This is a genomic window from Flavobacterium gossypii, assembly GCF_014138495.1.
Taxonomy (GTDB): domain Bacteria; phylum Bacteroidota; class Bacteroidia; order Flavobacteriales; family Flavobacteriaceae; genus Flavobacterium; species Flavobacterium endophyticum.
Genome location: NZ_JACJIS010000004.1, coordinates 1 through 57,671, shown reverse-complemented (window position 1 = coordinate 57,671; position 57,671 = coordinate 1). Strand labels below are relative to the sequence as shown.

At 39.8% G+C, this 57,671-nt stretch carries 52 protein-coding genes and 1 rRNA gene (1 of these 53 running past the window's edge); 17 read left to right on the top strand and 36 right to left on the bottom strand.

All coding sequences use genetic code 11. From position 1 onward, the window contains the following. Positions 1-1,257, bottom strand: partial view of a T9SS type A sorting domain-containing protein gene (locus GGR22_RS14995; RefSeq protein WP_182494327.1) — the 5' end (the start) only. It extends 1,563 nt beyond the left edge of the window; 1,257 of the gene's 2,820 nt are visible here — the first part of the coding sequence; its start codon is at positions 1,255-1,257; its stop codon lies off the left edge, out of view. Positions 1,258-1,432: 175 nt separating this feature from the next. Further along, entirely contained in the window at positions 1,433-2,158 is a 726-nt protein-coding gene (locus GGR22_RS14990) for a hypothetical protein (RefSeq protein WP_182494326.1), read from the bottom strand. Between the two features lie 172 nt (positions 2,159-2,330). Here GGR22_RS14990 and GGR22_RS14985 point away from each other — a divergent pair, with 172 nt between their 5' ends. Both GGR22_RS14985 and GGR22_RS14980 read left to right on the top strand, forming a co-directional pair. Then, entirely contained in the window at positions 2,331-2,894 is a 564-nt protein-coding gene (locus tag GGR22_RS14985; protein WP_182494514.1) for a Crp/Fnr family transcriptional regulator, read from the top strand. Positions 2,895-2,994: 100 nt separating this feature from the next. Further along, positions 2,995-3,321: a DMT family transporter gene (locus tag GGR22_RS14980; RefSeq protein ID WP_121377181.1), complete on the top strand. Its 327-nt coding sequence runs from the start codon at positions 2,995-2,997 to the stop codon at positions 3,319-3,321. A 16-nt stretch (positions 3,322-3,337) separates the two neighbouring features. On the opposite strand, the gene GGR22_RS14975 is transcribed toward GGR22_RS14980, so the two are convergent. Continuing rightward, a complete protein-coding gene (locus GGR22_RS14975; protein ID WP_182494325.1) occupies positions 3,338-4,066 on the bottom strand; it encodes a siderophore-interacting protein in 729 nt (242 codons plus the stop codon). A 118-nt stretch (positions 4,067-4,184) separates the two neighbouring features. Here GGR22_RS14975 and GGR22_RS14970 point away from each other — a divergent pair, with 118 nt between their 5' ends. Further along, positions 4,185-5,180 (top strand): AraC family transcriptional regulator, encoded by a 996-nt coding sequence (locus tag GGR22_RS14970; RefSeq protein ID WP_182494324.1) that lies wholly within the window; start codon positions 4,185-4,187, stop codon positions 5,178-5,180. A 49-nt stretch (positions 5,181-5,229) separates the two neighbouring features. Here the strand turns inward: GGR22_RS14970 and GGR22_RS14965 are convergent, their stop codons facing one another. The 5 genes from GGR22_RS14965 to GGR22_RS14945 form a co-directional block, all read right to left on the bottom strand. Next, positions 5,230-5,412, bottom strand: coding sequence for a CAL67264 family membrane protein (locus tag GGR22_RS14965; protein WP_182494323.1), 183 nt, complete (start codon positions 5,410-5,412; stop codon positions 5,230-5,232). A gap of 105 nt (positions 5,413-5,517) precedes the next feature. Further along, positions 5,518-6,636, bottom strand: coding sequence for a GyrI-like domain-containing protein (locus GGR22_RS14960; protein ID WP_182494322.1), 1,119 nt, complete (start codon positions 6,634-6,636; stop codon positions 5,518-5,520). A gap of 4 nt (positions 6,637-6,640) precedes the next feature. Next, complete coding sequence (locus GGR22_RS14955) at positions 6,641-7,207, bottom strand: YdcF family protein (protein WP_182494321.1); 567 nt, start codon at positions 7,205-7,207, stop codon at positions 6,641-6,643. Between the two features lie 72 nt (positions 7,208-7,279). Beyond that, positions 7,280-7,747, bottom strand: coding sequence for a hypothetical protein (locus GGR22_RS14950; protein WP_182494320.1), 468 nt, complete (start codon positions 7,745-7,747; stop codon positions 7,280-7,282). Between the two features lie 14 nt (positions 7,748-7,761). Then, positions 7,762-8,349 (bottom strand): hypothetical protein, encoded by a 588-nt coding sequence (locus GGR22_RS14945; RefSeq protein WP_182494319.1) that lies wholly within the window; start codon positions 8,347-8,349, stop codon positions 7,762-7,764. A 1,053-nt stretch (positions 8,350-9,402) separates the two neighbouring features. Here GGR22_RS14945 and GGR22_RS14940 point away from each other — a divergent pair. Beyond that, positions 9,403-13,806 carry a GEVED domain-containing protein gene (locus GGR22_RS14940; RefSeq protein ID WP_182494318.1) on the top strand — a complete coding sequence of 1,468 codons (4,404 nt, stop codon included), beginning with the start codon at positions 9,403-9,405 and terminating at the stop codon, positions 13,804-13,806. A 132-nt stretch (positions 13,807-13,938) separates the two neighbouring features. Here GGR22_RS14940 and GGR22_RS14935 read toward each other — a convergent pair whose 3' ends face one another. The 9 genes from GGR22_RS14935 to GGR22_RS14895 form a co-directional block, all read right to left on the bottom strand. Next, positions 13,939-14,433 carry a hypothetical protein gene (locus GGR22_RS14935; RefSeq protein ID WP_182494317.1) on the bottom strand — a complete coding sequence of 165 codons (495 nt, stop codon included), beginning with the start codon at positions 14,431-14,433 and terminating at the stop codon, positions 13,939-13,941. A 23-nt stretch (positions 14,434-14,456) separates the two neighbouring features. After that, positions 14,457-14,828, bottom strand: coding sequence for a hypothetical protein (locus GGR22_RS14930; RefSeq protein WP_182494316.1), 372 nt, complete (start codon positions 14,826-14,828; stop codon positions 14,457-14,459). Positions 14,829-14,859: 31 nt separating this feature from the next. Then, positions 14,860-15,381 (bottom strand): hypothetical protein, encoded by a 522-nt coding sequence (locus GGR22_RS14925; RefSeq protein ID WP_182494315.1) that lies wholly within the window; start codon positions 15,379-15,381, stop codon positions 14,860-14,862. 39 nt (positions 15,382-15,420) lie between these two features. Further along, entirely contained in the window at positions 15,421-15,933 is a 513-nt protein-coding gene (locus tag GGR22_RS14920; RefSeq protein ID WP_182494314.1) for a hypothetical protein, read from the bottom strand. A gap of 43 nt (positions 15,934-15,976) precedes the next feature. Further along, the gene (locus tag GGR22_RS14915) at positions 15,977-17,182 is read right to left on the bottom strand and encodes a PQQ-binding-like beta-propeller repeat protein (protein ID WP_182494313.1); all 1,206 of its coding nucleotides are present in this window, start codon (positions 17,180-17,182) and stop codon (positions 15,977-15,979) included. A gap of 104 nt (positions 17,183-17,286) precedes the next feature. Continuing rightward, complete coding sequence (locus GGR22_RS14910) at positions 17,287-18,042, bottom strand: LuxR C-terminal-related transcriptional regulator (RefSeq protein ID WP_182494312.1); 756 nt, start codon at positions 18,040-18,042, stop codon at positions 17,287-17,289. Between the two features lie 493 nt (positions 18,043-18,535). Then, positions 18,536-19,540 (bottom strand): DNA polymerase III subunit delta, encoded by a 1,005-nt coding sequence (holA, locus tag GGR22_RS14905; protein ID WP_182494311.1) that lies wholly within the window; start codon positions 19,538-19,540, stop codon positions 18,536-18,538. 131 nt (positions 19,541-19,671) lie between these two features. After that, the gene (locus GGR22_RS14900) at positions 19,672-20,073 is read right to left on the bottom strand and encodes a hypothetical protein (protein WP_182494310.1); all 402 of its coding nucleotides are present in this window, start codon (positions 20,071-20,073) and stop codon (positions 19,672-19,674) included. A gap of 103 nt (positions 20,074-20,176) precedes the next feature. Next, a complete protein-coding gene (locus tag GGR22_RS14895; protein ID WP_182494309.1) occupies positions 20,177-21,001 on the bottom strand; it encodes a helix-turn-helix domain-containing protein in 825 nt (274 codons plus the stop codon). Positions 21,002-21,080: 79 nt separating this feature from the next. On the opposite strand from GGR22_RS14895, the gene GGR22_RS14890 reads away from it, so the two are divergent. The 3 genes from GGR22_RS14890 (at position 21,081) to GGR22_RS14880 (ending at position 23,457) form a co-directional block, all read left to right on the top strand. Then, a complete protein-coding gene (locus GGR22_RS14890) occupies positions 21,081-21,527 on the top strand; it encodes a type I restriction enzyme HsdR N-terminal domain-containing protein (protein WP_182494308.1) in 447 nt (148 codons plus the stop codon). Positions 21,528-21,550: 23 nt separating this feature from the next. Next, positions 21,551-22,537 (top strand): glycosyltransferase family 2 protein, encoded by a 987-nt coding sequence (locus GGR22_RS14885; protein WP_182494307.1) that lies wholly within the window; start codon positions 21,551-21,553, stop codon positions 22,535-22,537. 83 nt (positions 22,538-22,620) lie between these two features. Further along, positions 22,621-23,457, top strand: coding sequence for an OmpA/MotB family protein (locus GGR22_RS14880; RefSeq protein ID WP_121377199.1), 837 nt, complete (start codon positions 22,621-22,623; stop codon positions 23,455-23,457). A 211-nt stretch (positions 23,458-23,668) separates the two neighbouring features. Here GGR22_RS14880 and GGR22_RS14875 read toward each other — a convergent pair whose 3' ends face one another. Then, complete coding sequence (locus tag GGR22_RS14875) at positions 23,669-24,289, bottom strand: L-threonylcarbamoyladenylate synthase (RefSeq protein ID WP_182494306.1); 621 nt, start codon at positions 24,287-24,289, stop codon at positions 23,669-23,671. A 48-nt stretch (positions 24,290-24,337) separates the two neighbouring features. Then, entirely contained in the window at positions 24,338-26,662 is a 2,325-nt protein-coding gene (locus GGR22_RS14870) for an ATP-dependent helicase (RefSeq protein WP_121377201.1), read from the bottom strand. Between the two features lie 152 nt (positions 26,663-26,814). On the opposite strand from GGR22_RS14870, the gene GGR22_RS14865 reads away from it, so the two are divergent. Continuing rightward, a complete protein-coding gene (locus tag GGR22_RS14865; RefSeq protein WP_121377242.1) occupies positions 26,815-27,336 on the top strand; it encodes a DUF7935 family protein in 522 nt (173 codons plus the stop codon). A gap of 48 nt (positions 27,337-27,384) precedes the next feature. Here GGR22_RS14865 and GGR22_RS14860 read toward each other — a convergent pair whose 3' ends face one another. Further along, positions 27,385-28,287, bottom strand: a complete 903-nt coding sequence (locus GGR22_RS14860) for a patatin-like phospholipase family protein (RefSeq protein ID WP_121377202.1) — start codon at positions 28,285-28,287, stop codon at positions 27,385-27,387. A gap of 66 nt (positions 28,288-28,353) precedes the next feature. Further along, on the bottom strand, positions 28,354-30,426 hold the full coding sequence (locus GGR22_RS14855; RefSeq protein WP_182494305.1) for a M1 family metallopeptidase: 2,073 nt from the start codon (positions 30,424-30,426) through the stop codon (positions 28,354-28,356). 110 nt (positions 30,427-30,536) lie between these two features. Between GGR22_RS14855 and GGR22_RS14850 the strand changes: the two genes are divergently transcribed. Continuing rightward, positions 30,537-31,040, top strand: a complete 504-nt coding sequence (locus GGR22_RS14850) for a hypothetical protein (protein WP_182494304.1) — start codon at positions 30,537-30,539, stop codon at positions 31,038-31,040. Positions 31,041-31,043: 3 nt separating this feature from the next. Beyond that, positions 31,044-31,733, top strand: coding sequence for an aspartyl/asparaginyl beta-hydroxylase domain-containing protein (locus GGR22_RS14845; RefSeq protein WP_182494303.1), 690 nt, complete (start codon positions 31,044-31,046; stop codon positions 31,731-31,733). On the opposite strand, the gene GGR22_RS14840 is transcribed toward GGR22_RS14845, so the two are convergent. Continuing rightward, the gene (locus GGR22_RS14840; protein WP_182494302.1) at positions 31,734-33,431 is read right to left on the bottom strand and encodes a carbamoyltransferase family protein; all 1,698 of its coding nucleotides are present in this window, start codon (positions 33,429-33,431) and stop codon (positions 31,734-31,736) included. It lies immediately after the preceding gene. 3 nt (positions 33,432-33,434) lie between these two features. Then, entirely contained in the window at positions 33,435-33,980 is a 546-nt protein-coding gene (locus tag GGR22_RS14835; protein ID WP_182494301.1) for a DUF1697 domain-containing protein, read from the bottom strand. Between the two features lie 162 nt (positions 33,981-34,142). Here GGR22_RS14835 and recG point away from each other — a divergent pair, with 162 nt between their 5' ends. After that, a complete protein-coding gene (gene recG / locus GGR22_RS14830) occupies positions 34,143-36,248 on the top strand; it encodes an ATP-dependent DNA helicase RecG (protein WP_121377208.1) in 2,106 nt (701 codons plus the stop codon). Positions 36,249-36,276: 28 nt separating this feature from the next. Continuing rightward, entirely contained in the window at positions 36,277-37,143 is an 867-nt protein-coding gene (locus GGR22_RS14825; protein ID WP_121377209.1) for a bestrophin family protein, read from the top strand. A 67-nt stretch (positions 37,144-37,210) separates the two neighbouring features. On the opposite strand, the gene GGR22_RS14820 is transcribed toward GGR22_RS14825, so the two are convergent. After that, positions 37,211-39,154, bottom strand: a complete 1,944-nt coding sequence (locus tag GGR22_RS14820; RefSeq protein WP_121377210.1) for a KUP/HAK/KT family potassium transporter — start codon at positions 39,152-39,154, stop codon at positions 37,211-37,213. Positions 39,155-39,405: 251 nt separating this feature from the next. On the opposite strand from GGR22_RS14820, the gene pheT reads away from it, so the two are divergent. Continuing rightward, on the top strand, positions 39,406-41,829 hold the full coding sequence (gene pheT / locus GGR22_RS14815; protein ID WP_182494300.1) for a phenylalanine--tRNA ligase subunit beta: 2,424 nt from the start codon (positions 39,406-39,408) through the stop codon (positions 41,827-41,829). Between the two features lie 81 nt (positions 41,830-41,910). On the opposite strand, the gene GGR22_RS14810 is transcribed toward pheT, so the two are convergent. The 10 genes from GGR22_RS14810 to GGR22_RS14765 form a co-directional block, all read right to left on the bottom strand. Beyond that, on the bottom strand, positions 41,911-42,474 hold the full coding sequence (locus GGR22_RS14810; protein WP_182494299.1) for a fasciclin domain-containing protein: 564 nt from the start codon (positions 42,472-42,474) through the stop codon (positions 41,911-41,913). A gap of 146 nt (positions 42,475-42,620) precedes the next feature. Continuing rightward, entirely contained in the window at positions 42,621-43,181 is a 561-nt protein-coding gene (locus tag GGR22_RS14805; protein WP_182494298.1) for a fasciclin domain-containing protein, read from the bottom strand. A 148-nt stretch (positions 43,182-43,329) separates the two neighbouring features. Beyond that, positions 43,330-45,102: a 30S ribosomal protein S1 gene (gene rpsA / locus GGR22_RS14800; protein WP_121377213.1), complete on the bottom strand. Its 1,773-nt coding sequence runs from the start codon at positions 45,100-45,102 to the stop codon at positions 43,330-43,332. A gap of 280 nt (positions 45,103-45,382) precedes the next feature. Continuing rightward, positions 45,383-46,708 carry a nucleoside permease gene (locus GGR22_RS14795; protein WP_182494297.1) on the bottom strand — a complete coding sequence of 442 codons (1,326 nt, stop codon included), beginning with the start codon at positions 46,706-46,708 and terminating at the stop codon, positions 45,383-45,385. 68 nt (positions 46,709-46,776) lie between these two features. Continuing rightward, positions 46,777-47,472 carry a (d)CMP kinase gene (cmk, locus tag GGR22_RS14790; RefSeq protein WP_182494296.1) on the bottom strand — a complete coding sequence of 232 codons (696 nt, stop codon included), beginning with the start codon at positions 47,470-47,472 and terminating at the stop codon, positions 46,777-46,779. 6 nt (positions 47,473-47,478) lie between these two features. Then, complete coding sequence (gene porQ / locus GGR22_RS14785; protein WP_121377217.1) at positions 47,479-48,498, bottom strand: type IX secretion system protein PorQ; 1,020 nt, start codon at positions 48,496-48,498, stop codon at positions 47,479-47,481. 144 nt (positions 48,499-48,642) lie between these two features. Then, positions 48,643-51,093, bottom strand: coding sequence for an endopeptidase La (gene lon / locus GGR22_RS14780; RefSeq protein WP_182494295.1), 2,451 nt, complete (start codon positions 51,091-51,093; stop codon positions 48,643-48,645). 195 nt (positions 51,094-51,288) lie between these two features. Continuing rightward, a complete protein-coding gene (locus tag GGR22_RS14775) occupies positions 51,289-52,182 on the bottom strand; it encodes a DUF6252 family protein (RefSeq protein WP_182494294.1) in 894 nt (297 codons plus the stop codon). An 83-nt stretch (positions 52,183-52,265) separates the two neighbouring features. Then, entirely contained in the window at positions 52,266-53,579 is a 1,314-nt protein-coding gene (locus GGR22_RS14770; protein ID WP_182494293.1) for an MFS transporter, read from the bottom strand. An 82-nt stretch (positions 53,580-53,661) separates the two neighbouring features. Beyond that, positions 53,662-54,480 (bottom strand): M48 family metallopeptidase, encoded by an 819-nt coding sequence (locus GGR22_RS14765; protein WP_182494292.1) that lies wholly within the window; start codon positions 54,478-54,480, stop codon positions 53,662-53,664. Positions 54,481-54,714: 234 nt separating this feature from the next. Here GGR22_RS14765 and GGR22_RS14760 point away from each other — a divergent pair, with 234 nt between their 5' ends. The 4 genes from GGR22_RS14760 to GGR22_RS14745 are packed head-to-tail and all read left to right on the top strand — an operon-like array spanning position 54,715 to position 57,123. Next, positions 54,715-55,575 (top strand): alpha/beta fold hydrolase, encoded by an 861-nt coding sequence (locus GGR22_RS14760; protein ID WP_182494291.1) that lies wholly within the window; start codon positions 54,715-54,717, stop codon positions 55,573-55,575. A gap of 5 nt (positions 55,576-55,580) precedes the next feature. Beyond that, positions 55,581-56,069 (top strand): peptide-methionine (R)-S-oxide reductase MsrB, encoded by a 489-nt coding sequence (msrB, locus tag GGR22_RS14755; protein ID WP_182494290.1) that lies wholly within the window; start codon positions 55,581-55,583, stop codon positions 56,067-56,069. A gap of 4 nt (positions 56,070-56,073) precedes the next feature. After that, positions 56,074-56,466: a peptide-methionine (R)-S-oxide reductase MsrB gene (gene msrB, locus GGR22_RS14750; RefSeq protein WP_182494289.1), complete on the top strand. Its 393-nt coding sequence runs from the start codon at positions 56,074-56,076 to the stop codon at positions 56,464-56,466. Between the two features lie 3 nt (positions 56,467-56,469). Beyond that, entirely contained in the window at positions 56,470-57,123 is a 654-nt protein-coding gene (locus tag GGR22_RS14745) for an endonuclease III domain-containing protein (RefSeq protein WP_182494288.1), read from the top strand. An 11-nt stretch (positions 57,124-57,134) separates the two neighbouring features. On the opposite strand, the gene GGR22_RS14740 is transcribed toward GGR22_RS14745, so the two are convergent. After that, positions 57,135-57,434 carry a hypothetical protein gene (locus GGR22_RS14740; protein ID WP_147406638.1) on the bottom strand — a complete coding sequence of 100 codons (300 nt, stop codon included), beginning with the start codon at positions 57,432-57,434 and terminating at the stop codon, positions 57,135-57,137. A 159-nt stretch (positions 57,435-57,593) separates the two neighbouring features. Continuing rightward, positions 57,594-57,671 (bottom strand): 5S ribosomal RNA (gene rrf, locus GGR22_RS14735); the annotation flags it as partial.

The window sequence follows — 57,671 nt, the reverse complement described above, 5'->3', positions numbered from 1 at the left end:
CGTAGAATTGGATACGTTGACAAAAGTTACAGCACTGTTATCGCCATAAATGCCTCCTAACAGCGGACTATGCTCTAAATCTAAGCGAGAAATTGCTGAATTTTCAAAATTGATAGTTTCTAATGCAGGCAATTCCGTAAAAGTAAAATTGGTCAAGGCCGTGGTTCGCTTCATTAAAATGTCTTTTAATCGTGATAATCCTGAAATATTTAATGTCGTAATGAAAATATTGCTGTCGATATTAAGATATTCTAAATTAGGCATTGCGGTTAGGTTCAAAGAAGTGATCTTGGTTCCCCCTACTGTCAATTTCCTCAGACTAACACATCCTGTCAAATTCAAGCTTGTAAAAAGTTCTGAATATTGGGGCTGTGTACAATCTAATTCTAACAAATTTTGAAAACCTGAAAGGTTTAAAGAAGTATAGTCATTGCTTTGTGCATAGAGATATTGCAGTCCAGGGCTGGTAGCTACATTTAATGTTCCAATCTTGTTGTAGCTGCAATTCAAATACGTTAATTGTGTTAGTCCTGTGATATTCAAACTCGTTAGAGCAGTGTAGTTCTTACTGCAATCAACATACTGCAGCAACGGATTCCCCGACAAGTTCAAGGAAACTAATCTATTTTCATTACAGTCTAATTTGGTCAACTGGGTTAATCCTGTCAGATTAAGTGTCGTTAGCCTATTATTGGGACATACCAATTCTTTTAATTGTGTCAACATGGAAACATTCAGACTTGTAAGTCCCAAAAAATTACATTTCAGATATTCTAGCTGTGGAACGGTAGAAAAATCCAAGTTGTTGATATACGCATTGTCTGATATGTTTAACCGTTTTAAGTTAGGTATACCCACTAAGCTGAGTGAATTTGTTTGCGAGCTACCTGTAAAACTCAAATCTTCCAAGAATGGGAAAGCTGCAAAAGAAATCGATGGATTGTAATAAAAATGCATGACCAGCTTGCGCAGATTTACAAAATTTTCCAATCCTGCAACTGAGTTATAGGTATTTGCCAAAACAGTCTGCACTACATTTAAATCAAGCTGGTATACCGCTTGGGCTTCCGAAACTTCGATTTCATTATTGCCGTTGGCATCGATTTTTATCTGATTACCGTTGACGTCTTTAGCCGTAGCATTCGTCACATCAGAATAAAGTAGTTTGTTTTTTAACCTGACATCACCAAAAGCAATGGTTTGAGCTTGGGATACTGTTGCAAAGGTTAAGACCAACAGGAGGAGGAGGTTTTTCATTCTTAAGTTTAGTTTGAAAAACAAATATATAGAATTGTAAGTGAATTCTGCTCAAAGCTTTGTAACATTATTCAGTCTAAAAATTACCTTTTATCGGCTCTTGCGATACTTTTTGCATTATCGCTCAACTCAACTGCATTATTTATGCCTTACGAATTCCCAACACCATAAAATTTTAATTTTTCAACTTTCTGAAATCCTCTTTTTTTGAAATTAGAAAATCGGTTACTTCTAGTACATTGTTAGTATTAGCAATAGTTGTCGCCTTGGGATCGGCATAACAGAATTCAAGAAAAATACCAATCTCTTCTTCCTTTAATTTTAAAGTCTTGAGGAAAAAGTCTTTGTTGAAATTATCAGAAACATACTCCTTAATGTCTACGCTAGCTACAGCCTTGTCATCTTTATTTCCTTTAAAAAGCTTTCCAATCATTTTGCCTATGGCAACAAAATTAAGTCCGTGGTTTATGGCACCGTTATAGACCATTGTGTTGGTAGGAGAATTCAGTATATTGTCCACAGACCGCAATGGCACAGCAGTAGGAGCATCAAGTTTTACATCATCTGTCTCTTTGGTAATTTCTACTTCTACCAGCTGTATTGCTTCTTGATTTAAAGCGGCCTCCATGCCGGCCTTTTCAAAATCTTTCTGTTTGAGGAAAATCCTCCTGGTCGTATAATTCTTTCCTGCAAAAATGAGAACATCGCCGACTTTTGCCGAGATAGAAAATTTTCCCGAAGCATCCGTCACAGTCAGGGTGCTGTTGGTTTGATTGATAACATCAATACCTGCAATCGGAAAACCATCAGTACTAACCTTTCCATGAAGTAGCTTTTCTGACTGGCACAAGCCAAGCTGGAATACAAATAAAAATACAGCAATAAAAGAAGTAGTTTTCATCAATACGAAAGATTAAATAGTTATGCAAGCCTTTCAAAAATAGACTTTTTCTTTCATCCATAGATTTAGGCACTTACTTTTACAATAAAATTAACGTCTGCTTTGCCTGCTTAAGTATTCCATCTTCTGGCTTTGCAGAAAAATAAGTACCTTGCAGAAACATTTATCCGGAATGGACATTCTCGAAATACTGAATCACATACATCCGCTTTCTAAAGAAGCGGGCCAAAAAATAGTGCAATATAGCACCGAAATAAAATTACCGAAAGGACATATCATCTTAGAAGCTGATAAGACGGAAACTTCCGTCTATTTTATCAAGAAAGGTATCGTTAGGGCTTTTGCCCCTAAAGAAGAAAAAGACATTACTTTTTGGTTTGGCCGAGAAGGCGACCCTATTGTTTCCATGAAAAGCTATGTAGACAACAAGCCTGGCTATGAATGCGTAGAACTATTAGAAGACTGCGAACTGTATGAAATTAAGAACCAGGACCTGCAGCAGCTTTTTTTAGAAGATATCAGCATAGCCAATTGGGGACGAAAATTTGCAGAAACTCTGCTTCTCCATACCGAAGAACGGCTTATCTCCAAACTGTTCAAATCGGCTAAAGAGCGCTATCTGGAACTGCTCCAAGACAATCCCGATTTTGTACAGAGAATACAGCTTGGCTATATCGCATCTTATTTGGGCATTACGCAGGTCAGCTTGAGCAGGATCAGGGCCGAGATCAAATAAAACCCTCCTAGCTTTTACTACCGTTTATTTTTTATCATTTGTAAAAAAAGATCTCGCGACAAGAAACGACCTTTGCCTAAATCTTAAAAGAATAGCATTTATGAATTGGATCATACTTATTATAGCTGGATTATTTGAAGTCGCATTTACCTTTTGCTTGGGCAAAGCTAAAGAAGCTACAGGAACCGAATCGTATGCATGGTACGGCGGCTTTTTGGTTGCCTGTATTATCAGCATGTCGTTGTTGATCAAGGCCACGCAAAACCTGCCACTCGGAACGGCTTATGCGGTGTGGACAGGAATCGGCGCGGTAGGAACCGTATTGCTAGGCATCTTCGTATTTAAAGACCCTGCTAACTTCTGGAGAATCTTTTTTATAGCGACATTGATCGCTTCGATTATCGGCCTGAAAACCGTTTCGCATTAATAACTACAGCGGGCTCTTACAGCCCGCTTTTTCCTTCTGCCCAATAGGGTTCTGATTTTATCCGACTGCTGATGATGCCTTTCGACAAGAGAAACTTTCGGAAGGCTTGTATCGACTTTGTGCGTCCAGTGAGATAAAAGACAGTATTTCCTGCGGTTTCCCAAAAATCTTCTTCCCATTCTTTTAGGATATCGATCACGGGCTGTGCCGGATTGTCTGATGACTTCTCTACTATTTTCACAGAGCTCCCGAGTCGGCTCGCCCAATCTTGGTGCGGTTCGTCCAGTTCTGCAAAACCGAAGAAAAATTCCTCCCGACGTTCGGCTTCTTCTTCCATACATTTCATCCAGCCCAACGAGGTTTCGTCGCCAAATAAAAAGTGATTTTCTTTGTTTTCAGAATAATGCAGCTTTCCGCCGGGCCCTAACAACTTGGCCTTGTCTCCCATCCGCAAGGCTTCTGCCCAGCTGCTTCCCGGTCCCATGCCGTGCAGATAGAAGACTATTTCGCAGTATCCGACTGTCGTATCAAACGCCGATAATGTATAATGGCGGTACTCGGTATCGTTCACGCGTACTTTGACGACATAGCCGGGTATAAATTTTACTTTTCTGAGGTCGCCTTCAAAGCGTACTCGTTTTAATTTTTCATCTAGGTATTCTACATCGGTTACGACCATTTCGTGCATAAACCGCTGATAAACCACTTCCATCGTATCTCCCAACCATTTTGGTACTGTTGCCATTCGTAAAAATTATTTTGTTTAGATTGATTCTAAATAACTATCTTTGTACAAATGTCCGAAATGCCTAGCTATCTTAGCTTACGCAAAGCGGATGTTGTTTTACGCTAAACGGATTACGATGAAAATAACCATAAATGACAGCGACCTCGACGAAATTCTTTTCGAAAAAGATTTCCATGCGGCTTATGATGGCATTACTGATGTCATCGAACAAGAAACACATTTGTTTGACAACAAAATCGGACATGCCGCCATTTCAGAAATCTGGTTCGATGGCGTGCATGCCTTAAAACGCCGCAGCATGTTGCACCAAGAAGTCTGCATGAATTTCAAGAGCGATTATTCTGTTTTTGAAATGCACTTTTCGCTTGCAGGACATGCGGAAGTAGAATCGCTTAACTCTAAATATGATTATTCTTTCGGACCTCAGCAGCATAATTTCTTCTATTCTAGCAATTTTGAAGGGAAGTTCAGAGGCGGCAAGCAGGAAGTGCCGAACGATGTTTTCGAGATTCATTTTACAGAAAATTATTTCAACCGTTTTGCCGATTCCGAAAGCAAGACCATCGACAAGTTCCTGAAGGGCATCGACAAGCAGGAAATCAGCAATTCCTTGAGTCCGCAGAACATGCCTATCACGGTGCAGATGAATCTTCTTTTGGCCGACATCAGCCAATGCCAGCGAAAGGGAGTATTAAAACGCTTGTTTTTAGAATCTAAGATATTAGAGCTTTTCTTGCTGCAAATCGAGCAGTATGAAAGCACGCATTCTGTAGTGCCTTCGGAAAAGATACGAAAGGAAGATGTAGAAAAAATTCACCATGCCAAGATGCTGCTGGAACAGAACATCACCAGCCCCTACTCGCTGTTAGAGCTGTCGCGCAAGGTGGGCCTTAACGACTTCAAGCTCAAGAAAGGCTTTAAGATCCTTTTCGGCACTACGGTATTCGGCTATTTGCATGAAATCAGGATGCAGCAGTCAAAGCGCATGCTGCTGGAGGAGAACAAGCCGGTCAAGGAAGTGGCGGCGTATTGCGGCTACCAGTATGTACAGCATTTTACGACTGCTTTTAAGAACAAGTTCGGCATCACGCCAGGCAAGCTGGCCCATTAGCATAAAAAAATCCGCCTTTTAGGCGGATTCGTTTTTTATACCAGTATTATCATACGCGGCCTTTCAGCGAGCTGAAAACCCAAGCGATTGCGAAAAAGCCGATTCCTACGGCTGCGAAACCCCAGCCAGCTACATCGTCATAGCGAAATAGGCCCAGACCGATTAGCAGCAGTCCCATCAGAACCATAACAAAAGTTGCCCAGCCCAGAATGGTGTTCTTGTTCATTCCCATAAATATTTTTGTTTATTTATTTTAAATTGCAGAGTGCAAATATCTGTAAAATTATTGTCATTGCCCAGAAGAATCTAAATTTTAAGAATTTAGGTTGCTAAACGGTTATGCCTTTCGGGCAATCAGCAGCAGGTCGGTTACGGGCGCGCCATCCCTTCCTTCAGTAATCTTGCGTTGCTGGTCAATAACTATAAAGCCGTTGTACTTCAATTCGGCAACCAGAAATTCGGCTTTATGGTAATGCATAAAAACCTCTTCGCCGTTGCTTGCCTTTTCCCATCCCGATTTTTCATAATCGTCTTCCATCGTGCTCAGGAACAGTACGCCATCGGATGCCAGTACTTTAGAGGCATCTTGCAGCAGCTTGGCTGTTTCTTCTTTTGAGAGATACGGCAGGCAGAAAGCGCAGACGATACCGTCATAGATTTCAGAAACCTTTCCTAAGTCCTTGCAATCCATCAATTCAAAGACGGCGTTCGGATTGTTTGCTTTGGCCAGTTCCAGCATCCTGGGAGCCAGATCAGTTCCTAGTATCTTAAAATCAGGACGTTTATCGAGCAGGTATTTTGTTACGTTGCCCGGCCCGCAGGCTAGCTCCAATACGGCAGCATCTTGCTTGGCAATGCTGTCGCAGAATCGGTTGAATGAATCGCTATACAAGCTCACATCCATACATCTAGTCTGGTACGATTCGGCAAGCTTGTCGAATAGGCCTACCGCAATTTTTGTCTTGTCCATCAGTTCTTTTTTTAGCTTGACCGGAACCCAGATTTCTTCTTCCGACTCTGGATCGTCGTTTTTGTATTTAGATCCCAACAGCTCAAAATGCTCCCGCTGGTCTAACAGATAGTCTGAGGCAGGAAGCCATGTCTGAAAAATATAGTCAAATACTTTTGCTCCTTCTGCTGGTCCGCCTTTGTGCGTAAAAACGGCATAGTCGCCGCCTTTGAGCCAATAGGCTTCCATTCCTTCAGGAATGTTTGCTGTATCGTCTACCGCTACGGCAGCCCATTTGATGAATTCGGCATCGAGGCTAAAGTTGTCAAAATATGAAGCGTCATAGACTTGCATCGAATACAAGTCCGTGCCTATACTGTTCTTGATTTCCTTACGTCTTTGCATAAAAGAATTCCATAACTGAAATGTCTTGTTATCAGACAAAGACATCTTTAGGTGCATGCCGACCAGTTGGGTTGGCGGAAGGTTTTTTATAATAGGTTCCATAGTACTAAAATAATCGATCGTAATAATACGCAAAAAACTCCCTGAACAGGGAATAAAAATCTCGGTATTCAAAATACCTCGGGCTTGCGCTGCTCACATTTTCTAATCCTTCTTTCTTAAAAAGCATCTTGGTCCGCGTGAGGTGGAAATATTGCGACACCACAATCAGGCTATCATAGTGCAGGCTGTCTTTCATGCGGATAACATTTGCTACGGTAGCTGTCGTGTTATTCCCTTTATTATCTACGATAACCAAAGAATCCGGCACTCCTTTTCCCACTAGATATCCCTTCATCTTATCTCCTTCAAAAAAACCTTCTTTTCCGAAACCGCCGCTGACGATAATCTTTTTTACGCGTTTGTCTTGATAGAGTTTCAGTCCGCATTCCAATCGCTTTTCTAGACGCTCTGACAAGGAACCATCTGTGTTTACAGTTGTTCCTAACACTACCGCTATATCAGCTGATTTCTCTTCGTCTTTCCTCCCATCAATTATGGTATAGACGATATGGATGCAGAACCCTATAAAAAGAAGGGGGATTGTTATTTTAAGTAGTTTTTTAAGCTTCATTGAAATAGTTTTGCGATTTAAATATAAATAAAAAACTGCAAGGTTGGCTTGCAGTTTTTTATTTGAGGAGGGTCAAGATTGTTTTTTATTTTTTACCAATCGTCTTATTTCTGCAACAAACCTCTTTTCGAATTTCTCTTTTTCTTCTCTATTCTCTACACGACTGTAATCTTTATTTATAAATTTCATGCCCTTACTGAAGGAGGCATGACTGATACCCACAAAGGCAAAAGTCGTCTCCTCTTTTTCAGATTGTCGCAACCAAGCATGTACTATCTGCTTATTCTCTGGATAATAAAAATACACATGATACCAATGCCCCTCTCGTCCATCCGTTGCTTCCAAATACTCAGGAACATTATAATGAGGGTTTTTGATTTTAAAACGACGCAACGCATCAATTGCATCCGATTCTGATGCATCTATAGCATACTCTTCTGCATAAGGGTAGCTTCCTGGACGAAAATTTATTCCGAACCAAATAACTGTTCCTACACCTATTATTGCTATAAAGAGCAATACCACTTTACTTATTTTCATGCTTTGTCTGTATCCTATGGCCTGTACATCTCCGATGAAATATACCTCAGCTGTGTATTGGCAAAAGTACCTTTTACGGTAATACTTTCCTCATTAATATCATTCTTTCCTTTGAACTCGAATTTTCCAGATACCGTCACCTGCTGTCCAGAAACTTTCATCGCGGTTAGCGTAAAAGTACCTGTCTCCGAACTCGCCGCAATCTGTACTTCTTCGTCGCCTTCGCTACCGCTCGGAACACTTTCCGAATACAGCATCGTTCTTGGGTGTTCATCATCTCCTTCTATCTTGCCCAAGGTATAGGTCTTTCCAGCCGTAAAGTCATCTTGGTTTCGGAAGTGGATGTCCAGTCGCACGATTTTTCCTCCTGTCCTGATTTCTGTGCTCATCAAAAAATAGATGTTCTTTTTTTTCGGCGGCATGATCACATTGCCTTCTACAACAGTAGCCTTATAGGTTTTTCCTTTACACTCGATAGTATAGATACCTGCTGACTGAACGATACTTGAAGTTTTTTTTGTTTTTGGAGTTCCTTCTGGAAGGAGGATGAAGCTCAAGGATATCAAGCCTAAGAGCGCCAGAAAATACGATTTGTTTTTCATGATATTATAGTATTGATTGACACTACCAAATATAAATCATGCTGCACAAACTATCTTCTTTTTTAGGCAAAAAAGCAGGCCGAAAACTTGATTAAGCAATTCCTAGGTCATAATTCAGGTTTTTAGTACCTCTATTGAAAATGCAATTATCGGTCAATCCTATCAAATTCTCATTCATAGGCGCCGTTTACTATTTTCATATTGTAGCATTAGCAGCAAAAAACAATCTTTGGGTTGTTAAATTGTTGGTGCAATTGATTTACGGAATTAATTAAATTCTAAATACTTTTTTACAACAAGGTGCCTCGCGTTATTTTCTTCATGATATGACACGGTTTAGTTAATACAAAATAAGCCAAAAGAGGCACTTTAAAAAAGTAAGCACAACGTTCTTAAGATTTCATTATAAGTAAAGGATCCTAACTCAAAATCAAGAAGGCTGGCTCGTAATTTTTTTCATACAGATTGGATTATATTGATTAACAGCAAAATATATCTTTTAAAAAATGATGAACAGCTTTCTTTTTTACGATTAAGGCAAAATAAAAAAAGTGCTTCTTCTTTCTTCATGGTTTAGTTTTTTTGTGAATTACGCAAAGGGAAGCACTTTTAAAAAATACGAAAACACCTAATTCAGCTAACAATAAAATGCTATGAAAGAAAAAGGTGTCTCTTGTTAAAAGTTAATTATGGTTTTTAGTTCATATGAGTTTACAGATTTAGGGGATCTAGTTCATCGGCTATACTTTTTTTAGAGACACTTTGCTATTAAAAAATAAGGCGCGCTCTCCAATAATTTCATGAAAATTTATCATCATAGTTTTATTCAGTGAAAATTATTACGTTATACAGATTTAGCAAGGAGGGCCTCCTATTTTTTAGCACAACATTTATATTCTTAGGATATAAAAATTTGAGATTTTAAAAACCTAACGCCATAAGGAAGTGACTTTGTACGCACGTCTTTATGGTTTATTTATTTACACTATAAAAATACCCAACTTATAGCACTGCTGTGGTGCTTGTTTACTTTAATCAATTTATACTTAAAAAATGAAAAATTTTACCCAACCTCATCGGAAGAAATTCCGAACCAAACAATGGCTGACCTTGCTGTACTGTCTGGGCATGAGTATCTTTCTCTATGCTTATTCGGGTCCAAGGCCAGACAATTACACTGCAGAAACTGGCTCACTAGCCTACTGTACTCCTGCCGCTACAGGAACATCCTACTATATTAAGGATTTTTCAACTACAGGAGCTACCCAAAATATCTCTAACCTTAGTTCTGGAATGGGAACCGGAGGCTATTCCGACCAAACAGCCAGGATCGTTCGCCAAGCAGCCAGCGGAACCATTAATTTCTCCGTAGCCTACAGCAGCGGTACTTATGGCCTTGCTATCTGGGTAGACTGGAACGGCGACACTACTTTTGATACCTCAGAAAGAGTATACCGTACTTCAGCTTACGGCTCATCTGCATCAGGAACCATCACTATTCCTGCAACAACAGCAGTCGGAACCTATAGAATGAGGGTGTTGGCCGATTACAATAAAGCCGATCCTGAAAATCCATGTACCTTCAACTCTGGAAATGGCGAAGCAGAAGACTATACGCTTGACGTAACAAGTCCTCCTAACTGCCTGCCTCCTTCTGACTTAGGAATAGGAAACGTGACCTTTACAGGAGCACAGTTTTCTTGGCTAAGCGAAGGAACTGTATTTGACGTAGAATACGGACCAGCCGGATTCGCTCAAGGAACGGGAACCATGGCATCATCTGTCGGAAATCCTTACGACGTTTCTGGACTGACAGCTGATACTGCTTACCAATATTATGTACGCAAGGACTGCGGCGCAGGAGATAAAAGCGTATGGGCAGGCCCGTTCCGTTTCTTTACCGGATACTGCCTTCCTGCTGCGACTTCAACTAGCTACTTTATCAATAGCTTCACCACTACGGGAGGTTTTGCCAATATCACTAATACGGGCACGACTATAGGAACCGGAGGCTATTCTAACTTCGCGGCTCAGAAAGTAAGCCACTTCGAGGGCGGAGCTGTAAGCTTCAGCGCAGCTTACAGCGGCGGCTCTGGATTTGCCATCTGGGTAGACTGGAACAACAACATGGCATTCGAGACTGGCGAAAGAATGTTCACTACGACTGCCTACGGATCGTCTGCAACAGGAAGCTTTACCGTTCCTGCCGGGACTCCTGTCGGAAACTACCGCATGAGAATCCGTATGGATTATAACAATAGCGGCCCATCGGACGCTTGTACCTTTACCTCTGGCAACGGAGAAGCAGAAGACTATACTTTTGAGGTAGTCACTCCTCCATCCTGCCTTCCTCCAACGGAACTAGGTGCCGGAAACATAACTTTTACGACAGCACAGTTTTCTTGGCTGGGCGAAGGAACCGTGTTTGACGTAGAATACGGACCTGCCGGATTTACGCAAGGCACGGGAACCATGGCTTCGTCTGTAGCCAATCCTTATGATGCCTCTGGACTGACTGCTGATACTTCGTACCAATATTATGTACGCAGGGCCTGCAGCAGCACAGATAAGAGCCCATGGGCAGGACCGTTCCGTTTCTATACCGGATACTGTCTTCCTGCCGCCACGGGAACAACTAACTATATCAAGGATTTTTCTACTACAGGAGGCTTTTCTAACATCAGCAACCTGAATACAACCCAAGGTACTGGCGGCTATTCTAACTTTGCTGCCCAAAAGGTAAGCCATTATGAAGGCGGAGTTGTAAATTTCAGAGCAGTATACAACAGCGGAACCTTCGGTCTTGCAATTTGGATTGACTGGAACAAAAACTTGGTTTTCGAGTCTACCGAAAGAATGTTTAATACTACAGGATACAGCTCATCACAAAACGGAACCATCACGATTCCTGCGGGAACGCCGGTGGGCAATTACCGCATGAGAGTATTGGCCGACTATAACAAAGACAATCCTGAAAATCCGTGCGGCTTTAACTCAGGCAACGGAGAGGCAGAAGACTATACTTTTGAGGTAGTTACTCCTCCTACCTGCATGCCTCCAACGGAACTAGGAGCCGGAAACGTAACCTTTACTACAGCACAATTTTCTTGGCTGGGCGAAGGAACTGTATTTGACGTAGAATATGGCCCTGCCGGATTCACGCCAGGAACAGGAACTATGGCTTCATCAGTAGGTAACCCTTATGATGTTTCTGGACTGACTGCTGATACTTCGTATCAATATTATGTACGCAGAGACTGCGGAGCTGGAGACAAGAGCCCGTGGGCAGGTCCGTTCCGTTTCTATACAGGTCCTTGCCGTTTTGCAGCGACTTCTACAAGCTACTTTATCAAAGACTTTATCACGACAGGAGGTTTCCTAAATATCAGCAATACTGCTACAGGCATCGGAACTGGAGGCTACTCTAATTTTGCGGCCATGAAGGTACAGCAGTCTGAAGGCGGAACAATCAACTTCAGCGCAGCCTACAGCAGCGGTTCCGGATTTGCGATCTGGGTAGACTGGAACAAAAACATGGCATTTGATGCCGACGAAAGAGTATTCAATACGACAGCCTACGGTGCTGCAGCAACCGGAAGCTTTGCGGTTCCGGCCGGAACTGTTATAGGCAGCTACCGTATGAGAATCATGATGGACTATAATAGTAGCAGTCCGACCACGCCTTGCGCGCCAAGTTCTGGCAACGGAGAGGGAGAAGACTATACGGTTGAAGTGGTAACGCCACCATCCTGCCTGCCTCCTACAAATCTAGCGGTAGGAAACATGACGCCTACAACAGCACAATTGACTTGGACAAGTACAGGGACATTGTTTGACGTAGAATACGGCCCGGCCGGATTCACGCCAGGAACAGGAACCATGACAACAGGAACAGCTAATCCACTGAATATTTCAGGACTTACAGCAGAGACTTCGTACCAGTTCTATGTACGTACAGACTGCGGTACTGACGGCAAAAGCGCTTGGGCAGGACCGTTCCGTTTCTTTACTGGATACTGTACGCCTGCTGCGACTTCAACAAGTTATTTTATCAGCAGCTTCACCACTACGGGCGGCTCTGCAAACATCAGCAATACGGGTACGACTATCGGAACCGGAGGCTACTCTAACTTTACGGCCATGAAAGTGCAGCAATACGAAGGCGCTTCTGTCGACTTCAGCGCTGCCTATAGCAGCGGTTCTGGATTCTCGATCTGGATCGACTGGAACAACAACATGGCTTTTGAAGCTACAGAAAGAGTATTTACTACTGCAGCCTATGGTGCTGCTGCAACAGGAAGCATTACCGTTCCGGCTACGACTCCAGTAGGAAACTACAGGATGAGAATCCGTATGGACTATAACAACAATGCTCCTGCCGATGCTTGTGGCTTTAACTCAGGCAACGGAGAAGCGGAAGACTATACGTTTGAAGTAGTTACTCCTCCTTCATGTCCTGCACCGACAGGCGGAGCAGCTGGAAACCTTACTACTGTTACAGCACAGCTGACATGGGTAAGCAGCGGAACGTCGTTTGACGTAGAATACGGTCCTAGAGGATTTACGCAAGGCACGGGAACAATGGCAACTGCTGTAGCACAGCCGCATACCATTTCTGGACTTACTGCCAATACAGCCTACCAGTTCTACGTACGCAGAAACTGCGGTGCCGGAGACCTAAGTACTTGGGCTGGACCGTTCTCTTTCACGACGGCTTGCGGAACACAGACTGTTCCTTACTTGCTTGACTTTAACGAGGTAACAGTTCCTGCATTGCCGTTATGTACGTCTATCCAAAATGCCGGAACTGGAAATAACTGGAAAACCGACAACGTAAACGGATGGGGCTTTGCTTCTAAAGTTTTGAACTACAGCTACAATTCGTCCAACCCGGCTAATGCTTGGTTCTATACGAACGGAATCCAATTAGAAGCGGGAACAAACTATACGCTGAAATTCCAATACGGAAACAGCGGTAATACGAATTATGTAGAAAGACTAAAAGTCAACATCGCTGCTTCTGCCGATTATAATGCGATGACACGAAACATCGTAGACTATCCGGCCATCACAAACAACACGCCGCTAGAATCGTCTACTACCTTCACGGTAGAAACAAGCGGTGTGTATTATCTAGGATTCAACGCCTACTCTATCACAGACAGGGCTCAGATTTATGTAGATAATATTGCGGTTGACGTATCGCTTTCTACTCCGGACTTCGAAACGACAGCTTTCAAAGCGTATCCGAACCCGGTAAAAGGCATACTGAATCTTTCGTATACGAAAAACATCACTGATGTTGCGGTATTCAACTTAATTGGACAGCAGGTAATCGCCAAGGCGATCAATGCTGACAATGGCCAAATTGATATGTCAAGCCTGCCAGCTGGTACGTATCTGGTAAAAGTAACTGCTGACAATGCAGTGAAGACCGTCAAGATCATAAAAGAATAGTTTAGGTTTCTTTTTGAGAATGGGCATGTATATTTTATATGCGTCCGAACATTAAGGTCGGTGGTAGTAGATCTTAATGCTAGAAAGCACTTCAAGTTTTGAAGTGCTTTCTTTTTTATAGCATAAGCCAATTTATTCGTAAGATCTATAGTTGATATACAAGATACATTGAGGAAGTATCTTTTTCATCTCCGCCACATGCTCTAATAAAATCTCCTCGTTCTCTTCTTCCGTAGAAACATATAGCTCTTTGAGTTTTTGGAGCTGAAATAAGCCAGGCAGGTCTTTGAGTCCGATTTTTGTCTTCAAGAGATCCAGATACACTAGATCGACCAATTGGTTCAGGTACGGCACGCTTTCGTTGGTAATATCCTTATGATCCCGCAAGGTAAGTTCTGAAAGGCTGGCAATCTTGCTGATATGCCTTACTCCTTCATCCGTAATGTTGGTAAATTTCAGATAAATTCCATGTATGGTCGGAATCCTGGAAGTCAGATACTCTAAAAACTGATCGTCTGTTTCTGAATCGATCGATTTATAGCCGCTGATTTCGAGCGGAATGTCTGCCAGCTTGGAAATGCCAAAATTGTTTTTCCAAAAATGTTTTTCTTTTCCTTTTAGATGCATGGCCTATTCTGTGGGATAATTTGCTATTCCTCTTTAAACCGTAGTTCGGCATAAAAAAGAATGCCATTTAAAATAATGTCCTTGATATCCTTATACTTTTTTGCCTCTTTTTCTTCTCCCATGCAATCAAACTTTTTGCTTTCGTAAAAGTAGGTAGCGGTATTGCCATAGCCTTCGCCTTCTTGTATATTAATGGAAACGATGCGCTCCATTTTCATAGCAGAAAACTTTTCGCTTGCTACGATAACGCCGTTCTTTTGTATGCTATAGCTGCCTTTATAATCAGAATCTTTGCTGGTAACATGATCAATGCTAATAGTATAGACACCCGAAGTTACGCTTTGTGCAGCGGCGGAAAAAGCCATAAAATAAATAATGATAAAAAGTTTGTTCATGATTTTAAGGTTTGGTTATTAAAAGAAGTGCCTATTCAATTATTCCGTAAGTCAGCTCTCCTGTATTATTTGAATCGCTAAAATACGTCCGAAAGCTATTTTTATTTCTAGATTTCCTCCATATATAATGTGTTACTGTTGAGCCAAGTATCTCAAAATTATCTATTTTGGATTTATATTTTTTATCCTTCAATTCTTTTTCGATCAAACTGGTGTTTGCTGCTCCATAAAAATCATACGTCACTTCTACGATTTTTTTGTTCTTTCCGTAGAGAATCTCAATTTTTTCAAGTTCCCCTTCATTCTCTAGATAAAATGAAAAGACTAGTTCTTCTTCAATTGCAACTCCTGATTTAAGATATTCCGTCTTTTCGACTTTATCGGTATCAAAATGCTTATTTTCCATATAAGAAACGATGTTCTCTCTTGTGGTGTTATGAAAAATATCATTGACCAGTGCCAATTTCTCATTTTCGAATTTTTCTTGTGAAAAAGAAAAAGTCGTGATAAGCAGAAAGCTTATAGCTAAAAATAATTTGGATTGAATTTTCATAGTTTAATGTTTTAGTTCATTTTTAGTTTGTCCGTGAGCCTAAGAGTTTGAAAGATCCTGAAACAGTTCTTCTAATTCATCATAAATTTCATACCCGTCACTGCCTTTCATCATGATATACATGACTACCATATTCGATTTGTCGCGTGTCGTGCTACCGCCCTGTACGCTAGTTATTTCCACATCGTTGTTGCCTTCAAGCGTAAGAGCGAACAGAAAGGCCTTGTTGCCTCGTTCCTTGTCTACCTCATCGTTCAGGCTCGCTTCTTGAATCTTTTTCGGATCGAAAGAATACGTAATAGTAAGATCCTCATAATTGCTTCCCCATGAGGTTACGCTTGTAAATGAGACCCATCCTTTTTTAGAAGCGTGTTCCGAAAAATTCATGTAGGTATGCGTCAGGTGTGACGGACTGCTATCGCCAGTCTTAATACGCACGTTTTTTACATTTTGGAGCAGCCCGTTGATATCTTTGATAATTTCTGATCTGCTTTGCGCTAGAAGGTTGAACGAGCTTGCAACCAATAGGAGTACCAATACTTTTGTTTTCATAATTTTAGGGGGTTAGTTAAATTTAGTTGTACTTTTTTTACGTCTATTTTCTATTCTTCTTATTTTTTAATTTTTCCTGCGCTGCTTTTGCCGCTTCGATTTTTTTCGGGTCCACGGGTTTCGGGTTGTTTATTTCCCATTGCCTTTCTGCCTGAACCCGCAGCCTATCCGCTGTTTGCTGATCCGGTTCAAAGTCCAGTCCATACAGCTGTCCATCGTTTTTAGAGATCAGCCAGATGGTCCTGCCGTCTACCCTAACCTGATGCGGATTCCATCTGGTCAAGTCGAGCCTCCGCAGCAGCTTGCTGTTTTTAAAATCATAATAGATGAGCTGCTTTTGGCAATACAGCCAGACACTTTCAGTATTCGTTGTCAGGATTGCGCCAGCATCATCGGGATCAAAATACGGTTCTTCTACTATGGTTTCTAGAGCTAGTGAGCCGGCTTTTCTTTTGTTAGTGCCAAGCACCAAAAGCTGCTTCTCGCTTAAAATAAAAGTGTGGCTTTGGGTTCTCTTGACCTGATGCTCCAGAGGGTCTATCTTATTCTTCCTTAAAAAGTCTGGCATAATTTCTTTGCCGTCATGTGTCAGGAATTTATATTCTTTTACAAAAACTTCGACCGTATCGATATAGGTATGCTTGCGGGTTTTTCCCTTTAGCAGGTTTCCGCTGTAGTCTGTTTCAAACCAGTTGTCGTCTTCCGCATTAGCAATAATTCGGTCTGGGCGGTACGCAGGCGCTACCTCAGCCCCATGTCCTATGTTTTTCTGCCAAAGCGTCTTGTCTTCTTGAAGGTCGTACGCCACTAATTTTCCGCCATCCCACAAAACCGTACAATACATCTTGCCATTGGCAAAATAGGGCTCGGATTGTAGCGATTCAAAAGGAAGCTCCTTACGTTTTGCTCCCGTATTCAAGTCGTATTGCGCCACTCTTGTCCTTCCCTTTTCATAATTTCCATAGAAAAAGGCAGCATCGTGCAGGTACGGCGGAGTATTCGATTTCCAGCCTGTATAGATTTCCCAGACCGGCTGCAAGCTTGCCTTATCGAGAGCATAGATTTTGTAGTCTGCGGCGTTGAAAAGAATCTTGTCGGCAGCAATAACAAGGGAAGCCGAAAGCGAAGTGGTCTCAAAGTTTTTAAATACAATATCGGATTTGTAAATTTCAGTTTGCGAAAAAGCCGCCGTGCCAGCCAAAAGCAAGGCATATCGCAAAGAATAAGAAAGAAAGCTCGCTTTTAGCATGATACTGTTTTTACGTTTAGTCCGTCCTTTATTTTAACAAAACTAGTACAAATACAAACTTCATAAAATACCCCTAAAGGGGTATTCTTTTGCGATTGCGAAACTTAAATAAGTCCTTGGAGGATGCTGTTTTTTATCAGCTCGACCGTGTTTTTAGAGTCCGACTTTGCCAAGATATTCTTGCGGTGTTTTTTGACCGTTAGCGGACTGATAAATAGTTTTGCTGCTATTTCATTATTATTTAGTCCGTTGCCCAAGAGGCGGATAATATCAATTTCGCGTTTCGAAAATTCGATACTGTGTCCGTCATTTTCATCCAGGCTTAGATTCATAAAAGAAGGCTCGCCATGCAAGCCGATAAGCGAAATCTTATAGGTATTAAAATTAGTAAGGTGGTCGATACGCGTGTGGATGTTGAGCGATTTTCCGTAGCCTCCATCATCATCCATAGTGAGCATCAAGGCTTGGTGGTTAAATAAGGCATACTCGCCATTGCGCAGCCTGCCTCTGTGGCAATAGCTTATCTTGTAGCTCATCAATTTATCACGGCTTATGTTTTCTGAAAAAAAACGAGTCAGGAAATCCTCTGCCTTTACGACAAAATCTAAATCTTCTGGATGGATTGCGCCCAGTATATGATTAAATGTTGTGTCTTCTTGATCAAACCCATGCATCTGGTAGAGCGCCGGACTTATGTGCGAAAGCGACATGTCGAAAAAATCAATAATGTAAAAATAAAACGGACCCGTGCTGATAATGGAATTCGTCAGGTCGTCAAACGAAATAGGATGCGACGATGTGGTTCTGGTGGTTCTGTTAGAAAGCCAGACATTATGAAGATTTTGTATTTCAGCGTCCATGTTATTGAGATTTGGCAAACAAATTAACATAAAATAAATTAAAAAAATAAGCGAAACCCAAAAAATACAACATATTACTTTTTATTCCCAAAAAAGCAGCGGTGTACTCTAGTTTCTGGAAGTTTTTTTTAAAGAATTTTTCAGATAGAGTACGGCTGTAAAAGTTCTTATAGGCTCTGCTCATGTTCTTATTGGCACTTCTCATGTTCTTATTGGCTTTCCTCATCTTCTTATTGGCTCTCCTCATCTTCTTATTGGATCTCCTAATCTTCTTATTGGCTTTCCTCATGTTCTTATTGGCTCTCCTCATGTTCTTATTGGCTTTCCTCATCTTCTTATTGGCTTTCCTCATCTTCTTATTGGCTTTCCTTATCTTCTTATTGGCTCTCCTCATGTTCTTATTGGCTCTGCTTGTTGAGTATTGGGCAAAAAAAATGCGCTTCCCAAAGGCAGCGCATTTCTTTTTATATAATTGTATTCTACTCTATCAGTACTAGCTAAAAATATTGGCGAGCATTTCCTTCATCAGGTCGCCTGGCGGCAGCCCGTTGGCACCAACACCTTTGCTCTTGACGTCGATATCGCGAAGCGAGGCCACAATCTGGCTCACTTTTTTCATCGGGTAATTCTTGATGGCCACGTCATACTCCTTAACAAAAAAGGGATTGATGCCCAAGGCCGAGGCCACGTTCTTCGGATTGCGATCTTTCAGTCCGTGGTATTTCAACAGCTGTATAAAAAAGCCGAACGTCTGCCCTACGGTCAATACCAGCGGATTGTCTTTCGGATTGTCGGCAAAATACTGTGCAATCTGGTAGGCCTTTTTGATGTTCTTCTCTCCTATGGCCTTGCGCAGCTCAAACACATTAAAATCTTTGCTGAATCCGATGTTTTCTTCTATGATTTCGGGCGTCACCGTGCTGCCTTGCGGCAAGATAATCGCCAGCTTGTCAAGCTCGTTCGCAATCTTGCTCAGGTCGGTTCCCAAAAAGTCGACAAGCATTGCTGCTGCCTTGGGCTCGATGTTGAGCTTCTTTCCAGCCAGCACGCGCTTGAGCCAGTCGCCTACTTGGTTTTCGTATAATTTCTTGCTTTCGTAGACCAGTCCGTTCTTATCTAAGACCTTCGTTACCTTCTTTCTCTTGTCGAGCGTCTTATATTTATAGGCCATGACCAGTACCGTTGTCGGCATCGGATTTTCGGCATAGCTTTCCAGCTTGTCGATGGTGCGCGAAAGCTCCTGTGCCTCCCTGACGATGACTACCTGCCGTTCTGCCATCATCGGATAACGCTTGGCGGTAGACACGATATCTTCTATAGACACATCGCGCCCGTAAAGTATCGTCTGGTTAAAGCCTTTTTCTTCTTCGGAAAGAAGATTTGCTTCCATATATTCCGTCAGCTTGTCGATATAATACGGCTCCTCGCCCATCAAGAAATAAATAGGCTTGATGATACCGGCCTTGATATCGTTGACAATTTTTACTACCTCATCCACACTTTTCTAATTTTGTATGCGTATTAAAGACCAAAAATAGTGCTTTAAAAGCAGAACTTATTGCTAAAAATAGCAATAAGTTCTAAAAAAAACCATAGCAGTGTAGGCCGCTGCCGGCTAAAAGGAGGATATTATCTGAGGCTGTACTGCGCTTGGCTTACCAAAGCTGTCCCCGTACTCGTGCTTTCTTTTTTTAAGACACCATCTACAAATACCTGCAGTTTCAAGGTCGAAGAAGCATTCGCTCCTACTGCATTTACGACAAAACTCGCTACTCTCGCATTGGCAGGTGCCGTAACTTCTGGGCTTGTCCATGCCAGTCCGCCCAGGCCCGTGACTGTCGTCAGGCTGGTATCATAGCCGTATACGGATTGGTTGATGGAAGATCCTGCAGAAACTTCTGCCTTAAACACAAGCTTGTGTGAATTTCCTCCGTTGGCATCATCGCCATCATCTTTAGAACAGCTCGTAAAGGCGAAAGCCGAGAGTGCAAGAATAAGGAAGGTTGCAATTTTGTTTTTTTCTGTTTTCATACATAAACGATTTTAAGGATTAAGAATTTTTGATCTGGACCAAGCCAGAAATCTTTTCCAAAATTAAAATCGAGAATCCTAACAGAATTGTATCAGAACGACATCACGCCATTGGGTCGGGGTAGATAAACGAAGCGCTCTCAGAGCCCAGGTTGGCCTGCCTCACAAAGTCATACGGAGAAAGGCCGGAGAATAATTTAAAATCTTTTATAAAATGAGACTGGTCGGTATACTCCAAGTCGTAGGCTACTTGGGTAAGATTGCCATACTGTACGGCAGAAATGGCCTGCAATGACTTCTCGAATTTGGCAATCCTTGCAAATTTTCGGGCAGACACGCCTACGTTTTGCTTGAACTTGCGCTGCAGCTGCCGTTCAGAAATATGATAGTGCGAGGCAATGGCCGCAAGGCTCTTTTCATTGTCCAATCGGTCGGCCCAATCGCCTTGAAAAAGGTTGTTGATAATCGTATCGCCTTTGGCTTGGGCTATCTTTTTATAAAAGTAGTGGCTGAGCAGGGCAACTCTTTCGAGATGGTCGTGAGCGTCTGTTAATAAGGTTGCGATTTCGGTCTTGTCCAGCAGTCCGATGTCGGGCATCTGGTCGGTAAGGTCGGCCGCATTGATGCCAAAGAAAGTATGCAGGGCATGAGGCTGGAAGCTTATTCCGAAATGCGAAAAACGGCTGTCCCAGAACGCATCGGTAGGCTGCGTATCGACACCGCTCAGGTAGCAGATGGGCTTGATGCCGCCATCGGCACCCTTGATGGGCGAAAACGAACGGATGTCCTGAAAGATAAGACGGGGATATCGGTCTGCAAAGGAACGGACGTGCAATACCTGCGTTTCTGAAGTACATACGTCGTAGCTCCAGAAATAACGTATCCAGTCTTTAAGGTCTGGATGTACAGCATATTGTTTATAGGTCATACGCTTCCGATTTCATCAATTGCTTTTGCATCAAATATACAAACAGGAAACATACAAACAAATTTTGTTTCTTTGCAGCATGCAGCAGCTCAATTTCAACACCTATGAATTCCGCTTCAAGAATACGGAAGGAAGGATTTCTATTTTCGACGAAATCCGCAGGAAATTTATTGTCCTGACGCCCGAAGAATGGGTCCGACAGAACGTAGTGCAGTACCTGCTTCAAGAAAAGAAATACCCGAAGTCGTATATTAATGTAGAAAAGATCATCAAGCTGAACGGCTTGGTCAAGCGCTATGATATCGTGGTGTTCCAGCCCGATGGCAAGCTGTTTCTTTTGGTGGAATGCAAATCGACCGACATTATCATCAGCCAGGATACTTTCGACCAGATTGCCCGCTACAATATGGCGCTCGAATCGGAATATTTAATGGTAACCAACGGCCTAAATCATTATTTTTGCCAGATGGATTATCACGAAGAAAAATACAATTTCTTAAAAGAACTTCCTAATTTCAGAACCTAGCCCCAATCGAAAACCAACATCTGATGAAAAAAACCGCCATCGTCATACTCAACTGGAACGGCCAGAAGCTGCTCGAAGAATTCCTGCCTTCTGTGTTGCGATTTTCTTCGGAAGCGAACATCTATGTGGCCGACAATGCTTCGTCGGATACTTCGGTTGATTTTATCAAAAAGACATTTCCGTCGGTAAAGATCATACAGAACACCGAGAACTTCGGCTTTGCCAAAGGCTATAACCAAGCCTTGCGGTTTGTAGAAGAAGAATATTATGCCTTGGTCAATTCTGATATTGAAGTGACAGAAAACTGGCTCACGCCCATTATCGAGCTGTTCGACCAAGAACCTGAAACGGCTATACTGCAGCCCAAAATACTAGATTATAAAAACAAGCAGTGGTTTGAATATGCTGGTGCCGGAGGCGGCTTTATCGACCAATATGCTTTTCCGTTCTGCCGCGGCAGGATCTTCCAGACGCTTGAAAAAGACAACGGGCAGTATAATGATACTGCAGACATCTTTTGGGCATCTGGAGCCTGCTTCTTTATCCGAAAAGACGTCTACAGAAAGCTCGGCGGCTTTGACGAAGACTTTTTTGCGCACCAAGAAGAAATCGATCTTTGCTGGCGTGCCTTTAACCAAGGACTGAAAGTAAAATACTGTGGAAAATCTACAGTGTACCACGTTGGCGGTGCGACTCTGAAGGAGACTAATCCGCACAAGACTTTTCTCAATTTCCGCAATTCGCTGTGGATGATGCTGAAGAACCTTCCGAGGAAGCGATTGTTTCCGGTTCTTTTCATTCGGCTGTCGCAAGACGGACTCGCTGGAATCAAGTTTGTATTCGAAGGCAAGTTTGCGCACACTTGGGCAATCCTGCGCTCGCACTTTAGTTTTTATTTAAATTTATTTAAGTTCTTAAACAAAAGAGAATCAAATCAATACGATAATTACTACAAAATAAAAAGCATCACCTACCAGTATTTCGTCAAGAAAGGCAAGGTTTTTGAATAAAATTTTAACAATAGTTTATAGATGTTAAACTTGATACCCTAGTATTAATCCTTAAATTTGTTAAAATTTTAAAACCGAAACCTATGAAAAAAGTCATTTTTATACTTTCGATTGCAGCATTTACGCTGACCTCGTGTGGTTCAAAAAAGAAAATTGCCGAACTAGAAGCAAAAAACAAAGAAATTCAAGACCTGCTGAACACTGCCACTGTGAAGCTGAACACTTGTTTGACAGAAAGAGAAGCTTTTGCCAACCAGCTTGAATTCTTGAAAAAGAACAATGCTGACCTGATCAACAATATGGGCAACTTGACTACCCTTTCTTCAAAAGGAGCAGAAAACCTTGAAAAATCATTAGAGAGCCTGAAAGAAAAAGACATCAAGATTACTCGTCTTCAAGACGCCTTGACCAAAAAAGACTCTGTTACATTGGCTTTGGTAACCAGCCTAAAAAGCTCAGTGGGTATCAGCGATCCGGATATCGAGATCAATGTTGAAAAAGGAGTTGTGTTCATCTCTATTGCAGACAAGCTTCTTTTCAAAAGCGGCAGCTACGTCGTGAGCGACAGAGCAAAAGAAATCTTGGCTAAAGTAGCGAAGGTAGTAAACAGCAAGCCAGACTTTGAATGTATGGTTGAAGGACACACGGACAACGTTCCTTACAAATCAAATGGTGTCTTGTTAGACAACTGGGATTTGAGCGTGAAACGTTCTACGTCTATCATCCGCGTATTGCAAGAGCTGAATGTAAATCCAAAACAGTTGATTGCAGCAGGAAGAAGCGAGTACATTCCGTTAGTAGACAACAACTCTGCTGAAAACAGATCAGTTAACAGAAGAACTAGAATTGTGGTATTGCCAAAAATCGACCAGTTCTATGACATGATCGAAAAAGAAATGAAAAACTTGGCGAAGCAATAAGCCGTCCAAAATAAGCAGTAAATGAAAAAGCAGGCCCGAAAGCCTGCTTTTTATGTATCCCTAACTTTTTTTATTAATAACCAATTAAATATTTAAATTAAGAATAGCATACGGTATAGATCGTTATCACTAGTAGGAACTTCTTAATTGGTAGTGCTAAATTAGGATTAAATTATCACAAAAGCGAAAGTTTTGTCATAAAACTCGCATTTTATAAAAAATCAATACTGCCTTTTCCTTCCCTTACGACTACGGGTTCGCTGCCCGACAAGTCAATTATCGTCGATGGCTGGTTGTCTCCATAGCCCCCGTCGATGACCACATCTACCAGATTCTGCCATTTCTCAAAGATCAGTTCCGGATCGGTAGTGTACTCGATTACGTCATCATCATCGTGGATGGACGTAGAAACAATAGGATTCCCGAGCTGTTTTACAATTTCCAAAGCAATCGAATTATCAGGCACACGAATACCTACAGTATTTTTTTTCTTGAACTCTTTTGGCAGGTTGTTGTTGCCCGGCAAGATAAACGTATACGGTCCAGGCAATGCCCTTTTTAACAGCTTGAACGTAGACGTATCAATCTGCTTTACATAGTCTGAAATATTGCTCAGATCGTGGCAGACAAAAGAAAAGTTAGCTTTGTCGAGCTTTATGCCCTTGATTTTGGCGATACGCTCCAATGCTTTTGTATTGGTAATATCACAGCCAAGACCATAGACAGTGTCTGTAGGATAAATAACCAACCCTCCTTCTTTCAGCACTTTGACTACGCGGTCGATTTCTTTCTCGTTGGGATTCTGAGGGTATATTTTAATAAATTGTGCCATTTTTCTTAAAGTCTTTTGATTAAAGTTACGACAATTTTCCCAAACAATTTAGGATAGGATATCCAGCTTGGCAAAACGCAGTAGCAATTTTTTGATGCCTCCGACCTCAAATTTAATTTCAGCCTTCTTGTCGGCACCCGCTCCTTCGATATTGAGCACCTGCCCTTTTCCAAACCTTTCGTGCATGACAATATTCCCCACATTCAGCTTGCTGTCTGAAACTGGAGCACCAGACGAAGCATTAGAAGAAACAGGCTTTAATCTTCGGATGCTGGAAGACGGTTCTTCTTCGCCGTACTTTTTAGGCGGCGTGCCGTTTGTAGGCTTTGCCAGTCGCAATTTCGACTTATCTACGTCGCCAAAAATATCCATATCAATCATCGGCTTGTAACGGTAGTTGCCTTCTGCCGGAGTCAGGTATTCTAGATATTCGCCATCGATTTCTTCAATAAATCGTGATGGTTCAGAATCGGTAAGTTTTCCCCAACGGTAGCGCGATTGTGCGTAGGTCAAATAGGCCTGATGTTCGGCACGTGTCAAGGCTACATAAAACAGCCTTCGCTCCTCTTCCAGTTCGCTTCGGGTGCTCATACTCATGGCACTCGGAAATAAGTCTTCCTCCATCCCTACGACAAATACATAAGGGAATTCCAGTCCTTTTGCCAAGTGAATGGTCATCAAGGCCACGCGGTCATCATCGCCTGTATCTTTGTCCAAATCAGTAGCCAAGGCTACATCTTCTAAAAACTCAGACAAGGCGCCTCTTGCTCCGTCGATTTCTTTCTGCCCTTCGATGAAATCCTTGATACCGTTTAAGAGCTCTTCTATATTTTCAAGACGCGCGATTCCTTCCGGAGTGCCGTCTTTTTTCAATTCTTGTATCAAGCCCGTCTTTTTGGTCACATGCTCTGCCAGATAAAAAGCGTCGTGGTTCTGGTCGATGACCTGAAAGCTTTTGATCATGGTCACGAAATCCTGCAACCTCGATTTTGTTCCTGAATTCAGCTTTAGGTCAATCTTGTCGATATGCTCCATCACTTCAAAAATCGAACGCTTGTAGTGGTTGGCCGCAATCGTCAGCTTTTCGACCGTAGTATCGCCGATACCTCGTGCCGGATAATTGATAACGCGTATCAGCGCTTCTTCATCCTTCGGATTGATAATCAATCGCAGGTAGCAGAGAACATCCTTGATTTCTTTTCTTTGATAGAACGACAAGCCGCCGTAGATTCGATACGGAATGTCACGTTTTCTCAAGGCATCCTCCATCGCACGCGATTGGGCGTTGGTTCTGTACAAGATGGCGAACTGTCCGTTCATCATCTGGAGCTGCATCTTCTTTTCAAAGATTTCGCTGGCCACAAATCGGCCCTCTTCACCATCGGTCAGGCTTCGGTGTACTTTTATCTTCGGACCGTCGGCATTTGCCGTCCAGACAATCTTGTCGAGCTTGGTCTTATTCTTGTCGATGATCGAGTTGGCCGCTTCGACTATATTTTTAGAAGAACGGTAATTCTGCTCCAGACGGTAGGTCTGTACGCCTTCATAATCTTTCTGGAAGTTCAAGATGTTATTGATGTTCGCTCCGCGGAAAGCATAAATACTCTGCGCATCGTCACCAACGACGCAGATATTTTGGAATTTGTCCGACAAAGCACGAACGATCAAATATTGCGAATGGTTGGTATCTTGGTACTCATCGACCAAGATATAACGGAATCGGTCTTGGTATTTTGCCAAGACATCCGGAAAACGGTTTAGCAGTTCGTTGGTCTTTAATAACAGGTCGTCGAAATCCATTGCGCCTGCCTTAAAACAGCGCTCAACATAGTTTTGGTAGATTTCTCCAAGACGCGGCTTTTTCGACATGGCATCCTGCTCCTGCAAGTCTGGGTTGTTGAAATAGGCCTTGACCGTAATCAAACTGTTTTTATAGGAAGAAATACGCCCAAAAACCTGCTTTGGCTTGTAGACGTCCTTATCCAATTGCATTTCCTTGATGATAGAGCCGATCAGTCGTACCGAATCCTGCGAGTCATAAATCGTAAAATTGGAAGGATAGCCTAGCTTGTCGGCTTCGGAGCGCAACATTCTTGCAAAAACCGAGTGGAAGGTTCCCATCCAAAGATTCTTCGCCTCGCTCGAACCTACGATATCTGAGATACGCTTTTTCATTTCACGGGCTGCCTTGTTCGTAAACGTCAAGGCAAGGATATTAAAGGCATCGACACCCTGATGCATCAGGTAGGCAATGCGTATGGTTAATACCCTGGTTTTTCCTGAGCCTGCTCCTGCAATAATAATCATTGGGCCGTCCTTTTGGAGAACAGGCGCCTGCTGGGCTTCATTAAGCTGGCTTATATACTGCTGCATTTTTTTTAGTTTCTTTTACTTGCAAAAATAAGGATTTAGATTGTAGAAAAATAATGGCACCTATAAGAAATGGTTGCCGTTCTTATTTAGTTATAAACAATGAATTTTATGAAAAGAATGTCCTATTTTTGCGTTCTTTAAAAGCATATTCTATGGATACTACAAAAATAATCGAGCTGTTGAGCTATACTCTTCCTGCCGTAATCACTGGAGGCGTAGCCTACTATTTTTTCAGCCTTCATACTAAAAACGAAGAAGGCCGCCGCAGGTACCTCATCCAGAAAGATGCGCAGAAAAGCGCGCTTCCTATCCGACTGCAGGCTTATGAAAGAATGGCTTTGTTTTTAGAAAGAATAAACCCTTCCAACCTTTTGATCCGCATTGCTCCTACTTCGAGCGACAAGATGGATTATCAGGATTTGGTCATTTCGCATATCGAAAACGAATTTGAGCATAACCTTACGCAGCAGATTTATTTATCAGACGAATGCTGGACGATTATCACGACGGCTAAAAATGCTACGATACAGATGATCCGAAAAGCGGCCTTGAATCCTGCAACGGATACGGCAAATAAATTACGCGAAGCGGTCTTGAGCGAACTGTTGGAAAAACAATCGCCAAGCAACAATGCTTTGGCTTATATCAAAGACGAAGTCGGAGGACTTTGGTAGATTGTCAGGAATAAATTATAACGAAAGCTTCTTTACAGAGGCTTTTTTTTATATCTGGATCTGGCTCATGTTTTCGCTCTTATTTTTAGCATAGTCATAGCCTTGGTGCCACCAATCTAGCATGATTTTTTTATTAAAAACAAGCGGATTGTCGGTCAGTTTTGTTGGCGTGTAATAGAAATTGAGTTTTACATTCTTGGCTGCTGCTGCCAATCGACCGATAATAATATCTTTTCGTTCGACTTGGTCGATAATCGTTCCGAACAAATCAATCGTAAGCGAGAAAGGATTTTTTCCGATGACTTTTTCGGCCGTATTGTGTTCGGTTTCCAAAACAATTACGTCTACTTCTGTCGCGCCGCGATTGATGGCTTCTTGTATCGGAATTACATTGGAGATACCGCCGTCGGCATATTCAAAATGGTCTTTGGTCACAAGGCTCATAAAAGGAATATAGTTGCAGGAAATCCAAATCCAATCGCAGAAATCTTCATAGCAGCAATCGAGGATGGATTTGTATTCTACGCAGTTCTTTGTGATGTTGGTAACCGCCACGATAATTTCTTTGGAGGAATTCCGTAGTTCGGCAAATTCTTCTTTTGAGAAATTATCTTCGATATAGTTTTTGAGGTTTTTGCTTTCGCCGAAAGTACGCTTCCCTTTCATGAATTGCATGATCACGTTAAAGTGATTGATGGTAATGACTTCTTGATTCTTCTTATGCTTGATGATAAAGGGATTGACGCTGAAAATTTTGTCCATATCTACGTTCGTATACAGCTTGAAAATTTTGTCTTCTTTGTCCAAGGCCAGATGCGGAATCAAAAGGCTTCCTGTGGAAGACCCAATAAACAAATCATAGCATATATTTTTTTCTTTGATAAGGTATTGGGCAACGCCGCCAGCAAATGCTCCTTTGCTTCCGCCACCCGAAATAACTAATGCTCGCATAAATGTGTGGTGATTTTTCTTTAAAAATAATGCTATTCTGCTGAACTAAGGACAACTTTAACAGTTCTATGGATTTAATAGTCTTTCTAAAGCGACCTTTTCATTTTCTTGCAAGGAGGGCAAAAGCTCGGAGAAAAACAATTTGTATTTTTCCTTTTTGATAAGCTCTCTTATCTTGTCTCTTGCAAATTTAGAGAACTGCCATTTGTGGTGCGTCAACGGATTGACAAGCATGCGAAGGACATTGGTATCGTTCGGATTAATATACAGAAGATTGATCAGCGCATTTTGGCGGATAGAGCTTTCGTAATTTGGAGAAGCATAGCCTAAAAGCTCGTCGTAATAGCCTAGCTTATTTTCAGGCTCAAAATCTTTTGTAGCCAAGGCCATCGTAAGCCATAAGATTCTGAGATTTTTGTCGTTCATGCCGATCCAATTCCTAGATTTGTCCAAATATTTTGTCCTGTTATCCGGAAACTGCGACCATAAGACATTTAAGGCTATTTCTTTTGTGACATAGGAATTGTCATCTAGAAACGTTTCAAAATCAGGCAGAAATTCTGCCGGAAACTTATTCAAGGTCTTGGCAACCGCCTGCCTTACTTTTATATCTTTTGACTGTATTGCAATCTGGATAAAAGGAAGCTTTTCAGGAAAATCTAACGATTGCAGCTGGAAAAGAATTTCTTCTTTTATCGGATAGTAAGCATCCGATTTCAAGGTTTCTTCGAAAACCTGCTGTTTTTCGGCCAAAGGTTTTTCGGCTAATGAAAGTACGTCTAGATAGTTCTTGATAAATTTATTCTTTTGCAAGATTCCCAACGCTTCTGTTACTTCAAAGCCTGATTTTTCCAGCCATATTTCTTGAAATTTCTTTGTGTCGTACTTGGAGACAGCATTGATTTCTGCCAAAAAATCAGCGGTATTTACATTTTTGAAAGCGTATTTTTCCAAGTATTTTTTTACGGCTTTGTTGAAGTTGTTGGCCCCTACGTTTTCACGCAGCACATGCAAGGCCCAGGCACCTTTCTGGTAAAAAGTAAGCGCGCTTGCCTTCTCGTTCATCAACGGAATGGTATCTGTTTTAGACGCCTGCTGCAGCCTTTCGGCAATCTCGTACATTTCCCAATTAAAATGGTCTTCGCCAAAAAGTTCTTTTTCTGCCAGAAGCGCATAATAGGTCGCAAAGCCCTCCTGCAGCCAATGATGCTTTCCTGACGTTGCGGTAATCAGATCGCCAAACCATTGATGCGCCAATTCGTGGGCATTGACGTTGATGTAATTTCTATCGTTAAAACCGATTTCATCGACAACATAATCTTGGGAGAAAATCGTGGAAGTCGTATTCTCCATTCCCCCATATAAAAAGTCTTTTACCGGAACCTGTCTGTAGATTCCCCACGGATATTTCACACCGATTTCGCTTTCGAAAAAGTCAAAAATTGTCTTGCTGTATTTGTAAGTGTATTCAAATTTTGAGGCATCTTCTTGCGAAAGATACATTTCTAAAGGTGTTCCGGATGCTGTCGTTTCAGTCTGTTTTGCAAATTTCCCGATAGCAAGCATGGCCAGATAAGAACTCATCGGCTTTTCCATCTGGTATTCCCATTGTTTTTGCGCTTGATTTACATCGGCTACCTTTTTTAATTTGCCGTTAGACAAGACTGTGAAATCTTTATCAAAAGAAATAGTCAGTCCAAAAATGACCTTCTCGTTTACGTCGTCAAAACTCGGCAGCCAATAGCTTGTGTATTTGCCTTGGCCTTGTGTCCAGATCTGTAGATTTTCTTTTTCGCCTATAAAATACAATGTCTGTTTTGGAGTTGCTTCGTACTCAAACGTGAGCGTGTTCTTTCCCTTTTTAAAGCCTTTGAAAAGCAATAGTTCTTTACCCGAATTCTTGAACTCGACTGTATTATTGTTGATCTTTAAATTCGAAAAACTCATGTTTTTGGCATCAATCCGAATCGTATCAATGGTTGAAAGTACTTCAAAAACATACGTAGTTTTTCCTGCTATTTTTTTGTTAGCCGCATCTAAAGAAAGTGTGGCATTCAACGTCTTGAAATCCACTTTTTGCAGTTGCTGTGAAAAAAGAAAATAAGGGAAAAGAAGAAAAAGAAATGGTAGTCGTCTCATTTTAAAAATATCTGAATTTCAAAGTTACGAAGGTTTCAGAAACAATACAGAATTATTCTATTTACACGAAACTTTTTTGCTATATTGTGTTGCCCAAACTTATATTGATCATGTTCGAGAAACATCCTCATTTGGAAAAAACAGTCCGATTCCTTGAAGAAATCGGAATATCGGTAGTTGTGAAAAATCTAGAAGAAGAAACGTTTCTTCCCGGATTGGCTTTAGGTCCTAGCACTGTTTATGTAGATTATGAAAAGCTAAAATATCCAGGCGATATGCTGCACGAAGCCGGCCATTTGGCCGTGACAACTTCTGCAGAAAGAAATCGAGCCGGAACAACCGAAATGGCAGCAGATTGGCCTACTCAAGGTGAAGAAATTGCGGCCATGCTTTGGTCTTTTGCGGCAGCAAAACACTTGGACCTGCCGATTGAATTTGTCTTCCATCCCGACGGCTATAAAAATAATTCGGATTGGCTGATTTCTAATTTCAATGGCGAGAATTATATCGGATTGCCTTTACTGGAATGGGCCGGACTTACTTTTGGCAAAGAACGCGCGCTCAAAGAAAGAAAGGAAGCTTTTCCTGTAATGGCTAAATGGTTAAGAGATTAGATCATGGATAAACTAGTACGCTCTATACAATTTCCTCTGTTTTTTGATACTGAAAAACTTAAAACGGATGTCCAAAAAATCATCAATGAGAATTGGACCGCACATTACAATACAAAGGATTATACCGGAAAATGGACCTCAATTGCATTGATGTCTGAAAGCGGCAAATCGGATCAGATTTATGCGTCGCCGAATGCGACGGAAAAGTTAGTTCCGACTGAAATCCTAAACTCTTGTACTTATTTTAAAGAAATACTCGACAGTTTTCTTTTTGAAAAAACGGCTGTCCGTTTGCTTCAACTGGCTGTAGGTGCCGAAGTCAAACCGCATAGCGACAACTGTCTTGGATATGAAGACGGCTGTTTTAGATTGCACATTCCGATCATTACCAACAGCGAAGTCGAATTTATTTTGGACGGCAAGCGCCTGATTATGAACGAAGGCGAATGTTGGTATATCGACGCCAACTTTACGCATTCTGTCGCCAACCGCGGAACAGAAGATCGTATCCATTTGGTAATTGACGGCTTGAGAAACGAATGGACCGATGCCTTATTTTTTAAGGAAGCCGATCCAGAACAATTTATAAAGCCAGCGCCTGTATTAAGCGAAGAGCAGAAACAGCAAATGATTGCCGAATTGCAGCGGATGAATACGCCAATGGCAAATGAATTGATTAAAAATTTGGGATAGTTATTTTTCGAGTATCGTATTTTCCATTACCAATATATCCAAATCGGTTATTCCGAATAGATGGATGGCTTCATCGGGAGTTTCGACAATTGGCATCCCTTTTTTGTTCAGGCTTGTATTCAGCAGTACTGCAATTCCTGTCTGTTCATAAAAAGCCTCAATCAATAGAGCAAACTTTGGATTCCAGCTTTTCTCAACCGTCTGTACACGCGCCGATCCGTCACGGTGCGTTACATTTTTAAGGGCTTGGATGTATTCATGACGTGTCTTATCCACTAAAATCATATACGGACTGTATCGTGCAGATTGGAAATAGTTGCCAACTTTGTCTTTTAGTACTGCAGGCGCAAAAGGACGAAAATCTTCTCGGAACTTGATATCCAGATTGATACGGTCTTTCATGTTTTCAATTCCGGGGTGCGCCAAAATACTTCTTCTTCCTAAAGATCTTGGGCCAAACTCTGAGCCCGATTGGAACCAGGCTATGGTTTTTCCTTCTTTTAATTTTTCGGCACAATAACGAACCAACTCGGCTTCATCGGTTATTTTCTTCGGATCGTATTTCTTGTTTTCTTCTTTGTCAAAGGTAGCGTCAATCTCGCTATCAGTATATGTTTTCCCAAAACAGGTACTGCCATCATGCGGTACTTTCGGCATTTTGAGATAGTCAAGCCAGCCGTAAAAAGCACAGCCCAAAGCCAAGCCATTATCGGCAGCGGCAGGCTCAAAATAGATGTCTTCTGCTATTTGTGCATCCTGAAGCTTCGCGTTTGCAACGGCATTGAGCGCAACACCTCCAGAATAACATAAATTCTGATGCGGAAATTTCTCCAATCGGTTTTGAATGCATTGCAACACTGCTTTTTCCACCTGTTCTTGGGCCCATTTGGCTACATTGGCATAATAGTCAAAATGTTCTTTAAAATAAGCATAGCCTTGGGATGGATTATCAAACTGGTTTTTCCAGCCATCATTGACAAACAGGTTTCCGGACTTAAATTCAAAAGCTTCGAAATCATAGGTTCCCGATTTTCCAAACGGTGCCAATCCCATCAATTTTCCGACATCATCCATATCGCCAAAAACATAATTGCTGACTGAGGCATAAAAACCTCCTATCGAATGTTGTGTCGTAGGAAGCGAAAACAAATTATCTGATTGTTCCGCCATTTTACTGAAATCCTTGGCTAAAGGGGTCAGTTGTTGTCCATCAAAATGATAAAAGCTATCTTTTTCGCAGAGCATCTGGTTTTCGTTCAAGAACTCGGGAGCTATATGCTGTTGCCGGTCGGGATGCAATTTCAAGAATTGATCCAACGGACTTCCACAACCGTCGATAACCATAACGGCGCACTCCGAAAAAGGTGAAGTGCCAACAGCGCTATAGGCATGGGCCAAATGGTGTGAAATATCTACAATCTTAAGATCTTTGGCGTCTGCAAAGATTCTTTTTCCTTTATAATAATTTCGGTCAGGAATTTCAAAATTGGCGCATTGCACGACAAGCGAAAGGTCTTTTAATTCTATGCCTTCAGCATCTAGGCAATATTGTATGGCCAGCGTGTCATTGCCGCCATCATGTTTTATACGGGTCAGTCGTTCTTTTTCGATACCCACACAGACGCGTCCGTCTTTTAATAAAACCGCAGAACCGTTATGCGAAAGTCCCGTGCCCAGGATATAAATAGGTTTTGCCATGTTTTATCTTTCCTCAAATAGTGTTAGTAATTGAGTCACGGTATTCCAGTTTCTGATTGTAGCAGTAACATTGAGCTTCTTTTCGATATATTTTTGGTCGAATCTGGTTTTTCCGGCACCGACTGCATATTTGATATAAATTCGGCTTCCATCGATACTTGCTTCGTCGGGTTTGAATTGGCTTATCTTCAAATCATTAATGCTTTCGTTCTTTAAAGTAGTAGAAACAAAAGCGACATATAGTTTTTTAGTATCGATATCTTTTTCTTTCAGGAAAGGATTGTTTCGAAAGCAGATCGCCAAATCATCTTTGCCAATAACAACGACAGGCACTTCATGACCGAAAACTTTGAAAATTTCCTGTCTAATCAGAAAACCTACTTTTAAAGCATTCTCTTCTTCTGTGTCTACGAAAACATTTCCCGATTGTATATAGGTCTGTACATTTTGAAAGCCGATAGCTTCTAGCGTCGTTTTCAGGGCTTCCATTTTAATCATATTATGTCCGGAAACATTAATGCCGCGAAGCAATGCAAGGTGCGTTGTCATTTAGATTGAATTTGAATCCAAATATATCATTTTCTTTAGCCAAAATCTTACTTTAGAATAAAATCTGTATAATCAAAAGTTAAGCTTTACGAAAGACAAACAAGTTCGGCTCGCATTTTATAGTTTTCAATTAATGGCTTATATTCGTGTTTTAATTAGACAATGCAAAACAATTTATTAGAAACTCCTATTGAATACCTAAAAGGCGTTGGCCCGGCCCGTGGCGAATTGCTTCGGAAGGAATTAGGCATTCACAAATATGGCGACCTAATAAATTTATTTCCAAATCGTTATATCGACAGGACGCGTTATTATAAAATAAACGAATTGCAGAATACCAATGCAGAAGTCCAGATAATCGGAAAGATAATCCACATCAAGACCGTTGAGCAAAAAAAGGGCAAGCGCCTTGTCGCGACTTTTATCGACGATACGGGAGAGATGGAACTCGTGTGGTTTCAAGGCCAGAAATGGATTCGGGAAAACCTGAAATTAAACACGGTCTATGTTATTTTTGGAAAATGCACTTCTTTTAACGGACAGTTCAATATGGCACATCCAGAAATGGAACTGCTTGCCGAGCACGAACAGAATCTCCGTTCGGCGATGCAGCCTGTCTATCCGTCAACCGAAAAATTGACACAGCGGGGAATTTCAAACCGCACAATCAATAAATTGATGCAGCAGCTTTTTGTAGAAACACAAGCGCTGTTTCAGGAAACGATACCTAATTATCTGATTGAAGAGCTCAAGCTGATTCCTAAAAATGCGGCTCTGTTCAATATTCATTTTCCAAAAAGTCCTGATTTATTGGCAAAAGCACAATTTCGATTAAAGTTTGAAGAATTGTTTTTCATACAATTACAGCTTATCACTAAAAACCTGATTCGAAAAAGTAAAATTAAAGGACATCCTTTTGAAAAAGTAGGCGATTATTTTAATAATTTCTATACCAACCACTTGCCTTTTGATCTGACAAATGCTCAAAAAAGAGTATTGAAAGAAATCCGAAATGACATGGGGAATCCTGCCCAGATGAATCGATTGCTGCAAGGCGACGTAGGTTCTGGAAAAACCATCGTAGCGCTAATGAGCATGCTTCTGGCTTTGGATAATGGCTTTCAGGCATGCCTTATGGCACCGACAGAAATCTTGGCTAACCAGCATTTTAATGGATTGTCAGAATTAGCTAAACCGTTGAATATTAATATCAAAATACTGACTGGCTCGACTAAAACTTCAGATCGAAAAATCATCCATGAGGAATTAGAAAACGGAAGCCTCCACATCATTATCGGGACTCATGCTTTATTGGAAGATAAAGTAAAGTTTCACAATTTAGGCCTTGCTATTATTGACGAGCAGCATCGTTTTGGCGTAGAACAGCGTTCCAAGCTTTGGAAGAAAAACGATATTCCGCCGCACGTTTTGGTCATGACAGCAACGCCAATTCCAAGAACCTTGGCCATGAGTCTGTATGGCGATTTGGATATTTCGGTAATTGACGAATTGCCACCAGGAAGAAAGCCGATTCAGACCGTCCATCGTTATGATTCGAACCGATTAAAAGTCTGGAAGTTTATCAAAGATGAAATTGAAAAAGGCAGGCAGATTTACATCGTATATCCTTTGATACAAGAATCCGAAAAGATGGATTACAAAGATTTGATGGACGGTTATGAGAGTATTTCAAGAGATTTTCCGCTGCCGAAATACAGCGTCAGTATCGTTCATGGAAAAATGAAGCCAGCCGACAAAGATTCCGAAATGCAGCGATTTTCACAAGGAAAGACCAATATTATGGTCGCAACCACCGTTATTGAAGTCGGCGTGAATGTACCTAATGCCAGCGTGATGATTATTGAAAGCGCAGAACGTTTCGGCTTATCGCAGCTGCATCAGTTACGCGGACGCGTAGGACGTGGCGCAGAACAAAGCTATTGCATCTTGATGACGGGACATAAATTAAGCAATGATAGCAAAATCAGGATGGAAACGATGACTCGAACAAACGATGGTTTTGAAATAGCAGAAGTTGATTTGAAACTTCGAGGACCAGGTGACTTGATGGGAACCCAGCAAAGTGGCGTCTTAAACTTGCAGATTGCCGATTTAGTAAAGGATAGGGAGATTTTACAATTAGCAAGGCATTATGCTGTTAAATTATTAAAAGACGATGCTTCGATGACCAAGCCGGAACATCAAAACTTGCGACAAGTTTTTATCGAAATGTCGAAAAAGAAAAACATCTGGAATTATATAAGCTAGTACAGCTAATCACTAAATATAACAAAAAATGATTTCATACAATCCAAAAGAATGGTTTTCATTCATCTTTAATTTCCATAAGGGCGATACGATCCGAAAACTTTTTTGGATAATGATCCTGATCGGTCTTTATTCCGCAGGAGTCGCCTATCTAGAATTAGAATATTGGAATTTATCCGAAAACAGCCATGTCAAAAACATAACGGTAATGCACAATATGCTTGGCTTTGTGATTTCCCTTTTATTAGTATTCAGGACAAATACAGCTTATGACCGTTGGTGGGAAGGCCGAAAAATGTGGGGCGCTTTGGTCAACAACAGCCGTAATCTCGCTATAAAATTGTCTGTAATGCTGCAAGATAAAGAGGATAAAGATTTTTTTAGGAAAATCATTCCTGCTTATGCTTCCGTACTAAATCTGCATCTTAAGACAGAAAGTATCAGCCATGAGCTTTTTGATGACAAGACTTTATCGAAAGATCATTATAAGCACAAGCCGAACCAAATTGCCAAAACAATGATACAGCGTGTAAATGAAATGTATCTTTCCGGAAGAATTTCTGGCGACCAATTGATTGTATTGAATGCAGAAATTCAATCGTTTACAGATGTCTGCGGAGCCTGCGAAAGAATCAAAAATACGCCTATTCCCTACTCTTATAGTGCGTTTATCAAGAAATTCATCTTTACTTACGTACTGACGTTGCCTTTTGGCTATGTCTTCCAATTAGGATATTATGTTGTTCCTGTCGTAGTCTTCATCTTCTATGTATTGGCCAGTTTGGAGCTTATTGCTGAAGAAATTGAAGATCCGTTTGGAAATGATCCTAATGACCTTCCAACCCAGAAAATCTCAGAAAATATCCAAAAAAATGTAGAAGAGCTTATTTATTAATTCTTAACTTCTTTCAAACAAAAAAGCCGAAGCAATGCTTCGGCTTTTTATATTTTATAGATTGTTATTAATCAACTCTAGTAAGGCAAATTTCCCTTGGAGCCGTAATCAGCAGCGGGAACGACTCTATGGTCACCGAACTGGAATCCAGCCCGAAAGCTTTCTCTTCTGAAAGTCCCATTTTCTTCAAGATGTTATACGTATCGAGAATCCATTTTTCGTAGAATGGCAGATCGTTATCGTAAGAAATAAACTTCTCTATCAAGATAAATCTGAAATCCCCGATAATATTATTCTTATTTAAAGAAGCGTAACGACTTGTTACATCTACTTCTTTGTTTTTCACCATGTCTTCCACCACTTTCTTGAACATCAAGCTAATTCTTGGCGCTACGCGGAAACCAAGCCTGAAATCGATTCGGATTACGTCATCATGAATAAATTCATTCACGCGGTATTCCATCGTATACGGTTCATCGACAACATGCACGTGAACGAACCAATAAATATCCGCACGTTTTGGCTGTTTATTTAAAATCGAATACATAATCTTCGATTCGATTTCTGTCCTATGATCAGCACTGGTCAGATAGACTAAGTTCGTAGCATATTTCGGTACGCTCATGTCTCGGCTCAAATCTTCCAAGACAGGCAAATAATCTGATAGTTTGACAAATACCAAATAACGATTTCTAATTTTTCTGGCAAAATACCAGACAAACATCGTTGCCATCAGCATCATCGCAATCAGCAATGTGATGTAACCGCCGTCTGAGAATTTATGAAGATTGGCAATCAAGAATGAAATTTCGATTATAGCATACGTCGTAATTAAAACGGTAATGAAAATCTTGTTGTACCTTTTTAAAATCAGATAGAAATTTAATAAAGAAGTCGTCATCAACATCGTCATCACGATTGCAAGTCCGTACGCCGCTTCCATTCCTGAAGATTCTTTGAAATATAATACGACAAGAACACAGCCAATCCATAACATCCAGTTTAGAGAAGGAATGTATAATTGTCCTTTTAGTTCAGTAGGATATTTGATTTTTACTTTTGGCCAGAAATTCAATCGGATGGCCTCGTTGATCAGAGTGAAAGAACCGCTGATCATTGCCTGACTGGCCACAACGGCAGCCAATGTCGCTATTCCGATTCCAAAAGGCAAGAACCATTCTGGCATGATGGCATAAAACGGATTCGTAACTCCAACAGATTTCAGGCTCATGCCTTCATGCGATATCAACCAAGCTCCTTGTCCGAAATAGTTCAGCAAAAGCATGCATTTTACAAAAATCCAGCTTACGCGGATATTTTCTTTACCACAATGTCCTAAATCAGAATATAAAGCTTCAGCACCTGTCGTACATAAGAAGACGGCTCCTAAAATCAAGAAACCTTGTTTGTGGTTCATCAAAAGTTCATAGGCATGATATGGGTTGAATGCAGAAAGAACATGAACATTTGTTCCTAACTGTATCGCTCCTAAAATACCAAGCATCGAGAACCAGGTGAACATGACAGGCCCGAAAAATTTTCCAATCAGCTTGGTACCAAACTGCTGTAATCCAAAAAGAATAGTAATAATCGCAATAACAATCGGAATTGTTGGAATGTCTGGGTTGATAACTCTTAGTCCTTCAATAGCAGAAGAAACCGAAATCGGCGGCGTGATAATTCCGTCTGCCAAAAGCGTACTTCCTCCAATAATGGCTGGAAAAAGCAACCATTTTACTTTGGTTTTTCTAATTAAGGTATAAAGTGAAAAAATACCACCTTCGCCCTTGTTATCTGCACGAAGCGTAATGATAACGTATTTCACGGTGGTCTGTAATGTCAAGGTCCAAAAGATAGCCGAAATGGCTCCAATGATATCTCTCGAAACAATAGGGTCGTCTCCGACTATGGCTTTTAAAACGTACAACGGCGAAGTTCCGATGTCTCCAAAAATAATTCCTAAAGTAACTAATAATCCTGCAGCAGATAATTTGTGAATATGTTTTCCCACGGAAAGTCAATTTAAAAGAGAACAAAATTACAAATAATTACCTTATCCAAATTAAAATCAGGCAAGTATTATTTTAACATAATTTTTTGAAATCGATTTCTTTCTGTCTATCGGCTTTATTGTCACCCGATTCATCCTAATTTTAGACATTTTGGAGCGATTTTTACCTAATTTATGCACTTTAAAAATTCTTTAAAAAATCAAAAAATCCTATCTTTGCAACCTTACAAAAAATAATACCAAAAACAACAATGAAAATTTCATATAACTGGCTTAAGCAATTTATCAAAACAGATTGGAAATCTGATGAAACAGCATCACTTTTAACCGATTTAGGTTTAGAAGTCGAAGGTGTTGAAAAATACCAATCCGTAAAAGGAGGCTTAGAAGGCATTGTTGTTGGACATGTGCTGACTTGCGTACAGCATCCGAATGCAGACCGTCTGAAAGTCACTACGGTTGACTTAGGCACGGGTACTCCGGTTCAAATTGTCTGTGGCGCAGCGAATGTTGCGGCTGGACAAAAAGTGCCTGTTGCTACAATCGGAACTACTTTATATGATAAGGACGGAAATGCTTTCCAGATAAAAAAAGGCAAGATCAGAGACCAAGAAAGTCATGGAATGATTTGTGCCGAAGATGAATTAGGTCTTGGAACAAGCCACGACGGAATCATGATCCTCGATGACAAATATGCTCCCGGAACTCCTGCATCTAAAGTATTCAATATTGAAAATGATGAAGTATTCGAAATTGGATTGACACCGAACCGAGCTGACGCCATGAGCCATCTTGGTGTGGCAAGGGATTTGAGAGCCGGAATGCTTCAGACGAATGCTCACACAGAATTGATTACGCCTTCTGTCAGCAACTTTAGGGTTGACAAAAGGACGTTGAAGATGGACATCAAAGTAGAAGATTCTAAATTGGCTCCAAGATATTGTGGTGTTACCATTTCTGAAATAGCGGTAAAACAATCGCCAGAATGGTTGCAAAACCGACTGAAATCAATCGGGCTTACTCCTAAAAATAATATTGTAGACGTGACCAATTATGTAATGCACGAATTGGGTCAGCCGCTTCATGCTTTTGATGCCGCTAAAGTAAAAGGAAATAAAGTTATCGTAAAAACAGTACCAGCCGGAACAAAATTCACGACTCTTGATGATGTAGAAAGAACACTTCATGAAGAAGACTTAATGATTTGTGATGAAAATGGACCTATGTGTATTGCGGGTGTTTTCGGAGGAAAAAATTCAGGTGTTTCTGAAAATACGACTTCTATCTTTTTAGAAAGTGCTTATTTCAATCCCGTAAGCGTTAGAAAATCAGCTAAAAGACATGGCTTGAATACGGATGCTTCTTTCCGTTTTGAAAGAGGAATCGATCCGACGATTACTGAATATGCGCTGAAACGCGCAGCCTTGTTGATTCAGGAAGTAGCCGGAGGTGAGATTACTTCAGACATTATCGATATCTATCCTAAAAAGATTGAGGATTTCCCGGTGTTCTTGAATTTTGCCAAAGCAACAAAAATCATCGGACAGGAATTGCCAAAAGAAACCATCAAGAAAATCTTAGTTTCCTTGGACATAAAAGTAAACAGCGTATCTGATGCAGGATTAGGACTGATTATTCCATCGTACCGAGTTGACGTGCAAAGAGAAATAGACGTGATTGAAGAAATCTTGAGAGTGTATGGTTACAACAACATCAATTTTACCAAAAAGTTCAATGCTACTGTTTCTAATGCAGCTAGGACAGAAGATTATAAAGTACAGAATATTATCGCGACGCAGTTAAATTCGCAAGGATTCAATGAGATGATGGCCAATTCGCTAACGTCTCCAGAATATGTGCAATTATCTGAAATGCTTCGAGAAGAATTCAACGTTTTAATCATGAATCCTTTGAGCAATGATTTGTCTGCGATGAGACAGTCGTTATTGTTCTCTGGATTGGAAGCTGTTTCTTATAACATCAACCGAAGAAATTCCGACTTGAAGTTGTTTGAATTTGGAAAATCTTACCATAAACTGCCGTCAGGATATAACGAGAACAAACACCTTACGTTATTTACGACTGGAAATCGTCTTGGCGAAAGCTGGAATGCGCCGCAAAAACCTTCTGATTTCTTTTTATTCAAAGGTTATGTTACTGCAATTTTATCAAGACTTGGAATCGAAAAAACAAACAATAGGCCGGTAGAATCTGATGTGTTTGCAGAAGGAATCGCTATTGCCGTAGGAAATGATATTGTTGTGGAATTGGGAACGGTTAAAAAATCAATACTGAAGCATTTCGACATCAAGCAAGAAGTCTTGTTTGCAGATTTCAATTGGAACTTGGTATTGAAATTGATTTCAAATAAAATCAAATTCACGGATATTCCTAAATACCCTGAAGTACGAAGAGATTTGGCATTGCTTGTCGATCAAAATGTAGCATTTGATGCCATATATACCATCGCACGTCAGACCGAAAAATCCTTACTGAAAGACATCAATCTTTTTGATGTTTATGAAGGAAAGAATCTTCCTGAAGGCAAAAAATCGTATGCAGTAAGCTTTATCATTCAAGATAATTCTAAAACCCTTACTGATGCGCAAATCGACAAAATCATGGGGAAATTACAGCACAATCTCGAAACGGAGCTTGGCGCTGTACTTCGCTAAATAAATACTTTTTTTAAATAGAAAAATCCCGATAGTATCGGGATTTTTCATTTACAAATTCAAAAATAGCATCTAGTTGAATTATGCCTTTGGAGTTACTACGGCATCCACTACATGGATAACACCGTTTGATTGGTTTACGTCAGCAATCGTGACTTTAGACTTAGCTCCGTTTTCGTCCGTTATATAAAGGTCTTTTCCTTCCATCCAAGCTGTCAGTTTTCCTCCTTGAACAGTTGTCAGTGTTGCCTTTCCGTTTCCTTTCTTTATGGCTTTAGCTATATCGGCTGAGCTCATTTTTCCTGCTACAACATGATACGTCAAAATCGATTGCAGCTTTGCTTTGTTTTCTGGTTTCAATAGCATTTCTACGGTTCCTTTTGGCAATTTTGCAAAAGCTTCGTTAGTTGGAGCAAAAACTGTAAAAGGTCCTTTTCTTTGCAATGTAGCCACTAGATCTGCTGCTTTTACCGCAGCGACCAAAGTTGTATGATCTTTAGAGTTTACAGCGTTTTCAATGATATTTTTTGAAGGATACATTGGCGCTCCTCCAACCATAACTGTTTTTTCTTTTTGAGCAAATACAGAAGTTCCAAGTAGTAATGTAAATACGATTGCGATTGATAAAAATTTGGTGGTTTTCATAATTAAATATTTTTTAAAAAGTTTATAATGGCATTTACGCAAATACATTTGTTTTGGTTTTTTTTCATTTTTACTATTTACTTTAAAAAAGCTGTAAAAACAAAAAGCCCCGCATTCTGCGGGGCTTTTTCTATATGAAATATTTTTTATTGGTTTGAAGAGAAAACTCCGTCAATACCATGGATGATTCCATTGCTTTGTATTGCATCTGAGAAAACAACTTTTGATTTGTTTCCTTTGCTGTCTGTAAAATAGAAATTTCTATTTTCCCAAGTAACTGTAAGGACTTCTCCGTCAGCCGTTTTGATCTCGCCTTTGCCTTTGCTCATTCTTACTAACTTTCCGAAGTCATTTGCATACCATTTTCCATAGATAATATAGTAAGCAGCTACATCTTTAGTACGCAAGATATTTTTTGGATCTAACAAGAAGTCTACTCTTTCAGAAGCTCTGTTAAAAGCTTCGTTGCTTGGTGCTAGAATTGTATAAGGTCCTTCTTCACTAAGTAGTTGCTCAAATTCTGCCGCTTTAAAAACTTTTGCTAGAGAGGAATAATTCTGAGATGCAGAAAGGTTTTGAATAATGTTTTTAGTCGCATCAAATTTTGGATCAACAGTATTCGTGTTTTTTTGAGATTTTTGAGCAAAAGAAGCAATGCTTAAGAATAACACAAACATTGTAGTTGCCAGATTTTTATTAGTCTTCATAGTTAGTTTTTAAAATTGCATTCGTATTAGAATATAATTCCATGATTTTAGGATTTCAAATTTAAACAAAATTTTAATACTATCATTTAAAATAAATAAAAAAGCCTCACATTTCTGTGAGGCTTTCGTATTTAAAAACGGTCAGGAATTAGTTTCCTCCTTTTTCCATTTTAGCTTTTAATTCAGCAAGAATATCATTGTTGTCTCCTAAAGTAGATGCAGAAGCATTGCTTGAAGATACATTGTTATTCTCAGTTGCAGCTTTCACGTTTTTCTCTTCTTCTTCACGGAAGATAGCTGTGTGAGAAGCAACTACTCTTTTGAATTCTTTGTTGAACTCGATAACTTTGAAGTCAGCGCTTTCGCCTTTTTTCAATTTTTTACCGTCTTCTTTTTCAAGGTGACGTGTTGGAATAAAAGCAACGATATCATCACCGAATTCTACAGTAGCTCCCTTGTCAACGATTTCAGAGATTTCTCCAGTGTGGATAGTTCCAACAGCGAAAGAATCTTCATATTTGTCCCAAGGATTAGCAGTAGTTTGTTTGTGACCTAAAGATAATTTACGTCCTTCAACATCTAATTCTAATACTACTACGTCAAGTTTTTCACCAACGCTTACGAATTCAGATGGATGTTTGATTTTCTTAGTCCAAGAAAGGTCAGAAATGTAGATCAAACCATCAATTCCTTCTTCTAGTTCTACGAAAACTCCAAAGTTTGTAAAGTTTCTAACGATACCTGTGTGTTTAGAACCAACAGGATATTTAGAAGTGATATCAGTCCATGGATCTTGAGTCAATTGTTTGATACCTAATGACATCTTACGATCTTCTCTATCTAAAGTCAAGATAACAGCTTCTACTTCATCACCAACTTTTACGAAATCTTGAGCACTTCTCAAGTGAGTTGACCATGACATTTCAGAAACGTGGATCAAACCTTCAACACCTTCAGCAACCTCGATGAAAGCACCGTAATCAGCGATTACAACTACTTTACCTTTTACTTTGTCACCAACTTTTAGGTCAGCGTCTAAAGCATCCCATGGGTGAGCGTTCAATTGTTTCAAACCAAGTTGGATTCTTGTTTTCTCATCATCGAAATCAAGGATTACAACATTTAATTTTTGGTCTAATTCAAGAACTTCACTTGGGTGGTTGATTCTTGACCAAGAAAGGTCAGTAATGTGGATCAATCCATCAACACCACCAAGGTCAATAAACACACCATAAGAAGTAATGTTTTTAACAACACCTTCTAATACTTGTCCTTTTTCTAATTGACCGATGATTTCTTTTTTCTGTACTTCAATATCAGCTTCGATAAGCGCTTTATGAGAAACAACAACGTTTTTGAACTCATGGTTGATTTTCACAACTTTGAATTCCATCATTTTGTTTACATATTGATCGTAATCTCTGATTGGCTTCACGTCGATTTGAGATCCTGGCAAGAAAGCCTCAATTCCAAATACGTCAACGATCATACCACCTTTAGTTCTGCATTTAACGAAACCGTTAACGATTTCACCTGTTTCATTAGCAGCAATAACTCTGTCCCAAGCTTTGATAGTACGAGCTTTTCTGTGAGAAAGAACCAATTGACCTGTTTTGTCCTCACGAACGTCAATTAATACTTCTACTTTGTCTCCAACTTTCAAGTTTGGATTGTAACGGAATTCGTTTAAAGAAATAACACCTTCAGATTTAGCGTTGATATCAACGATTGCATCTCTGTCAGTAATTCTAACTACCACACCTTCAACTACTTCTTCCTGATCTGTAGAGATAAAAGTTTTTTCAACTAATTCTTCAAATTCTTGCAGGTTTTTTTCGTCAACAGCATCAATACCTTCTTGGAAGTTATGCCAGTTAAAGTTCTCTAAAAATTCCGCTTGTGTTTTTGTTTGTTCAGACATCTGTTCTGATAAAAATTTGTATTCTGTGTTTTCTCGAGTTTCTTGATGCGATAGAAAAAACAGAAGTGTTTTACATAAATAGTTGATACCTAAAGGAAACTCTTCTCTGCCAAAAGGTCTGCAAAATTAATAATTATTTTTTAATCTGCAAAATAATTTAGGAATGATAATTTGGTCTTAAATATTTACAAATCAATCGTTAATAGATTGCTGTACTAAAAAACGACAGCGGGAATCCTATAACAAAAAAAGAGCTTCCAATTGGAAGCTCTTTTTTATATTAATGTGCAATATTTTCAACATCTTCCGGCTTGTGCTTGTGCTTAAACATTACTGCAAAAGCTATCGCAATAATTAAAGCATATACAGCAAAAGAAAGCCAGATACTGTGCCAGTCTTTTGTATCGCCTTGTGTAAAGTACTTATCTATGGCATAACCGCTGATAACGCTTCCAAGATAAGCTCCTACTCCATTTGTCATCATCATAAATAATCCTTGTGCACTTGCGCGTATCTTCGGATCTGTAGTCGTTTCAACAAATAAAGAACCTGAAATATTAAAGAAATCAAACGCCATTCCATATACGATACAAGAAAGGATAATCATCCATAAGCCTTCAACAGGATCGCCATAAGCAAATAATCCGAAACGCAATACCCATGCAATCATAGAAAACAGCATGACCTGCTTGATTCCAAAACGTCTTAAGAAGAAAGGAATTGCCAAGATGAACAATGTTTCCGAAACTTGAGAAATCGACATAATTATAGTCGAATATTCTACCACGAATGAGTCTTTATATTCTGGAATTTTAGCAAAATCATTTAAAAAGGCGTCACCGTACATGTTCGTCAGCTGCAATGCGCCTCCTAAAAACATAGAAAACACAAAGAACAATCCCATCTTATACGAACTGAATAATTTGAAAGCATTCAGACCTAATTGTTCTACAAAGCTAGCATCTTTTGAAATGGATTTCTGTGGCGGACATTTTGGCAACGTAAAAGAATAGATTCCTAATAGGATAGCTACAAAAGCCGCAATATAAAACTGATTCGCATAAATAGGGTTTCCTGAAATTTCAGAAATAGCATTACCCACACTTAAGCCCAATCCTTTGAAAATCTGCGGTGGTGTAGGCGAACTGAAAATATTCGTAATCCACATAGCAACGATGAAACCGATAGTTCCCCAAACGCGGATTGGTGGAAAAACTTTTACGACATCGTATTTATTATTTTTTAAAATAGTATAAGCGATAGAATTCGAAAGCGAAATGGTCGGCATATAGCAGATCATCGCTCCAAATATGACATAGAACAAAATGTTAGGGTCATTAACTTGAGGAACATATAAAAGGATAAGGCCGTAGAAAATGTGCAATATCCCATATAGCTTTTCGGCGTTCAGCCATTTGTCAGCTATGATTCCAGTCAGTGCTGGCATAAATAGTGAAGAAAGTCCTAATGTTGAAAAAATGGCGCCGAATTCTGCACCAGTCCAGCCTTTTGCATTAAAACAATATGTTCCAATCGTGATCAGCCAAGCTCCCCAAACAAAAAATTGAAGAAAGCTCATCAAAGTTAACCTAAATTTAATTCCCATAAATTAGTTTGTATGTTGAAAATTTAACAGCCTGTAAATCTACTATTAAAAATGAGATAAACAAAAAATTACAACGTTTTAGCTACAGTATTTACCAATTCTAAAACTTTGTCAAATTGTTCTTGGATGGAAAGATGAGAATTGTCTATTTCGATAGCATCTGCTGCTTTTGTCAAAGGTGAGTCTTCTCTGTGAGTATCAATATAATCGCGTTCTTGCACGTTTTTAAGCACTTCTTCGTAACTTACTTCTTGCCCTTTCTCAATAAGTTCGTCATAGCGTCTTTTAGCTCTTGTTTCCGGGCTTGCCGTCATAAAAAGCTTTAATTCAGCATCTGTAAAAACTACGGTTCCGATGTCCCTTCCATCCATTACGATGCCTTTGTTTTTGCCCATCTGCTGTTGCTGTTCGACAAGCTTGGCACGGACTTCAGAGATTTCGGCAATCTTGCTTACGAAGTTTGAAACCGCCAATGTTCTGATTTCTGTTTCAACGTTTTTTTCGTTCAAATATATTTCAGCAAAGCCCAAATCAGGATTGAAAAGAAATTGCAGACTGATCTTAGGTAATTTTTCGACAAGCGATTTTTTGTCGAAATGAGTTTCTGAAATAAAATCATGCTCCATTGCATAGAACGTCACCGCACGGTACATCGCACCTGTATCGACATAAATATAGCCTAAATATTTGGCAAGCTGTTTGGCCAGCGTACTTTTTCCTGTAGACGAAAAGCCATCAATGGCAATAGTAATTTTTTTATCCAAGGTAGTTTATTGAAGGTTAATCATTAATCCAAAAAGGCTGGTGTTTGCCGCCGAAGTATATCTGGAATAGGAATAATCGAATCTGATCTTATTAAAACGCAGTCCGAAACCGGCTGACAATCCTGAGAAATTTCGCTGTTCTACAATACGAAGTTCTTCTGCTCTTCTAAAATTATATCCAAGTCGAATTGAAAAACTTTTTTCAGGAAAAAGTTCTGCACCTACGATGACGTGTCTCAAAGCATTATTCATAAAGCCTACTTTCTCTTCTTTTGAACCACCGTCTAAAGAACCTTCTGTTCGGTTAGGATTTGAGAAAGCAATATTCCATTGTTGCAGGTTTTCTAATGTCAGGTGCCAACGGATAGGCACGTTTTCTAATTCTTGCGAAATTCCTGCCACGATTTCCATCGGCAACTTTTCGTTGGTATCTTGATACGGCTTTATCTGCACACCGATATTTCGTATGGCAAGACCAATATTAATATCGTTATAATCGTCAACATACAAAGCACCCAAATCCATTGCAGCTCCAAAAGAATTATAGCTTTCTAAGGTAGAAGAAATCAATTTGCCGTTCGCACCAATAAAGATATCCGTCCATGGAATGTTATAAGCATATCCGAAAGACAGTGCGATTTCGCTACCTGTAAAATCAGACGTTTTCTGTCCGTTTTCGTCATATCCTTCAAAATTACCATAATTGACATAATTGACGCCGACGTGGAAAGTCTGGACATGTCGGTCATACGTATAAGCATAAGCAGCAGTTCCGTAAGTTACTTCGCCATAATAACTGCCGTAATTTACAGAAAGACGATTGTCCATTTCTGGATTGATTGTTGCCGGATTAAAGAAACCCTGATTGACATCATAATCGTAGATGGTTACAGTCTTTCCTCCTAATGCCGCCTGTCTTGGAGAAGTTACCAGATTCAGAAACTGATATACATATTTACCGCCAATTTGACTGAAAGCTTCAGTACAAAACAGTATTAGAAAAACAATAAGCAGCTTCTTAAACATTTAGGGATTTTTCCTTATTTCTGAATATATAACGCAGATGCGAAGATATTATTTTTTAAAGCAAAAGATAAAACAGAAAAGGCAAAAGTTTGAAAATTAATTTCACTTTTGCCTTTTCGAGTAAATAGTTTGTAAATCTAAAGATTAGAGCGCTTTAGCATTCTTAGCTTTCTGGTCTGTTATTGCTATGGCTAACACTTCGCTCATTTCTTTCACATAATGAAAAGTCAGTCCTTCTAGATATTCTGGCTTGATTTCATCGATATCGCGCTTGTTTTCATGGCAAAGGATGATTTCTTTAATGTTAGCTCTTTTGGCAGCTAATATTTTTTCTTTGATTCCGCCAACCGGAAGTACTCTTCCACGAAGCGTAATCTCGCCGGTCATAGCAAGGCTTTTCTTTACTTTTCGCTGTACGAAAGAAGAAACCAAAGAAGTCAGCATGGCAACTCCGGCACTCGGACCGTCTTTTGGAGTAGCTCCTTCTGGAACGTGAACATGGACATTATAATTAGCGATTACCTCAGGATCAATTCCCAATCGTTCTGCATTCGACTTGATATATTCTAGCGCGATTGTAGCCGATTCTTTCATTACCGTTCCCAAATTTCCTGTCATAGTCAAGCTGCCTTTTCCTTTAGATAGTATCGATTCTATAAAAAGAATATCACCTCCTACACTTGTCCAAGCCAATCCTGTAACGACTCCCGCCACATCATTATTTTCATATTTATCGCGCTCCATTCTTGCAGCTCCAAGAATTTTGACAACATCTTCATCAGTTACTTTTACGTTATACTCCTCTTCCATCGCAATAGATTTTGCAGTATTACGAACTATTTTGGCAATTTGCTTCTCCAAGCCTCTGACTCCAGATTCTCTTGTATAGCCTACCACGATTTTTTCCAACTGTTTTTTACCAATAGACAAATCTTTTGTGGTCAGTCCATGCTCTTTTAATTGCTTTGGAAGCAGGTGCTGCTTTGCAATTTCAACTTTTTCTTCAACGGTGTAGCCTGTCATGTTGATGACTTCCATCCTGTCTTTCAGGGCTGGCTGTATCGAAGCCATATTATTAGAAGTAGCGATAAACATCACTTTAGAAAGGTCAAAGCCCATTTCTAAAAAGTTATCATAGAAATCTGAGTTTTGCTCAGGATCCAAAACTTCCAGCAAAGCTGAAGACGGATCGCCGTTGTTACTGCTTGATAATTTATCTATTTCGTCTAAAACAAAAACAGGATTAGATGTTTTTGCTTTTTTAAGGCTCTGGATAATTCTTCCTGGCATAGCGCCGATGTAGGTTTTCCTGTGCCCTCTGATTTCAGCTTCGTCACGCATACCGCCTAAAGAAATTCTAACATATTCTCTTCCCAAGGCTTCAGCAACCGACTTTCCGATAGATGTCTTACCCACTCCCGGAGGTCCATACAAGCAAAGAATAGGAGACTTCATATCATTTCGTAATTTTAGAACTGCCAAATGCTCAATCATTCTTTTCTTTACGTCTTCCAACCCGAAATGATCTCTATCTAATATTTTTTGGGCACGTTTCAAATCGAAATTGTCTTTAGAAAATTCATTCCAAGGCAATTCAAGATACAGCTCAAGATAGTTTCTTTGTATTCCGAAATCGGGAGACTGCGGATTCATTCGCTGCATTTTTGAAAGTTCTTTCTCAAAATGGTTCTTTGTCTTTTCGTTCCATTTTTTCTTGAGTCCTTTCTCGCGCATATCATCAATTTCTTCTTCATGAGAAACGCCTCCTAATTCTTCCTGGATCGTTTTCATTTGCTGATGAAGGAAGTATTCGCGCTGCTGCTGATCCAAATCAAAACGAACTTTAGACTGGATATCGTTTTTCAGTTCCAGCTTCTGCAACTCGACGTTCATGAAACGCAAAGTAGACAGTGCTCTTTCTTTCAAGTCATTAATCATCAACAAATCTTGCTTTTCTTTCACAGAAAGATTCATATTCGAAGAAACAAAATTGATCAAGAAAGACTTGCTTTCAATATTTTTTATAGCAAAGGTAGCCTCTGTAGGAATATTCGGGCTCTCCTTAATGATTTGGATTGCCAATTCTTTTACAGAATCAATAATCGTAGAAAATTCTGCTTCGTCGTTATCTGGACGTTTTTCAGGAACTTCTTTGATGGTTGCTTTCAAGTAAGGTTGTTCTGAAGTAACGGTATCAATTTCAAAGCGTTTTTTTCCTTGAAGGATTACGGTCACGTTTCCATCAGGCATTTTTAAAACGCGAAGAATTCGAGCTACCGTCCCAACTTTATTGATATCTTCTGGCGACGGATCTTCATCTTCTTCATTCTTTTGAGAAACGACTCCGATTACCTTTCCGCCTGCGTTGGCATCATTAATAAGCTTGATGGATTTGTCACGGCCAGCCGTAATAGGAATTACGACACCCGGAAACAAAACTGTATTTCGTAATGGCAGGATCGGAAGATCACTCGGAAGCTGCTCATTATTCATTTCTTCTTCATCCTCAGGGGTTAAAAGAGGGATTAATTCTGAATCGTTATCGAATTCTTGAAGTGACAGATTGTCAATTGTAAGTATTTTTTGATTTGACATAGTATATTTAAGTCATTTTGTCATTAAACAATATTGGAGGAAATTATCATTTGCCATAAACTGAATCATATTCCTTTGAAAACCAAACAGTAATAAAACGAATTTATTGGCTTCGTTTATATAAAATCAATCTTTATGCCATAAAAAAATCCCGAATGAATCGGGATTTTATATTATAGATGTTGACATGACTTATTAATACTCAACATCAAAAGCTCCATTTGTAATTTGATAGGTAACAGCACCAATAACTACGGTTCCTGTAAATGTACCTTTAATTCTGGTTGCTGTTTTCTCAATTATTGTAACAGAGCCACTCGTTGCCGGTGTTCCAAAGCTGGCACTTTCAGGTTTAAAATTAACTTGAACAACATCAGTCGCTATGTTTCCTGTAATGATATAAGTACCTGCCGTCAAGTTCGATCTCATGCTTACAGTAATGCTTTGCCCAGCATTATTTTCTGCAGCCACAGAAATAAAATCTTGTCCGCCAACCGATATTTCGCTTGTAAGGATGTCTGTATCATTAAACGGCAGACTGTTCAAAGTCGCATCGAAAGTATCGCCAGTCGGATTAGTTGTCGTGTATGGGATATTCGTAAATACTCCATTACTGAATGTTTTCGGAGCCACAGTCGTACTTTCATCACTCCAGTAGCCTGTAAAAGTAAATGTTCCAGAAATGGTACGATCCGTAGTGTTAATAGAAGTAATGATAACAGAGCCTGTATCCGCATTTTCATCGGTCGGATGTGATCCGATAAATCCGTACTCGCTTCCTGGTGGTGTGTACGTTATAAGATTATCGTTTGCAGGATAAGTTCCTGCAACAGTACCATCCAGAATCATTGAAAAATTTTCTCCATTAGATCTGTAGGCACCAATGATTATAGAACCGCCAGAAATATAAGCCATGGTTGTGGTTGTTGAAAATGTTTGCCCATCAAAATCAGCTTTAAATAATGCTTCTTCTGTTTCGCCTCCTTCATTCGGGTCTATAGCGCTGTCTAATGGCTCATTATCACATGAAGTGAAGTTAAAGGCTGTGAAAATTAGCGCAAAAGCAGCTAAAAATTTTAATTTGCTCATTCTATTTTTGTTAGGTTTAATTAGGTTTCCAAATATAATTTTTTTATTTGAAACGCATAATATATATTTTTATTCTTTCGGGACTATCTTTTTGGTACTCTAAATAAAAGAACTACTCCTGTAATAAAAAATATGGCTAGAAAAACAATGGCATTTCGCATACTTCCTGTAATTTGATCTATAGCTGCAAAGATTCCCATTCCAATTACGATCCCTATTTTTTCAGCTACATCATAAAAGCTAAAAAACGAGGTCGTATCTTTTGTTTCTGGCAGTAATTTTGAATAAGTAGATCTCGATAAAGACTGGATACCGCCCATGACCAATCCCACAAAGCTCGCTACGACATAAAACTGGTTCGGAGTCTCGATAAGATAAGCTGCACCACAGAGCGTAATCCATATAAAATTTATAAATATCAATGTGCGGATATTTCCGAATTTAAGCGCTGCTCTCGAAGTTAGTATAGCTCCTGCCACTGCAACTAATTGAATCAATAGTATACAAATGATTAATCCTGAGGTTCTTTGTGAATCGGTTTCCCAATTAACTTCTTGTTCTCCAAAATAAGTAGCCGCAAGCATAAACGTTTGGACTGCCATGCTGTAGACAAAGAAACTATAAAGATATTTTTTTAGAGTAAGATTCTCTCCCAACAAATTCCATACTTTTCGTAGTTCCTTGAAGCCGTTGAAAAAAACAGATTTCGTGATTTTATTTTCATTATTTCCTTTCGGCAGATAGTAAAATGAATACTGCGCAAATATAATCCACCAAGCTCCAACAGAAATAAAGCAGTAACGCATAGCTTTCATGGCTGCCTCGCCTTCTGTACCAGTGATTCCAAATAATTCTGGCTTCATGACCATGGCTAAATTAACCACTAATAAGACGACGCTCCCTATATATCCTAAAGAATAACCTCTAGCACTCAATTTGTCTTGCTGTTCTGGAAAAGCGACATCAGGTAAATAAGAATTATAAAAAACCAAGCTTCCCCAAAAACCGATCAAGCCGAAGAAATAGAAAGTCAAGCTGATATAAATCTGACTCAAATCAAACCAATACAGGCCAATACACGAAAAGGCACCTAAATAGCAGAAAAATTGCAGGAAGGTTTTTTTATTTCCGACATAGTCTGAAATTCCTGAAAGCAACGGCGAGATAAAAGAAACAACCAAAAATGCTGCCGCTGTCACAAAACTAATTAATGCCGAATTTTTGAGCGTAGTTCCAAAAACATCAATATAAATATCACCCTTGATTTTAAAAAGCGCTCCATAATAAATTGGAAAGATCGCTGAAGCAATAACCAAAGTATATACCGAATTTGCCCAATCATAAAACGCCCAAGCGTTCATTAGTTTTTTACTTCCTTTTGGTAAAGCTGTTTGCATAAGTTTGTTTTTAGGTATAAAAAAAGCTGCTCGTGAGAACAGCTTCGAAGATATTATTTTTTTATCTAATCGAGATTATCTTTTATTTAAATGTCACACCGTATTTTGCCGCTTCTGCTTTGGCCTGCGGAATCAAGGCTTTCAGGTTGGCAATTCTTGTGGAATTTGACGGGTGAGTACTCATAAACTCTGGCGGCGCACTGCCTCCTGAATTGGCTGCCATTCTTTCCCAAAAAGCAACCGACTGGTCTGGGTTATAGCCTGCTATTGCCATTAATGTCAGTCCGACCTTATCTGCCTCACTTTCATGGCTTCTGCTAAAAGGCAAGGTCACTCCGTATTGCGTTCCTACCCCATAGGCCTGCATTGCAATTTTCTGCGTAGCCTCAGTTTGGTTGCCGACAGCAGCTCCTACACCCGCTGCTCCTAATTGCTGCAAGACATCGGCACTCATTCTTTGCTGGCCATGATTTAATAGTGCATGGGCGACTTCATGCCCCATAACAACAGCCATGCCTATTTCGTCTTTTGTAATCGGAAGAATTCCAGTATAAAAGACAATTTTTCCTCCGGGCATACACCACGCATTAACTTCTTTGCTATCGACCAATTTATATTCCCATTGGTAATCTTTCAAATACCCTTTATAGCCGTTAGCGTTCAAATATTTTTCGGCTGCATTTTTAATTTTTGTACCTACAGTAGTTACTCTTTGCGCATCAGCTGTTCCTGTAATTACCTTATTCTCCTTTAGAAAGGCGCTATATTGCTGAAATGCCGATGGAAGAATTTGCGAATCGGGAACCAATGCCAACGTACTCTTACCCGTAAAAGGATTTGTTGCACAGGAATAAACAATACCAAAAATAGCAATCGGTAGTATCAGATATCTTCTTTTCATAAGAATCAATTTAATTGGTTATACTCAAATTTACTAATTTACTTCGACATTAGTTTCGAAGAAATCTTTATTTGTTGTTAAGATACTAACAATATTTCTATCAAGCGATATATAAAAACGGACTTTCAACCTAACAAATTGATTAATAGCACAAATGTCTTTTATGTTTAATTTATGATTCCTAAATTTAATAAACTTTAGCAGAAGTAATAACTTGCATAAAAATTTTGCCTTATGTCTGATCAACCGAAAATACATCAACAATCCTTAAAAATACCAAAGTCGATTTTGATTACCGCTAAATTATTGGAAGTTACTTCTTCAAAATTAGCGATGAAATTTGCGGCAAAATTATTTACATCACCCGTAAAATACAAGCTGCCCAAAAGAGAAATCGAAATGGACAAGAATTCGCTACAGCAAAACGTAACAATTTCAAGCATTGAAAAAGAAATAGTCGTTTATAGCTATGGGAAAAGCGATAAAAAAGTCTTGCTCGTCCACGGCTGGTCTGGAAGAGGCACACAGCTGGTCAAAATTGCGGACGAAATGCTGAAGTTAGGCTATACAACCATCAGCTTCGATGCGCCTGCTCATGGAAAGTCTCCAGGAAAGACGAGCAATATGACTGAATTTATAGCCAGTATTTTAGAATTGGAGAAGAATTTTGGCCCTTTTGAATTCGCAATCGGCCATTCTTTAGGCGGAATGTCGATCCTCAATTCTATAAAAAGAGGACTGAAAGTAAAAAAAGCAGTCATCATTGGAAGTGGTGATATTGTGGAAGATATTATGGATGATTTTGTAGAAAAATTAGGAATGAATATTGCTATAAGTAAAAAGATGAAAGCTAGTTTCGAAAAGAAAATTGGAGAAACCATGGACAGCTTTTCTGCGTATGTAGCAGCACGGGAAGTCTCAATTCCGGTTTTAGTACTTCATGATAAAGACGATGAGGATGTCCCTGTCAAGGCTGCCTATCACATTAATGAAAATCTAAAAGAAAGCGAATTGGTCATTACCGAGGGACTTGGCCATCGTAAAATATTAGGCGATGCAAAAGTTATTAAAAAAATTACAGACTTTTTAAAATAAAAACTATGAAAAATTACATCCTTCTATTGATTTCTCTTTTTACCTTTTTATCCTGCCAAAGCCAAGAGAAAAAAGAGGTTGCGAAAAACGAACCTGCTGCAAAAATCCAAAAGACAGATGCTGAATGGAAAAAAGAATTGACACCTGAACAATATGAAGTCCTTCGTAAAAAAGGTACAGAAAGAGCCTTTACTGGTAAATATTATAATCATTTTGAAAAAGGCAAATATGTCTGTGCGGCTTGTGGAAATGTTCTTTTTAATTCTGATGCAAAATTTGACTCCGATTGTGGATGGCCTTCTTTCGATCAAGCCATAAAAGGCTCAGTAATATATAAAGAAGATACCAGTTTTGGAATGACAAGAACTGAAGTCATGTGCGCAAAATGCGGTGGCCATCTAGGACATGTTTTTGATGACGGCCCGAAAGAAACAACAGGAAAGCGTTTCTGTACAAATTCAGTTTCTATAAAATTTGAACCTGCTAAAAAATAATGCCATGAAAGAATATCCGATAAACAAAACCGAAGAGGAATGGAAAGCCCAATTAGGCTTAGAGCGCTATAAAATATTACGTCAAAAAGGAACAGAATTTCCACATTCTGGAAAATACAACCTGCTTTTTGAAAAAGGAACCTACTGTTGCGGTGCCTGCGGAGAGCCGCTGTTTAAAAGCGACTCTAAATTTGATGCCCATTGTGGTTGGCCTTCTTTTGATGAATCGATTCCTGGAAAAGTAGAATATATAAAAGATACTTCTCATGGAATGTTACGAACCGAAATTTTATGTGCCAACTGTGGCAGTCATTTAGGCCATGTTTTTGACGATGGTCCTACAGAAACAGGACAACGCTACTGCGTAAACTCACTATCTATTGATTTCAAAGAGTAAAAGATGGATTTATTTAATGAGTTGACCGACTGGGCTACAGCCCTTAAGCCATTAATTGTAAAGTATAAAGACAAGAAACATCCTCTTGACTATAAAAATCTGTATCAATTATTGGTCATGGTAGTTTTATCTGCGCAAGATAGCGACGCTCATATTAACAAAATTGCCCCGGAATTATTCAAGGCATTTCCGAACATGAAGTCCCTAGCAGAAGCAGATGAAAAGTCACTATTACCTTATATAGAAGAAGTTCGCTTTCACGGAAATAAACTTAAATGGCTTCTTGAGATTGCAGAAAACATAAAACAAGACAAGAATATACCTCTGACAATGAAGGGATTGACAGCATTAAAAGGTATAGGCAGAAAATCAGCCAATGTAATTATGAGAGAAGCTGGAGCAGCCCCCGAAGGTATTATGGTCGATCTGCATGTTGTCAGGGTAGCACCAAGATTAGGAATTGCCAAATCAAAAGACGCAGACAAAATTGAAAAAGAAATGATGGAAGTCTTGCCAAAATCGATGTGGTCTGAAGCTGGTCTTGCCATCTCCTTTTTAGGTAGGGAAACGTGCAGGCCAACAAATCCAAAACACAGTGAATGCATAATGAACTCTGTATGTGAGTTTTATAAAAATAAAAAAGGCGGTCAAAATTGACCGCTTTTTTATTATAATATTTTTATTAAATCTCCAGCAGAAGTAAATAATGCTGTTAGCGAAGCATTGTCTTTTTTTAATACTAATTTATATTCTCCATCTGCTGCCACAGCAGCTTCCACAATTTGATAATCGCCATATTTAGCTTTTATATTCATAAGAGCCTCTTTATTAACTTCTTCTGGTGTTATCTTCTTGTATTCTTTTTCTTGTGATACTACCATAGCTGATTTCTCAGTTGCTTTAGCTTCAGTTGGTATACAAATTCCTATACCCAGAAACATTATCGATAAACAAAATAACTTTTTCATAACTATAATTTCTGTGTTGCTATAATAAAGTTAGTTCATTCATGATAGTAGTAAAAGAATTTTAAATAAACTTTAGTAGTCAAGAACGCCATTTTGATTAAGATGCCTTGCATATATGCAAAAAAAAAGAGTCCCTACATACGTAAGGACTCTTTCAAAGGAAGGCGGCGACATACTCTCCCACAGGATTGCAGTACCATCTGCGCAGGCGGGCTTAACTTCTCTGTTCGGGATGGG

Excerpts from the sequence above, each read along its gene's own strand:
- GGR22_RS14865 (WP_121377242.1), top strand. The coding sequence starts at position 26,815 with ATGGATACTACAAAAATAATCGAGCTGTTGAGCTATACTCTTCCTGCC.
- GGR22_RS14810 (WP_182494299.1), bottom strand. The coding sequence starts at position 42,474 with ATGAAAACCACCAAATTTTTATCAATCGCAATCGTATTTACATTACTA.
- GGR22_RS14825 (WP_121377209.1), top strand. The coding sequence starts at position 36,277 with ATGATTTCATACAATCCAAAAGAATGGTTTTCATTCATCTTTAATTTC.
- GGR22_RS14745 (WP_182494288.1), top strand. The coding sequence starts at position 56,470 with ATGGATTTATTTAATGAGTTGACCGACTGGGCTACAGCCCTTAAGCCA.
- GGR22_RS14955 (WP_182494321.1), bottom strand. The coding sequence starts at position 7,207 with ATGAAGCTTAAAAAACTACTTAAAATAACAATCCCCCTTCTTTTTATA.
- rpsA (WP_121377213.1), bottom strand. The coding sequence starts at position 45,102 with ATGTCTGAACAAACAAAAACACAAGCGGAATTTTTAGAGAACTTTAAC.
- GGR22_RS14960 (WP_182494322.1), bottom strand. The coding sequence starts at position 6,636 with ATGGAACCTATTATAAAAAACCTTCCGCCAACCCAACTGGTCGGCATG.
- GGR22_RS14770 (WP_182494293.1), bottom strand. The coding sequence starts at position 53,579 with ATGCAAACAGCTTTACCAAAAGGAAGTAAAAAACTAATGAACGCTTGG.
- GGR22_RS14940 (WP_182494318.1), top strand. The coding sequence starts at position 9,403 with ATGAAAAATTTTACCCAACCTCATCGGAAGAAATTCCGAACCAAACAA.
- GGR22_RS14880 (WP_121377199.1), top strand. The coding sequence starts at position 22,621 with ATGAAAAAAGTCATTTTTATACTTTCGATTGCAGCATTTACGCTGACC.
- GGR22_RS14765 (WP_182494292.1), bottom strand. The coding sequence starts at position 54,480 with ATGAAAAGAAGATATCTGATACTACCGATTGCTATTTTTGGTATTGTT.
- recG (WP_121377208.1), top strand. The coding sequence starts at position 34,143 with ATGCAAAACAATTTATTAGAAACTCCTATTGAATACCTAAAAGGCGTT.
- GGR22_RS14910 (WP_182494312.1), bottom strand. The coding sequence starts at position 18,042 with ATGGACGCTGAAATACAAAATCTTCATAATGTCTGGCTTTCTAACAGA.
- GGR22_RS14935 (WP_182494317.1), bottom strand. The coding sequence starts at position 14,433 with ATGCATCTAAAAGGAAAAGAAAAACATTTTTGGAAAAACAATTTTGGC.
- GGR22_RS14980 (WP_121377181.1), top strand. The coding sequence starts at position 2,995 with ATGAATTGGATCATACTTATTATAGCTGGATTATTTGAAGTCGCATTT.
- GGR22_RS14840 (WP_182494302.1), bottom strand. The coding sequence starts at position 33,431 with ATGGCAAAACCTATTTATATCCTGGGCACGGGACTTTCGCATAACGGT.
- lon (WP_182494295.1), bottom strand. The coding sequence starts at position 51,093 with ATGTCAAATCAAAAAATACTTACAATTGACAATCTGTCACTTCAAGAA.
- GGR22_RS14970 (WP_182494324.1), top strand. The coding sequence starts at position 4,185 with ATGAAAATAACCATAAATGACAGCGACCTCGACGAAATTCTTTTCGAA.
- porQ (WP_121377217.1), bottom strand. The coding sequence starts at position 48,498 with ATGTTTAAGAAGCTGCTTATTGTTTTTCTAATACTGTTTTGTACTGAA.
- GGR22_RS14985 (WP_182494514.1), top strand. The coding sequence starts at position 2,331 with ATGGACATTCTCGAAATACTGAATCACATACATCCGCTTTCTAAAGAA.
- GGR22_RS14875 (WP_182494306.1), bottom strand. The coding sequence starts at position 24,289 with ATGGCACAATTTATTAAAATATACCCTCAGAATCCCAACGAGAAAGAA.
- pheT (WP_182494300.1), top strand. The coding sequence starts at position 39,406 with ATGAAAATTTCATATAACTGGCTTAAGCAATTTATCAAAACAGATTGG.
- GGR22_RS14900 (WP_182494310.1), bottom strand. The coding sequence starts at position 20,073 with ATGAAAACAGAAAAAAACAAAATTGCAACCTTCCTTATTCTTGCACTC.
- GGR22_RS14805 (WP_182494298.1), bottom strand. The coding sequence starts at position 43,181 with ATGAAGACTAATAAAAATCTGGCAACTACAATGTTTGTGTTATTCTTA.
- GGR22_RS14925 (WP_182494315.1), bottom strand. The coding sequence starts at position 15,381 with ATGAAAATTCAATCCAAATTATTTTTAGCTATAAGCTTTCTGCTTATC.
- GGR22_RS14740 (WP_147406638.1), bottom strand. The coding sequence starts at position 57,434 with ATGAAAAAGTTATTTTGTTTATCGATAATGTTTCTGGGTATAGGAATT.
- GGR22_RS14845 (WP_182494303.1), top strand. The coding sequence starts at position 31,044 with ATGGATAAACTAGTACGCTCTATACAATTTCCTCTGTTTTTTGATACT.
- GGR22_RS14775 (WP_182494294.1), bottom strand. The coding sequence starts at position 52,182 with ATGAGCAAATTAAAATTTTTAGCTGCTTTTGCGCTAATTTTCACAGCC.
- GGR22_RS14890 (WP_182494308.1), top strand. The coding sequence starts at position 21,081 with ATGCAGCAGCTCAATTTCAACACCTATGAATTCCGCTTCAAGAATACG.
- GGR22_RS14855 (WP_182494305.1), bottom strand. The coding sequence starts at position 30,426 with ATGAGACGACTACCATTTCTTTTTCTTCTTTTCCCTTATTTTCTTTTT.
- GGR22_RS14950 (WP_182494320.1), bottom strand. The coding sequence starts at position 7,747 with ATGAAAATAAGTAAAGTGGTATTGCTCTTTATAGCAATAATAGGTGTA.
- GGR22_RS14835 (WP_182494301.1), bottom strand. The coding sequence starts at position 33,980 with ATGACAACGCACCTTGCATTGCTTCGCGGCATTAATGTTTCCGGACAT.
- GGR22_RS14920 (WP_182494314.1), bottom strand. The coding sequence starts at position 15,933 with ATGAAAACAAAAGTATTGGTACTCCTATTGGTTGCAAGCTCGTTCAAC.
- GGR22_RS14885 (WP_182494307.1), top strand. The coding sequence starts at position 21,551 with ATGAAAAAAACCGCCATCGTCATACTCAACTGGAACGGCCAGAAGCTG.
- GGR22_RS14965 (WP_182494323.1), bottom strand. The coding sequence starts at position 5,412 with ATGGGAATGAACAAGAACACCATTCTGGGCTGGGCAACTTTTGTTATG.
- GGR22_RS14945 (WP_182494319.1), bottom strand. The coding sequence starts at position 8,349 with ATGAAAAACAAATCGTATTTTCTGGCGCTCTTAGGCTTGATATCCTTG.
- GGR22_RS14850 (WP_182494304.1), top strand. The coding sequence starts at position 30,537 with ATGTTCGAGAAACATCCTCATTTGGAAAAAACAGTCCGATTCCTTGAA.
- GGR22_RS14915 (WP_182494313.1), bottom strand. The coding sequence starts at position 17,182 with ATGCTAAAAGCGAGCTTTCTTTCTTATTCTTTGCGATATGCCTTGCTT.
- GGR22_RS14860 (WP_121377202.1), bottom strand. The coding sequence starts at position 28,287 with ATGCGAGCATTAGTTATTTCGGGTGGCGGAAGCAAAGGAGCATTTGCT.
- msrB (WP_182494290.1), top strand. The coding sequence starts at position 55,581 with ATGAAAAATTACATCCTTCTATTGATTTCTCTTTTTACCTTTTTATCC.
- GGR22_RS14975 (WP_182494325.1), bottom strand. The coding sequence starts at position 4,066 with ATGGCAACAGTACCAAAATGGTTGGGAGATACGATGGAAGTGGTTTAT.
- msrB (WP_182494289.1), top strand. The coding sequence starts at position 56,074 with ATGAAAGAATATCCGATAAACAAAACCGAAGAGGAATGGAAAGCCCAA.
- GGR22_RS14760 (WP_182494291.1), top strand. The coding sequence starts at position 54,715 with ATGTCTGATCAACCGAAAATACATCAACAATCCTTAAAAATACCAAAG.
- GGR22_RS14930 (WP_182494316.1), bottom strand. The coding sequence starts at position 14,828 with ATGAACAAACTTTTTATCATTATTTATTTTATGGCTTTTTCCGCCGCT.
- GGR22_RS14990 (WP_182494326.1), bottom strand. The coding sequence starts at position 2,158 with ATGAAAACTACTTCTTTTATTGCTGTATTTTTATTTGTATTCCAGCTT.
- GGR22_RS14895 (WP_182494309.1), bottom strand. The coding sequence starts at position 21,001 with ATGACCTATAAACAATATGCTGTACATCCAGACCTTAAAGACTGGATA.
- GGR22_RS14795 (WP_182494297.1), bottom strand. The coding sequence starts at position 46,708 with ATGGGAATTAAATTTAGGTTAACTTTGATGAGCTTTCTTCAATTTTTT.
- GGR22_RS14870 (WP_121377201.1), bottom strand. The coding sequence starts at position 26,662 with ATGCAGCAGTATATAAGCCAGCTTAATGAAGCCCAGCAGGCGCCTGTT.